Source organism: Kitasatospora sp. NPDC088264 (genome assembly GCF_040685715.1).
GTDB lineage: Bacteria > Actinomycetota > Actinomycetes > Streptomycetales > Streptomycetaceae > Kitasatospora.
On record NZ_JBFBIR010000063.1, the window covers coordinates 1 to 44,574 of the forward strand.

A 44,574-nucleotide genomic window follows, 5' to 3' on the forward strand; every position below is an offset into this window, starting at 1 on the left:
TCCTCGTACTGGGCCGTACTTGGACGTTTCGCCGGTGCGTCCAGGCGGGATGCCCGGCGTCGCGCGCCCGGCGGGAATTATGAAACACGCCCTAGACCGCGGGGACCATCCCGAGCAGCTCGCTCAGGCGGCGGACCGTGGCGGGCGACTCGCGGTGCAGGCCGGCGACGTCGAGGCCCTCGTCTCCCAGGATCATCAGCAGCGCCTGCTCCCCGATCGCCAGCACCACGACGTAGCCGCTGTTGCAGCGGGTGACCACGTCACGCAGGCCGCCCACGCCGACCTCGGCCGCGGTGCGCCGGCCGAGGCCGAGCATGGCGGCCGACAGGGCGGCGGCCGACTCGGGGTGGACGGCGGCCGTGTCGGCGGCCACCAACAGGCCGTCGGTGGTGGAGATGACACTCTCCGAGATGCCCATGACCCGGTCGCGGAGGGACTTCAACTCGTCGACCAGTACGGCGGTCGGTGTCTGGCTGCTCATGGTGCGCTCTTCTCACTCTGCTCGGTCGTCTCGGTACGCGCGGTGTGCTCGGCGCGGTGTGCGTTCGGTGGGCCGTCGGAAGCCGCCGCCGCTCCCTCGGATCGGGCGGGCCGGCCGCCGGGGCCGCCCGGACCACCCGCGCCGCGTCCGCTGCGGACGCGGCGCGGCAGCGGCCCGGTGTCGGCCGGCGGCGGTTCGCTCGTCGCTATGCGCGGGGCCACGCTCGGTGCCAGGGGAGCCGGGTGCGCCGGTTCCCGGTGGAGCAGGTGCCGGGCGTCCATCCGTACGACGTCGAGGAGTACCGCGAACACACCGCGTCCCAGGGCGAAGCCGAGGTCGCGCGCGGTGCGGCGGCCGGTGGCGGCGGCCAGGATCTCCCGGTAGCGGACCGGGATCCGCAGCGCGCCGGATTCGGCCCGGGCGGCAGGACGGATCCGGATGCGGGCCAGTTCGCCGGGCGGTCCCCAGAGGCGGGTCAGCAGGGCTGTCCGCCGGGCGGTCTCCGTGAAGAGCCGCTCCGGCTCGATGCCCGGGCGCAGCGCGATCCTGGCAGGCGGCGCAGCCTCGGCCGTCTCCCAACTGCCGGGCGGGCTCAGCACCAGGGCGAAGGCCCCGTCGAAGGCGGCGGCGGCGCAGACGGCTTCGAGCTCGGCGGCGCCGATCGACCCCTGAGCCACCAGGGCCGCGCCGAGGTCGCCGCCCCAGGTCGGGGGAGCGTCGGTCGGTCGGCCGACGGACGCGGCCACCTCGGCGGACGCCCACTCCTCCTCGCCGACGCGCCGGGACTTCAGCAGCAGGGTCGCGGCGGTCGGGGCCCCGGGGGTCTCGATCGCGGTGACCAGACCCTGCTCCAGGTGGATCGTGCCGCCCGGTGCGCTGGAGACGGTGACCGAGCCGGTGAACTCCGTCCGGCGCAGCGCGAGCAGCAGCGCGGGCACGTTGCGCGCGGTGGGCGGAGCCGGCGTCGTGGGAGCTGCGGGGATGGCGGGCGGCGCCGTGTCGTGGGACGGGTCGGTCATGCCAGCAAGTCCTGCGCGCGGTCGGCGGTCTGGCGGACGGCCAGCGCCAGGTTGGTCCGTTCCCGGTCCAGCACGGTGGCCAGCAGCAGGGGGTCGCCCTTCCGGGACACCACCTGGACGACCTGGTGATGGCGGGTGCTGGTGACCACCAGGCTCTCCAACTCGCTCTCCGCCCCTGCCTCGTACAGCCGCTCGCCGATCAGGTTGGTCAGCTCGGCGAGTTCGGCCCCGGTCCCGAGCAGCCGGTGGTCCCCGGCGGACTGGTAGCTGAGACCTGTGACGGCGTCGACGAGCGCGGCACCGACCACTCCGGGGGAGCCGAGCACATCGGAGAGGGAAGCTTCGAGTGCGCGCACCAGTACCCCTTCACGTTCTGAACCCCGGTAGCGTACTTTATTCCATCATTTTCACGAGGCGACCACAACCGGTGACTTCTTGCTATTTTGTTCCTGCACACGGGAGTTCTGCCCGGAAGTCACGCAAAGGACGAACAGCGCATGAACATTGACGACGCACTCAAGGACGCGATGGCCATCGAGGGGGCCATCGGAGTGGCTGTGGCCGACTACGATAGCGGCATGTCGCTCGGGTTCCTCGGCGGGGGGCAGCAGCTCGACCTGGAGATTGCGGCCGCCGCCAACACCGAGGTCGTTCGTGCGAAGATACGCGCCTTGGCCGCGCTGTCGATCGACGATGTCATCGAGGACATCCTGATCACCCTCGGCACCCAGTACCACCTGATCCGCCCGCTGACCCGCAGTCACGGCTCGCTCTTCCTCTACCTGGCGCTGGACCGCTCGCGCGCCAACCTCGCGCTCGCCCGGCACGGTCTCAAGCGCATCGAGGCCGCTCTCGACGTCTAGCCGAGGCGGCCGACGGCCAGGGTGTCCGCGCCCCGTCCGGAAGGCCTGCGCGGAAGCCCTGCCTGAAGGACTGCCCGAAGGCCCGCCCGGAGGGCCCGCGCGGGCCGCGTGTCGCGCGTGGAATTCCGGGCGGAGCGAATGCGGGACGTGACGAACCGGCTACGGAGATCCGTCCGTGGGAATCGGGCCTCGAATATCGCCGGTGTGCGCCGACCATGAAAATGCGTGACTTTCCGATGACTGCGCGTCATATTCGCCCCGGCTGTTCCGGCCGGCGCCGGAGCGCCGGAATACCGTGGTCGAACCGCCGGAGCGCCGGTGTTTCGGCGGTGCCGCGGAATCGGCTCGACCACGCCGCGCGCGGCACGAAGGCGCGCCGCCGAGATCCGGCGGCGGGAGCGTCCCCGGACGCGGACGACGGGTGTGTGTCCGCGCTGGCCCCAGGTGCGGGCGCGCGGCGGCGTCATCGCGAACCCGGCCTCGTTCTCGAAGACGATTCAGGCGGGCAGCCTCACAGGACGGCGACCGCCAGTGTGATCGCGGCCAGCACCATCAGCAGCCCGAGCGCCACGAAGCCGTACTCCAGGGGTCTGCGCTCGCGGCCTTCCACCAGGACCTGCCGGGGGTCGGCCGGGTCGTAGCGGACCTGCACGTGGCCGCCGTCCGGCAGCGGGTGGCGCGGGGTGGACGGGACGGGGGAGAAGACCTCCACCACCCGGCCGTCCTCGGTCTCGAACTGCAGCAGCGGGCGCGGCGGCAGCGCGCGGTCCTCCGGGGCGGGGACGCGGGCGCGCACCAGGGCCAGGGCCGGGACGCCGACCCGGCGCAGCCGCCGGAGGTCGCGTAGGCCGACCACCCCGGCGAGGTAGGCGACCACGCCGCCCAGGCCGCCGAACACCACCACGGCGAATCCGGCCGTCCCGCCCACCGCGCCTCCCTGTCCGAATCGCCCCCGGACACCCCAGTATTGCCGACCGCAGGGACTCCTGACGCCTGGAACCCGCCCAGTTCACGGCGGAGCCCCGCCACTCCGGAAAAAGGGGTGACGGGGCCCTCAGGGCATCGCGCGTACGTCAGACGTCGCCGAACTCGCCGGTACGGACGGCGGCAACGAAGGCCGCGAAGCCATCGGGGGAGAAGGCGAGGGCCGGGCCCTCGGGGTCCTTCGAGTCGCGGACGGGGACAACACCGGGGACGTTGGCGGCCACCTCTACGCAAGCGCCGCCGTTGTCGCTGTACGAAGACTTGAACCGCTGAGGCTCGGTGGTCGCGGTAGATCCTCTCTTGGTTTCCTGCCTGTGTTGAAACACCAGGATGAGACCAGGGTGGCCTACGACGGGATCGTCGAGCTCTGTGCGTTGATGTTCACTGGCCGACGGTCCAGAAGAAGTTGATCAGCGTGACGGCCGCTCCGCACAGGATCGCGGCACCGTACGGTCTTGCCCGGGACGCGCGGTTGGGGTCAGTATCGATCACGGCTTGGTCCTCCTGTCGGCGTGTGGACGTGGCTCGTCCGACAGACAGGTGCACCGACCGAGTCCCTCCGCGACCGCAGACGGCGACCCCATCGGGACGGGGCGATGCGCCGGAGGTCGGGAATGGCCGCGACATACCATCGCAGTGAATACGAAGCGCCAGGCCGAGATTCCGGCACCGGTGTGAGGGAGGGCCAGGATGTTCGGTTCGCAGAAGAAGCTCAACGATCTGATGGCGCAGCTCAGGCCCGACCTGAGTCGGGAATCGCTCGGTGTCGGGCCCGACTTCCCGGGCGTCGCCCCGAACCCGTTCCTGAGCAGTGATGCACGGAAGCGCAACGCGGAACTGCGTACGGGGGCGCTTGCGCTCGGCGTTCTCGTCGACTGGCGGGAGGTCAACAGCAGTCCGCGCGTGGTCCTGATGCTCGACGTGGAGACCGCCGACGGCATCTCGTTCCGCGGTATCGCGGACGAAGGCCTCACGATCACCGAGCTCACCCGACTCGCCCCAGGACAGACGTTTCCCGTGCGCTACCGGCCGGCCGTCATGGACCACTACGTCGCCCTTGCCCGGGACGCGGACCCCGTCCACGTGCAGCAGCTCGCTGACGAGATCGCGAGCCGCAAGCGGACCTGACCCGAAGCCATTGGCCGGATCCCTGGAAGCCTCTTGAAGATCCTGCTCTGGCTGCCCGACTCACTCCGGATCGCCGGTAAGTGTCGATCAGGTCGAACTGGTACAGGCCGGGCGTGCTTTCAACAGCTTCATCAGGGAGCGGTCGGCCAGGAGACCCCGCCACTCCGGAAAGGGGTGGCGGGGTCCCAGGGCAGCGCGCGTACGTCAGACGTCGCCGAGCGGGGTGTCCGGGTCGGCCAGCGCCTTCGGGTCCACCACCCGCCTGGAGCGCACCAGTTCGCGGATCGGGTCGGTGACGTCCCAGACGTTGACGTTCATCCCCGCCAGCACCCGGCCGTCGGCCAGCCAGAAGGCGATGAACTCGCGGGTGGCCGGGTCGCCCCGGAACACCACCTGGTCGTAGCCGTCCGGTTCGACGTAGCCGACGTACTCCAGGCCGAGGTCGTACTGGTCGCTGAAGAAGTACGGGATCCGGTCGTACACCGCGTCCGGGTGCCCGAGCATCGCGCGGGCGGCGGTCTGCGGCTGGTTGACGGCGTTGGCCCAGTGTTCGACCCGCAGGTGCGTGTCGAACAGCGGGTGGTAGGCGTTGGCGACGTCGCCGGACGCGTAGACGTCCGGGTCGGAAGTGCGCAGCTGCTGGTCGGTCTTGACGCCGTTGTCGATCTCCAGCCCGGCGGCCTCGGCCAGGCCGGTCGCCGGGGTGATGCCGATGCCGACCACCACCGCGTCGGCCGGCACCGTCGTGCCGTCGCCCAGCCGCACGCCGCTCACCGCGCCGCCGGAGCCGGTCAGTTCGGTGACCTCGACGCCGAACCGCAGCTGGACGCCGTGGTCGCGGTGCAGATCGGCGAAGACCTGCGCCACCTCCCGGCCCAGCACCCGCAGCAGCGGCAGTTCGGCGGCCTCCAGCACCGTCACCTCGGCGCCGGCCTCCCGGGCGGCGGCCGCCACCTCCAGGCCGATCCAGCCCGCGCCGATCACCGCGACCCGCGCGCCCGGGCGCAGCACGGCCTTGATCCGGTCGCTGTCCTCGACCCGGCGCAGGTAGAGCACGCCGTCCTGGTCCGCGCCCGGCACCGGCAGCCGGCGCGGGGTCGAGCCGGTGGTGAGCAGCAGCTTGGCGTACTCGATCCGGCCGTCGTCGGTGAGCGTCACGGTGTGTCCGGCCGGGTCGATCGCGGCCACCGCCGTGCCCAGCCGCAGCGTGACGTCCTGCTCCCCGTACCACTGCGGCGGGTGGACGTAGATCTTCTCCCGGGGCGTCTTGCCGAGCAGGTACCCCTTCGACAGCGGCGGCCGCTCGTACGGGCGCTCGTGTTCGTCGCCGATCAGGACGATGCCGCCCCGGTACCCGGCCTCGCGCAGCGCCTGGGCGGCCTTCGCGCCGCCCAGGGACGCCCCGACGATCACGATCGGCCGCTCGCGCCCGCCGTCCTCCGCCGTTCCCGCCGTGCCCGTGCCCATGCTGAACTCCTCGCTCTCCGGCCGGAATCAGGGGCCAGCCTGCCGCCGTCCGGGTGGCGTGTCGAGGGCGTGCCGGGCGCGCCGCGCCATGCTCCCCCTTACGGGTGAACGCGAACCGCTACGGGCGCGGTCAAGGAATTCGCTACGGGGTCATGGCCTCCCGGACCAGCGCGGTGTCGGCGAACTGCTCGAAGCGGACGATCCGGCCGCCGCGCACCGTGAAGTGGTGGGCGACCCGCACCGCGAGCGGCTTTCCGGTGATCTTGTGGACGGCCGTGTAGCGGGCCAGCACCACCACGTTCTCGCCGTCGACCACGTAGGTGTCGTCGTGCGCCGTCCAGTTCTCCCAGGCGGCGGCCAGGCGCTCCATGACGTTGGCGGTGACGCCCTTCGGGGTGCGGTAGGTGCCGGCCAGCGGGAAGCCGGCCATCTCGGTCCACTCCACGTCGTCGGCGAGCGTGGCGCGCAGCGCGGCCAGGTCGCCGTGGGCGGAGGCCAGGTACTGGCGGCGGACCACGTCGGCCGGGGCGGAGGACTCGGCGAACGAGGCGGTGTCCCTCGGGATCTCGATCATCGTCGCTCAGCCCCAGGCCATCTCGCCCATGGCGACCTTGGTGCCGAGGTCGACGGCGATCTTCAGCCCCAGGTCGGGGAAGCGCCGTTCCAGCGCCTCCTTCGCGGCGGTCGCGTCCGGGGCCCGGCCGATCTCGGTCTCGAAGGCGCGCAGGTAGTCCCGGGTGTGACGGACGGAGGTGAGGTCGGTGGCCGCGCCGGCGGTGCGGTGGCCGGCCGCGACGAACTCCGGTTCGAGTGCCTCGATCCCGTCCAACAGGTCGATCCAGGCGGCGCGTTGGGCCGGTTCGGGGGTGTCGGCCGTCCACACGTGCAGGCCCTCGAAGAGCAGCACGCCGCCGAGCACGGCGCGGTGGTGGTGCTGCCAGAGGTAGTGCCGGTCGGGCAGGTGGAAGTCGGCGCCGCGCAGCTCGAACCGGTGCCCCTCGAAGACGAGTTCGTCCCCGTGCAGCAGCTCGGGCCGGACCAGCCGGGTGGGCAGCTCCGGGCCGAGGTGGGCCCAGGCCTTGAGCTTGCCCTCGAACGTCTCCTGGATGTGCTCGACGGTGGAGGCGGTGGCCAGGAACCGTGCCTGGGGGAAGGCGTCCTGGACCTCCTGGGCGCCGAAGTAGAAGTCCGGGTCCCCGTGGCTGACGAAGACCGCGGCCAGCCGCTTGCCGGCGGCGCGGATCCGCTCCACCAGCCGGCGGCCGTCGGAGCGGGTGAACCCGGCGTCCACCAGCAGGGCGTCCTTCGGGCCGGTGACCAGGACGGAGGTCTTGTTGAGCGAGCTGTCGGGGCTGTCGATGATCTCGAAGTCGAGAGCACTCATGGGTCTGTTGTCCTTCCTGCTGCCGGGCACGCCTCGCGGCCAGCATCGGCCTTGCGGGTGCGCTCCGCATCCGGAGGAGGGGCGGGGCCGGGCCCGATCCGACCCGCGCCGTGGGCGTCAGGTCCTCGGGGCCAGTCGCAGCACCGCGAGCGCCCCCAGCAGGGTCGCCCCGGCCAGCACCGGCCACAGCACCCCCGGACCGGCCGCGAGCAGCGCCATCAGCGCCGCCGGCGCCGCCGCCCGGCCCACGCCCGAGGACAGCTCCCAGCGCGCCAGCGCCCGCCCCAGCAGGTGCGGCGGGGCGGCGGCCGTCACCAGGGCCGTCCCCGCACCGGTGTAGAGGATCTCGCCCAGCGTGAACACCACCGAGACCGCCGCGACGCCCGCCGCGCCCGCCGTGCCGCCCAGCGACCCGACCGCCCAGTACCCCAGGTAGGCCAGGGCCAGCGTCACCCCCGAGGCGGCCAGCACCGCCCGCCGCGAACGGTCCGCGAGCCGCAGCACCAGCACCAGCTGCAGCGCGATCACCAGCACCGTGTTGCCCACGAACACGCCCGACGACCACGCCGGGGAGGCGTGCAGGTGCAGCACCAGCAGCGCCGGCAGCGCCACCTCCAGCACGTCGAAGCAGAACGCGTACGGCAGGTTGGCGAGGCTCAGCAGGCTGATCCGCCGCAGCGACTCGCCCTGCTCCCGCACGTCCACCGCCCGGTCGGCGGCCCGCTGCGGCGCGCGCACCCGCAGCGACAGCACCAGCGCGGCGGCGGCCAGGCAGGCCGCGCCCGTCACCCCGGCCAGCACCCGGATCGCGCCCGCCCCGCCGGTCACCACCAGCGTGGCCAGCAGCGCCCCCGCGCCCAGTCCCGCGTTGCGCAGCGACCGCCCGGCCGCCAGCGCGGCGTCCCGCAGGCGGCCCTCGGTCAGCGTGCTGACCACCGCCGCGTGCGTGGTCGGCCAGGACTGGCTGCCCACCCCGATCAGCACCGACGCCGCCACGAACCCCGGCAGGCCGTCCGAGACCAGCAGCGCCAGCGCGCCCGCCGCCCGCACCGCCAACGTGGCCGCCGCCGGCAGGGTCCGGGCGCCGCGGTCGATCCACCGGCCGGTCAGCGGCACCACCAGCAGGCCCGCCACCATCCCCGCCGACATCGTCAGCCCCGCCGCCGCCGCGCCCAGGTGCAGCACCCCGATCCCGTACAGCAGCAGGAACGGCCGCAGCAGGCCGGAGCCCACCGCGTCCACCACCAGCGCGGCCGCGTACCGGGGCCCGCCCGCTGCGGTCAGCAGCCGCAGCAGCGTGGACGGGCCCCCGCGGCTCGCACCGATCGGCGGGGCCGGCGGCACGCCGTCGCGGACGGCGGCGTGGTCATGGACGGACTTCTCCTGGATCAGGCTCATGGCCGGTACCGTCCGCCCTGCCCGGCCCGCCGGGCACGTCGATTGACGCTAACCGTCAATCGACGCGGGAGCGGATCCGGGCGGGTGGCAGGATCGCCGTCGTGAGCGAACCGATCATCGAGAGGCGCGGGTGGGCGAACGCCCCTGCCGGGAGGAGCACGGCGGGCGCATGAGCGTGACCATCGACATCACCGGCCTGCCGGACGAGCGCCTGCTCTTCACACCGTCCCCGCTGGGCGAGCTGACCGCGATGCTGGACGTCCTCGCCGAGCCCGCGCACCACCCCGCGCTGCACGGCTGGGCGTCCAGCACCGCCGCGACGATCCCGCCGGAGCTGTCCGAGCGGCTGCTGGAGGCCGACTTCCTCTGGCGCTCCTCCCGTGCCGACTTCCTCGTCCCCGGCCTGCCCGGCGCCACCCTGGCCGCCGAGCTCGACGCCGTCGACCGGATGGACGACGAGCTGTACGTCGCCGCCGCCCTCGTCACCACCTGCGGCGCCTCCCGGCCGGCCCGCCGGGCGCCCTCCCCGCTCACCGACCCGGTGGCCAACGAACGGGCCCGCGAACTCGCGCTCGCCCGGGGCCCCCGGCAGGCCGCCTTCGCGGACCGGCTGCTCGCCGACCCGCCCGCCGTGCGGGCCCTCGTCCGGCGGATGCTGGAGGACTGCGAGTCCGCGTTCTTCGCCGACGCCTGGCAGCGCGTCCTGCCCGCCCTCGCCGCCGACGCCCGGCGCAAGGCCGATCTGCTGGCCCGGCGCGGCCCCGCCGAGGCGCTGGCCGCGGTCTCACCCTCCGTCACCCTCGACCAGAGCGCCGACGGGCGGCGGCGGATCGTCATCGACAAGCTCCAGGACAACGCCACCAGCGGCACCGAGGGCGGCGGCGTCACCCTCATCCCCACCGCCTTCGGCCGGCCCCACCTCGTGGTGGTGTACACCCCCGGCTGGCGTCCCGTCCTCCAGTACCCCGTCGCCGAGGCGGGCATCCCCGAACCCGTCTCGCTGGCCCTCGTCCAGCAGCGGCTGGAAGCCCTCGCCCACCCCGTCCGGCTGCGCCTGGCCCGCACCATGGCCCGCGGCGCGCACACCACCGGCGAACTCGCCTCCACCTGGCAGCTCAGCGCGCCGGAGGTGTCCCGGCACCTGGCCGTCCTGCGCAAGGCGGGGCTGCTCATCACCCAGCGGCGCGGGCGGTACATGCTCTACCAGCTCGACCTGTCCGGCAGCGCCCGGCTCGGCTCGGACTTCCTGGAGGCGTTGCTGCGGTGACCGGTGTCGTGGTGACCGGCGGGCCGGCGGACCGGCAACGGGTGAGCGGGAACAGGTGAGCGGGAACAGCGGGGGAGCGGAACGCGTTCGTCCGGGCATGACCGACGACGCCTCACCCCGCATCCTGCGCTACGCCGCCTTCACCACCCGCCCCGAGGGCGGCAACCCGGCGGGCGTCGTACTCGACGCCGCAGGCCTGACCGACGAGCGGATGCTCGCCATCGCCGCCGAGCTCGGCTACTCCGAGACGGCCTTCCTGACCGCGGGAGCGACCGAAGGCGCCTACGGAGTCCGGTACTTCAGCCCGCTCACCGAGGTGCCGTTCTGCGGCCACGCCACGGTCGCCTCCGCCGTTGCGCTCGCCGCCCGCACCGGCCCCGGGCAGTACGTCTTCACGACGGCCGCGGGCGAAGTCCCCGTCCAGGTCGACCAGGACGCGGAGGGCGTGCTGCGCGCCACCCTGACCAGTGTCGAGCCGCAGGTGGAGGACGTGACCGAGGCCGACGTCGAGGAAGTCCTCGCCCTGCTCGGCTGGGCCCGCACCGACCTGGACCCGACCCTGCCGCCCCGGATCGCCTACGCCGGCGCCCGCCACCTCGTCCTCGCCGCCGCCACCCGTGACCGCCTGGCCCGCCTCGACTACGACTTCGACGGCCTCGCCGCCTACACCCGGGCCCGCGACCTGGTGACCCTCCAACTCGTCTGGCGCGAGGCCGCGGACGTCTTCCACGTCCGCAACCCCTTCCCGGTCGGCGGCGTCGTCGAGGACCCGGCCACCGGCGCCGCCGCGGCCGCCTTCGGCGCCTACCTGCGGGAGCAGGGCGCGGCGGCGGCCCCGGCGGTGCTGACCCTCCACCAGGGCGAGGACCTGGGCCGCCCGGGCGTGCTCCACGTGGAACTGCGGACGGCGGACAGCCGGATCCGGGTGTCCGGCGCGGCGGTGGCGATCCCGTAGCGCGAACGCGATCGGCCCGGTCCCGGCCCGAGGCGTCCGGAAATTCGCTCGCGTACCGGGCCCGGGTGGGCGAAGCTGCCCGGATGCAGCGAGCGAGCGAACGCACCGTCACGGTCCATCTCACCCACGGGGCCGAGTACTTCGGCCCCGTGGGCCCGTTCCAGGCGGCGGGCGGGTGGTGGTCGTCGGTGGACGGGGTGGGGGCGCGGACGGCCGAACTCGCCGGGGTGCCGGTGCTGGTGCTGCGGCTGGTGGAGGGGCGGGGCGAGCAGGGCGGGCGCGGCGGGCACGGTGGGCAGGTGTGGTACCACGCCGAGGCGCTGGAGCGGCCGACAGCCGTCGAGGCCCGGCCGCTGGACGCCGGGACGGCCGCGCTGCTCGGCCCCACCGAGCGCCGCGCGGCCTGGGCCACGTCGGCCGGGCTGGGGGAGGCGCTGGCCTGGGCGGAGGCGGAGCTGGCCGGGGCGGGCCGTCCGGTCGCCGGCCCGGCGCGGCAGATCCGGACCTGGAACCTGTCGGGCCTCCTCCGCCTCCCGACGGCCACCGGCCGTGACGCCTGGCTGAAGACCACGACGCCCGCCTTCAACGCCCGGGAGGGCGAGGTGATCGCGCTGCTCGGCGGCGTCGACCCGGGCCTCGTGCCGCCGGTGCTGGCCGCCGACCCGGCGGGCGGGCGGCTGCTGCTGGACCACGTGCCCGGCGAGGACTGCTGGTCGCCGTCCCTCGACACTGTCGAGGAGGTGGTGCCCCGGCTGGTCGCCGCCCAGGCGGCGCTGGCCGCCGACGGGCGCGCGGCGAAGGTCGGGCTGCGCGACCGGACGCCCCGCACCCTGCTCGCCCAGGCGCAGGCGCTGCTCGACCGGCTCCCCGGCGAGACCGACCTGACGCCCGGGGAACTGGCCGACGTCCGCCGACTGGTCGCCGAACTGCCTGCGCTGCTGGAGGAGTTGGCGGCCTGCGGCCTCCCCGAGACCCTGGTGCACGGCGACTTCCACCCCGGCAACTGGCGCTCCGACGGCGAGCGTCCGGTGGTCGTCGACTACGCCGACTCCTGCCTCGGCCACCCCGCCCTGGACGGGCTGCGCCCGCGCGCCTACCTCGCGCCGGAGCGCTGGCAGCACCTCGTCGAGGTCTGGCTGAAGGCCTGGAGCGAGCACGCGCCCGGATCCCGGCCGTGGCGCGCGCTGGAGCTGGTCGAGCCGCTGTACCACCTGTCCTACGCGCTGCGCTACCAGGAGTTCCTGGACCACATCGAGGAGAGCGAACGCCCGTACCACGCGGGCGACCCGGCCGCCGAGCTGCGCGCGGCACTGGCCTGCGGCGTTCCCGACCTCACAGGTCGGAACACCTAGACTGCCGGGGTGGATCGGACGACGCCAGGCCCCGTGCTCCCGGAGCTGCCGCTCCAGGAACTGGAGTGCTTCTCCGTCCTGGTGCGCCAGTTGCACTTCGGGCGGACGGCGCAGCTCCTGGGCGTCTCGCAGGGCCGGGTCTCCCAGCTGATCAAGCGGCTGGAGGGCCGGGTCGGCGCCCCGGTGTTCGAACGCACCAGCCGGCGGGTCGAGTTGACCGAGCTGGGGCGCGAGCTGGCCGAGCAGGTGGTGCCCGCCGTCGACCGGCTCCGGGAGGGCTTCGAGGCGGCCCGCGCCCGGGCCGCCTCGACGGACCGGCCGCTGCGCCTGGGGTTCCAGTGCGCCGTGTACGAGCCGGTGGCCAGGGCGATCGCGGGCCTTGCGGAGGGGGCGGCCCAGCTCGTCGAACTGTCCTGGGGCGATCCGTTCTCCCACCTGGGCCGGGGCGAGGTCGACCTGGCCATCGTGCTGTCCCCGTGCCGGGAGGACGGCCTGCGGGTGCTGCTGGAGTTCTCGCGGCAGCCGATGTACGTCGCCCTCTCCGCCGGGCACCGCCTGGCCGGGGCGGCGAGCGTCTCGGCGGACGAACTGGCCGGGCTGGCGCTGATCGAACCGCGTGGGCCCGCCCCGGACTACTGGCGCCGGGCGAACGCCCCGCGGCGGACGCCGGACGGGCGGGAGCTGGCCTACCCGGCGGGCGCGGCCACGCTCCAGGAGGGGCTGTCGACGGTGGCCAGCACCCGCCTGGGGCTGCTGCTGTGCGAGGCGAGCACGGCGTACGTCCAGCGGCCGGACATCCGCTATCTGCCGGTGCCGGGCCTGGAGCCGTCCACGCTGCTGGTGGTGCAGGGCGAGCGGCCGCCGCACCCGCTGGCCGGGGCCTTCGTGCGGGCGCTCACCGCCGTGGGCGCGTGACGGCGGCGAGCAGCAGTCCGGCCGCCGTGATCAGCGACGCCGTGAGGAGCACGGCGTGGGTCCCGGCCCGGTCGATGACCAGGCCGCCGGCGAACGAGCCCAGCGCGATGCTCGCGTTGAACACGCCCGCCCACAGCGCCGCCGAGGCCTCGATCCGGGTGGGGTCGGCGATCCGGACCCAGGTCTGGGTGGAGATCGAGACCCCGCCGTACGAGGCGCCCCAGACGACGAGCGCGATCAGCACCGCCACCACGCTCCCGGTGAGGAGCGGCAGGAGGGCGGTGGCGAGCGCGACGCCCGCGAGGGCGGTGGTCACGGCCGCCTTGGGGCGCCGGCCGGCCGCCGGGCCGAGGGTGAAGTTCCCGGCGACGCCGGCCAGTCCGTAGACCAGCAGGCAGGCGGCGATGACGCCGCTGCTCAGGCCCGCGTCGAGTTCGAGCACCGGCCGTACGTACGTGTAGCCGGTGAAGTGGCCGAGCACGACCAGCGCGGTGACGGCGAGTCCGGCGGCGACTCCCCGGCTGCGCAGCGCGTCCGCGATCCGGTCGAGCCGGCCGCGCTCGTGGACGGGGAGGGCGGGGAGCGTGCGGGCGAGGACGGCGGCGGACACCGCGCCGAGCAGGGCGAGGGCCCAGAACGCGGAGCGCCAGCCGAGCAGCGCCGCGAGGTAGGTGCCCAGGGGGACGCCGAGCACCGAGGCGATGGAGACGCCGGAGAAGATCAGCGTGGTGGCGAGCGCGATCCGCGGCCCGTCGGCGAGGCGTGGGCCCAGCCCCGCGGTGATGCCCCACACGACGCCCATCGCGAGGCCGAGCAGGACACGGCCGACGGCCAGCACGGGGTAGTCGGGGGCGAGCGCGGTGAGCGCGTTGGCCAGCGACAGCAGCAGCATGAAGGCGACCAGCACGTGCTTGCGGTCCCGGAGCCCGATGAGCGCGGGAACGAACGGGGACAGGGCGGCGGCGAGGAGCCCGGTGATGGTCAGGGAGAGCCCGGTGACGCCGTCGGAGACGCCGAGGGTCTTCGAGACGGGGGTCAGCAGCCCCACGGGCATCATCTCGGCGGAGACCACGGTGAAGGTGGCGAGGGCCACGGCGGTGATCGGTGCCCAGCGGGGCGGGCTGCCGGGGGCGGTCGGGGGCGCGAGGGTGTCGGCGTCGGTCATGGAGCCAGCCCATCAGCCGCGCCGAGGGCGGAACAAGATCGATGAGCTCATCCGTCGATTAGCCTGGCTCATCGATCCAGGGATGCCCCCGGCGCCGCCGGCCGTGGTGCGGCAGGCGGCGCCGGGGCGCGGTCACTCCGGCGGGGCGATCCGGTAGCCGCCCGCGGCCGAGTAGAGGGTCAGCGCCTCGACCGGGCAGAAGTCGACCGCGTCGGCCAGTGCCTCCGTCAGCTCGGCACCGTCGGCCGCGTAGTCGGCCACCGGCTCGGCCAGCCCGTCGGCGCCGAGTGCCAGCGAGCCGGGGGCGCTCAGGGCGCACATCCCGGAGCCGATGCAGCGGTCCCGGTCGACCCGCACGACCACCGCGTCGGCGCCCGTCCCCGGGGTGGCCGTCACCAGGCGACCTGGAGGGTCTCGGGGCTGCGGGTGAGCAGGCCCTTCCGCCAGTCGATCTCCTCGACGGGCCCGGTCAGGCGCAGCGAGGGCAGCCGGCGGGCCAGGCGGTGCAGGGCGAGTTCGAGCTCCATCCGGGCCAGCCAGGCGCCCAGGCAGTGGTGCGGCCCGGCCCCGAAGGTCAGCATCGGCGCGGCCAGCGGGGAGAACAGCTCGGTGAGCAGGTCCCCGGTGAAGACCGACGGGTCGTGGTTGGCGGCGCCGGTGTCGGCGGCGACGACGCTGCCGGCCGGGATGACCACCCCGCCGATCTCGACGTCCTCGATGGTGCGGCGCAGCAGGCCGGGCAGGTGCTTGGCGTCGCCGAGCGGGACGGCGCGCAGGATCTGCTCGGTCGCGGCGGTCGCGCTGGCCTCGTCGGCGGCGAGCCGCTGCCAGGCCTCGCGGCCGTCGGCGAGCAGGTAGACGAGCGCGTTGCCAAGGCTGGTCATGGTGGTCTCGTGGCCGGCCACGACGAGGCCGATGACCAGCGTGACCAGCTGCCGCTCGGTGATCGATCCGTCCTCGGCGGCGGCCGCGAGCAGGCTGCTGACCAGGTCCTCGCCGGGGTCGGCGCGGCGCTCGGCGATCACGGCGGCGCCGAAGCCGGCGAACTCGGCCATGGCGGTGGCGATCTCCTCGGCCGTGTAGGCGGTGGCGGAGAGCGCGTGGTCGCTCCAGTGCGCGAGCTTCTTGCCGTCCAGGTTGTCCAGCCCCATCAGCCGGCTGATCACGTGGACCGGTAGCGGCCGGGTGTAGCCGGCCACGATGTCGGCGGGGGAGCCGTGGTCGATCAGCTCGTCGATCAGGGCCTCGACCACCGAGGCGACCCAGGGCCGCCAGCGGGCGATCGCGCGCGGGGTGAAGGCCCGCTGCACGGTGCGGCGCAGCCGCTGGTGCTCGGTGCCGTCGATGTTCAGCAGGCCCTGCGGGTCGTCGAGGATGTTGGGGATGGCGGTGATCGGCGGCGCGTCCGGCTCGTACAGCGGGGCGCGGCCCAGGCGCGGGTCGGTCAGCACCTGCCGCACGTCCGCGTGGCGGCTGACCAGCCAGACGGGCGTGCCGGTGGGCAGCGCGGCGAGCCGGGGCGGGCCGGGCTCCAGGCTGCGCAGGCAGTGCAGCGGGATGAGCGGGACGGTGCCGGTTCCGGCACCGGTCGCACTGTTCTCGGCGGACATCCGTACTCCAGACTCCAGGGCGGGGGGCCGCGCGTGACGGCCCGACGGGGGGTGGAACCGGGATGGTGCGGGGACGGGTGGGGCGGGCCGGCGGGCGGCTCGGCCCGGGCCGGGTCCGGCGGACCGGGACGAACGGCGGATCGGGTGGGGCGGCAGATCGGGACGAACGGCGGATCGGGTGGGACGAACGGCGGATCGAAGGCGGAAGCGAAGGCGAACGCGGACCGGAACGGGGGATGGCGCGAATCGTGCGACGGCGTACGGTCGGTACGCCTCGGCGCGGACGGCGCGCGGTGGCGCACCGTCGGGTGGGGCGGATGTGCTGAGCGTGGTCGCGTGGACCGCTTCTGCTACGACCGTACGTGGGCGGTGGCGCGCGCGTCAGCGGCACTTCCAGCCAACGGCGCTCCTTTCCGGGCACTTCGAGGCACGCTGACGGGCGCTCGGCGCCGCCCGCGCGCCCTGTCCTGCGGGCCGCGCCGGGGGCCCGGCGGATATCTCGACGGCATATGACGCCCTCGCGGCAGGTGCGGTGAGCCGGATCACCGGGCCCGCCCCGTCGGTGCCCGTCGCTACGGGCGCTACGCTTCGTGGGCAGTCGTTTGTCGCAGGTCACGCCGGTGCAGAGCCGCATCGGCCGACGGAGGTGGAATCGGATGGCCCAGCAGGTCAAGGCAGTCATCGCGCGCGCCAAGGGCGCGCCCGTGGAGGTGACCACGATCGTGGTGCCGGACCCGGGGCCGGGCGAGGCGGTGGTCAAAATCCAGGCCTGCGGGGTCTGCCACACCGACCTCCACTACCGCGAGGGCGGCATCAACGACGAGTTCCCGTTCCTGCTCGGGCACGAGGCGGCGGGCGTCGTCGAGTCGGTCGGCGAGGGCGTCACCGAGGTCGAGCCGGGCGACTTCGTCGTCCTCAACTGGCGTGCGGTGTGCGGCCAGTGTCGCGCCTGCCGGCGCGGCCGCGCGCAGTACTGCTTCAACACCCACAACGCCAAGCAGAAGATGACGCTGCTGGACGGCACCGAGCTGTCCCCGGCGCTGGGGATCGGCGCGTTCGCCGAGAAGACCCTGGTCGCGGCCGGCCAGTGCACCAAGGTCGACCCGGCGGTCTCGCCGGCCGTCGCCGGCCTGCTGGGCTGCGGTGTGATGGCGGGCATCGGCGCCGCCATCAACACCGGGGGCGTCGGCCGCGGCGACTCGGTCGCGGTGATCGGCTGCGGCGGCGTCGGCGGCGCGGCGGTGATGGGCTCGCGGCTGGCGGGCGCGGCGAAGATCATCGCCGTCGACATCGACGACCGCAAGCTGGAGACGGCCCGCAAGCTCGGCGCCACCCACACCGTCAACTCCCGCAGCACCGACCCGGTCGAGGCGATCCGGGAGCTGACCGGCGGCAACGGCGCGGACGTGGTGGTCGAGGCGGTCGGCCGCCCGGAGACCTACAAGCAGGCCTTCTACGCCCGCGACCTCGCCGGCACCGTCGTCCTGGTCGGCGTGCCCACGCCGGAGATGACGCTGGAGCTGCCGCTGCTCGACGTGTTCGGCCGCGGTGGCGCGCTGAAGTCCTCCTGGTACGGCGACTGCCTGCCCTCGCGGGACTTCCCGATGCTGATCGACCTCCACCTCCAGGGCCGACTGGACCTCGGCGCGTTCGTCACCGAGACCATCGAACTCGACGCGGTGGAGCAGGCGTTCGAGCGCATGCACCAGGGCGACGTGCTCCGTTCGGTCGTGGTCCTGTGAGCGAGCGTAGCGAGCGAACCATCGAGAGGTGCGCATCGGGCGAAGCACCTGCCAAGCGAAGCGAGGTGGGCGCATGAGTCCGCGCATTGACCGGCTGGTGACGGCCGGGACCTTCGAACTCGACGGCGGCAGCTGGGAGGTGGAGAACAACGTCTGGATCGTCGGCGACGACGAGCAGGCGGTGGTGATCGACGCCGCGCACGACGCCGACGCGATCGAGGCCGCGCTCGGCGGGCGCCGGCTGCTGGCGATCGTCTCCACCCACGCGCACAACGACCACATCGACGCCGCCCCGGCCCTCGCCGCCCGCACCGGCGCGCCGATCCTGCTGCACCCGGACGACCTGCCGCTGTGGAAGCTCACCTACCCCGACCGCCTCCCGGACGGCGAACTCGCCGACGGGCAGCGGATCGAGGTGGCCGGCACCGAGCTGACCGTCCTGCACACCCCGGGTCACGCCCCGGGCGCGGTCTGCCTGTACGCGCCGGAGCTCGGCACCGTCTTCACCGGCGACACGCTGTTCCACGGGGGCCCGGGCGCGACCGGCCGGTCGTTCTCGCACTTTCCGACGATCATCGACTCGATCCGTGAGCGGCTGCTGTCGCTCCCGGCCGAGACGGTGGTCCGCACCGGCCACGGCGACCCGACCACCATCGGCGCCGAGGCCCCGGCCCTGCCGGACTGGATCGCCCGCGGGCACTGACGATGAACGGCCCCCGGAGCACGGCGCGTGCTCCGGGGCCGTAGCATCGCGATCATGGCCCATGATCCCCGCGACCTCGACGACGCCTTCCTCGCCTTCTGGCGGGAGCGTCACATCGCCACCCTGACCACCGCTCGCCCGGACGGCTCGCCGCACGTGGTGCCGGTCGGCGTGACGTACCAGCCGGAGACCGGGACGGCCCGGGTGATCACCAGCCGCACCAGCCGCAAGGCCCGCAACGTGGCGGCGGCCGGCCCGCAGGGCCTGCGGGTCGCGGTCTGCCAGGTGGACCGGGCGCGCTGGTCGACCCTGGAGGGCGTGGCCGTCGTCCGGGACGAGCCGGAGCAGGTCGCCGACGCCGAGCGGCGCTACACCGAGCGTTACCGCGAACCCCGGGCGAACCCGGACCGGGTGGTCATCGAGATCGCCGTCGACCGTGTCCTCGGCCGGCCCTGAGAGCCCTGCTCCCGGGCTTCCTCACGCGTGGCCCGCGCCCATCCTGAGCGCGAGCTCGCGGGCGTGGTCGGCCGCCGCCGGGCCCCGGCCGGCGTCGGGCGCCTCGGAGAGGAAGACGAGCGCCAGCATCAGCGCGGCGTCCAGCCGGCCCACGGCCAGGCACGGATCGTCGTCGGCCGGGGCGGTCGCCGTCCTCGCGTACCCGCTGCGGACCGCCGCCGGGTCGAGGTCGTTCTCCGGGTACCGGGCGTACTCGACGAGCCGGCCGAACTCCAGGGCCGGGGGCCCGAGCAGGGCGTTCGACCAGTCGAGCAGGGCGACCGCCCGCCCCTGGTGGCGGCGGATGTTGGCGCTGCGCACGTCGAGGTGCAGCAGGCTGTCCTCGGTGAAACCGGCGAGGTGGCCGGCGATCAGGGAAGCGGCCGGCGGCTCGGGCCAGTCGCCGACGCGGCGGCCGATCTCGGCCCAGCGGCGCCCGATGCGTGCGGCGATCGCCGCCGCCGTGCCGGTTCCCTCCGCCGCGACGGGCCTCAGCTGCGGCGGCGGCACCCGGTGGAGCCGCGCGAGGAGGTGACCCAGCTCGAAGGAGTCGAGGTCCGAGCCGTCGTCGGGGACGTAGGCGGACAGCAGTACGTCGGGGGCGGCCGGGTCGTCCGCCAGGACGAGCTCCCTCGGCTGCGCGACCGGCAGGCCGTGGGCGGCCAGGTGCTTCGCGATGGCGTACTCCTGCCGGAGCAGGGTCCGGGTGTCCACGTGGGGGTCGTTGGCGTTCGACTCGAACCGCTGGCGCGCGAGCCGCACCGCGACGGGCTGCCCGTCCCGCGCCTGCGCCCGGAACACGGAGAACTCCAGGCCCTGGCCGACGAGTTCCAGGCCGCTCAGGCCCCACCGCTCGGCCAGGTCGTCCAACGCGGCGAATCGCTCACTCATGTGCACCTTCGGGGTTTCGCGGTCGCAGGTCGGCCTGCGTCTTTCACCACCAGTGTGAAGGCGCCGGGCGGGCACGTCAGGCGTTCGCCGGAGACAGCGCGGGATGGCGCGGGTGCGGCTCCTGCCCGGCTCAGCCCCGGTTGTGGTCGCCGGCCGCGCCGTCGAGGAGTTCGCGCAGGATGTCCATGTGGCCCGCGTGCCGCGTGGTCTCCGTCACCATGTGGATGAGCACCCGGCGCAGCGACACGGCGTCGCCGAACCAGGCCTTGCCCAGGTCGTCGAGGTCGAGCTCGCCGATCACCTGGTCGGCGGCGGCGCGGGCGCGGGCGTAGTACGCCAGGACGTCCTCGGTGGACTCGTGCGGCTCCACCCTCATGTCGGAGGTCTCGTCGGCCTCCAGGTCGAAGGGCAGGGGCCCCGTCCCGCGGCCGAACGCCTCGCAGAACCAGCCCGGCTCGGCACCCCCCGGGTGCTTGACCAGGCCCGGCAGGTTCGTCCCCGACGGGGTCATCGGTCGCCGCAGCTGCTCGTCGTCCAGGCCGTCCGCCCGGGGTGGCGCCGCGTCAGGCGGAGCGGTGGTAGGAGGTGAGCGAGATCCGGACCGGGCCGTCGTCGGCCGTGGCGAGGATGCGGATGATGGCGATGTCCTGGCCACCCTGGGCGCGGACGCAGAAGCTGCGGTCGGTGCGCAGGGCGTTGAAGGGCAGGGAGGAGACCGGCTGGGTCTCGACGCCCTTGACGCAGTCGGGGAGGGTGAGCCGGCCGGTCGGCGCGACGTAGGCGTCGCTGTCCTCGGGGATGGAGAACTCGCCGGCGTGGCGGCCCAGGTACCAGGTGGAGGCGTCCTGGGCGGTGACCTTCCCGGCCTTGAGGTCGAACTCGTAGGTGGGGTCGGGGGAGGTGAGTTCGAGGTTGGTGTGGACGGCGGTGTACCCGGCGGCCGTCGTGGTGGTGGCGGCGGCGGTGGTGGCCTGGCCGGGGGCCGGGGCGGTGGTGGCGGCGCCGGCGGACGGGGCGAGGCCGGCGGCGACGTTCTGGTCGTCGAGGTCGTCGAGGTACTCGGGATCGAGCAGGACGAACGCGGCCGCGGCGCCGACGAGGAGGGCGGCGGTGGTCAGGAGCACGGTGCGGGTGCGGGTGCGGGTGCGGGTGTGCCGGCGGGCCGGGGCGGCGGGCTCGGGTCTGTCGGGGGCCGGTTGCAGCCGGGTGGGCGGCGGGGCGGGGAGGCCGAGCGTGGTCGGGGCGTCGGCCGCGGCCCGGGCCGGGGAGAGGACGGTGGCGGGCGGGGCGGGTGTGCCGGGCGTGGTCGGCAGGTCGCTGTGGCGGCGGATCGCGCTGCTGACCCGCTGGGGCAGCCAGTCGTCGGAGAAGCGGAGCTCGCCGCCGGTGGCGGGGTGCCGGCGGGCGGCCTCGATCAGCTGGGCGGTGCCCGGCCGGTCCTCGGGGCGCTTGGCCAGGCAGAGCCGGACCAGTTCGTGCAGTCCGGGCGGCAGCTGGGAGAGGTCGGGCTCCTCGTGCACCGCCCGGTACAGCGAGGCGGGCTCGGGCCCGTCGCCGAAGGGGGGAGTGCCGGAGCCGACGTAGGCGATCAGGGCGCCCAGCGCGAAGACGTCGGTGGCCGGGGCGGCGGACAGGCCGAGGGCCTGTTCGGGGGCCATGAAGCCGGGCGAGCCGATCCGCAGACCGGTGCCGGTGAGCGGGCTGGCGTCGGCGGCCCGGGCGATGCCGAAGTCGATGACGCGGGGGCCGTCGGTGGCGACGAGGACGTTGCCGGGCTTGAGGTCGCGGTGGACGACGCCCGCCGCGTGGATCGCCTGGAGGGCCTCGGCGATGCCGGCGAGGAGCAGCAGGACGCTCCGTTCGGGCAGCGGTCCGTAGTGCTGGACGACCTGCTGGAGGGAGGGACCGGGCACGAAGGTGGTGGCCAGCCAGGGAGTGGCGGCGTCGGTGCCCGCGTCGACCACCTGGGCGGTGTAGAGGCCGTGGATGCGCCGGGCGCTGGCGACCTCCTGGGCGAAGCGGTGCCGGAACTCGGGATCCTCGGCGAGTTCGGGCCGGACGACCTTGAGCGCGACCGGCCGCCCGCCGGGGGTGTAGGCCAGGTAGACGAGGCCCATGCCGCCTGCGCCGAGCCGCGCGCAGAGGCGGTAGCCGCCGACCTCGCGGGGGTCGTCCGGGGACAGCGCCTGGAACGCCGTGGGCGACGGGGCGCCGAAGGGCTCTGCGGTCATGCTGGCTCCCAGCGGGTCGTGCGGGTGGGACGGGGGAGTGGCGGAGCGGGGGCGGGGCACAGCGAGGGTGCGGCGGGTGGGCCGGGGCCCGGGCGGACGCCGGTGTCGTGAAGCGCACCGGATCATACCCCGACTGGGATTTCAGTCAGGAATGGGGTCCTCCGGTCGGTCGGTGCCCCGTCCGGGTAAGGTGATTCCTTGTGGCTGACCGTCGAACCTTGATCATGGAAGCGGCTGCGCGGGTCATCGCCCGGCGCGGCGTCCGCGGGCTGCGCGTGGAGGAACTGGCGGCGGAGGCGGGTGTGTCCACCGCGCTGATCTACTACCACTTCAAGGACCGCGCGGGGATCCTCCGCGCGACGCTGGAGTTCATCAACGACCGGGCCGAGCGCTACACGACGGAGCGCGCGGCGGACGCGCCGCCGCTGGACGCCCGGGGCGAGCTGGAGCAGACGCTGCTGCTGGAGCTCCAGGACACCCCCGAGGTGCGGGAGAACAGCACGGCCTGGGGCGAGCTGCGGGCGAGTGCGGTGTTCGACCCCGAGCTGCGGGAGGACCTGGCCCGGGCCACCCTCGTCTGGGTTCAGGAGGTCGCGGAGTTGCTCGGACAGGTGCGGCCGATGAACGGGGCCGCCGCCCTGGCGGCCTCGGCCGAGCGGCTGACCGCGCTGCTGGAGGGGCTGAGCGTCCGTTGGCTCAGCGGCAGCCTGCCGGTGGCGCACGCGCGCGAGCTGATGGCCGGCGCGATCGAGGCCGAAGTGGAGCGACTGCGCGGGTAGCGCGCGTCGCGTTCCGGCCCCGGGCGAGGCGGCCCGGGGCCTTCTCGCGTGCCGGGGCCTTCTCGCGCGCCGGGCCTCTTCCCGGGCCGGGCCTTTTCCCGTGTCGGGGCCGGCTGGGCAGTTCCATGATCTGGAGCTTGACTGAAAATTCAGTCAATGTCAGAGTTGCGGCTGCGGGGCCACCGGTCACTCGGTGGGCAATACTTGATTCGGAGATCGTCATGAGCAACACCCACGGTGACAACCGCTCCCTGTTCGACCGCCTCTTCGGGGCCCCGCCCCCGCACCAGGCGGAGCACGGGCTGCCGTACGCCGGCGAGGCCGGGCTCCCGCAGTGGTGGGTGGACCGCGACGACGTCCCGCACGCCCGCACCTGGATGTCCTGGCCGTCCCGCAAGTCCGTCTGGGGCCGGCAGCTGGCGGGTGTCCAGCAGGACATCGCGCTCATCGCCCGGACGATCGCCCGATTCGAGCCGGTGGTCATGTGTGCCCCGGACGACTACAGCGTCCGGGAGGCCCGGTCCCTGTGCGGATCCGCCGTCACCGTGACGGACGCCGTCCCCACCGATGACCTCTGGATGCGGGACACCGCCCCGGTGTTCCGGCGCGACGGCTACGGGCGGCTCGACGCCGTCGGCCTCAACTTCAACGGCTGGGGCGGCAAGCAGACCCACCGCGACGACGCGGAGGTCGCGCGCGGCATCGCCGAGATGCTCCGACTCCCCTTCTCCTACGCGGAGTTCGTCGGCGAGGGCGGCTCGGTCGAGACCGACGGCGACGGCACCCTGATGGCCACCGAGAGCAGCCTGGTCAACAAGAACCGCAACCGGGGCATGAGCCGGGACGAGATCGAGGAGGCCGTCCTGGAGGTGTACGGCGCGGACAAGATGATCTGGGTCCCCGGGATCAAGGGCCGGGACATCACCGACGACCACATCGACGTCACCTCCCGGTTCGTCCGGCCGGGCGTCGTCCTGGTGCAACTGCCCCCGGCGGACCGCCACGACGTCTGGGCCCGGGACGCCCGCGAGCAGTTCGACATCCTCTCCCGGGCCACCGACGCCAGGGGCCGCCGGCTCCGGGTGATCCGGGTGGACGGCCCCGACACCGTCCGCTCGCGGGACTCGAAGTTCGTCGACTCGTACCTGAACTTCCACGTCGTCAACGGGGGCGTGATCGCGGCGCAGTTCGGCGACGTGTACAAGGACGAGGCCGCCCGGCGCACCCTCGCCGAGGCCTTCCCCGGGCGCGAGGTCGTCCAGCTCGACGTCGACCGCCTGATGGCCGGGGGCGGCGGCATCCACTGCTCCACGATGCAGGAACCGCTGCCTTAGGGCCTGTCCGGTCGGCCCGGGAGACGTTCGGCCCGCCAGCCCGCGATCTCCGTGCCGATCGCCTCGCCGAGCAGGCTGCGCGCGCGGTCGAGCGGCAGCGAGCCGCTCAGCCACCGGATGGAGAGGCCCTCCAGGAGTGCGGTGAGGCGTTCGGCGGAGGCCGCGTGCGCGGGCGCGGTGCCGAACGGGTGGGCGCGGCCGAGCAGGCCGGCGATCTCGTGCACCCAGGTGTGGGTGGCCCTGGCCAGGTCCTCGCGGAGGCGGGACTCGAAGACCGCGCTGGCCCGCAACTCGCCCCAGGCGGTGCTGTTCTCGCGGACCTCGGTGGAGTCCTGGAGTTCCAGCAGCAGGGCCTGGGCCAGTTCGCTCCAGGGGTCGTTCGCGGGCGCCCCGGGCTCCGGTTCGGCGGTGTAGCGGTCGGCCCGTTCGCCGATGAACTCCAGGGTCTCGCGGAGGATCCCGGCGCGGTCGGTGAAGTGGTAGTAGATCAGCGAGGTCGACACCCCGGCCGCGGCCGCCAGTTCCCCCACCCGCAGTCCGCGTACGCCGCGTCGCGCGATGAGTCTCGTGGCCGCTCTCAGTATCTCTGTTCGACGGTCTGGCATGGTGGTCCACTGTACTCGAATTATTGACTGAACTTTCAGTCTCTCCCGGGAGGTGCCCACCCGGCCCACCCGGCCCACCCGGCCCGGCGGATCGCCCGATTCGCCCGATCGGCGCCGCGCGGGCTCGCCGCCGGACCCGCCGGCCGCCCCTACTGTCGGATATCGCCCGTTTCGGGGTGGAATCCGTGTCAACGAGGGGACCTGCCGTGAGAGAACCCGCCCTGTCCCGCCGGGCCGTGCTGCGCTCCGGGGCGGCCGTGGCCGTGGTCGCGATGGTGGAAGGCTGCGGTTCGTCGGGGGCCTCGTCCCCGAAGGACGAGCCGACCACGGCCGCCGGCACGGGCACGGGAGGAGCCGCGAGCGCCGCGGCGTCGTACGCGATGCCGGCCGAGTGGCGTCCGCACACCAGGACGTTCATGGCCTGGCCGGCCCTCGACTCGGTGTGGGGCGACCAACTGCCCGCCGTCCGCCAGGACATCGCGCACGTCGCGCAGGCCGTCGCCCGGTTCGAACCGGTGGTGCTGATGGCCCGACCGGACCAGAGCGCCGCGGCCCGGCAGCTGTGCGGCTCCAGCGTCGAGGTCCTCGACCTGGCGGTGGACGACCTGTGGGCCCGCGACACCGGCCCGACCTTCGTCACCGGCCCGGCAGGGCTGGCCGGCGTCGACCTCAACTTCAACGGCTGGGGCGGCAAGCAGACCCACGACAACGACGCCAAGGTCGCCCGGAACCTCCTCGACCACTACGGGATCCGGCGCATCCAGGCGCCGATCACCGGCGAGGGCGGCGCGATCGAGGTCGACGGCGAGGGCACCCTGATGGCCACCGAGAGCTCGTGGGTCAACTCGAACCGCAACCCGGGCACGAGCCGCGACCAGATCGAGGGGGCCCTGAAGGACCTGTTCGGCGTCCAGAAGGTCATCTGGTTCGCCGGCGTGGCCGGGCAGGACATCACCGACTGCCACATCGACGCCCTGGCCCGGTTCGCGGAGCCGGGCGTGGTCGTCATCCACCGCCCCGGCCCCGACACGCCGCCGGACATCTGGTCCCGCGCCTCCGACCAGGCCTTGCAGGTGCTCGGCTCCACCACCGACGCCAAGGGCCGCAAGCCGCGGATCGTGGAACTCGCCGAACCCGACCTCACCGGGCAGCCGGACCGGGGCAAGGACTTCCTGGCCACCTACCTCAACTACTACGTCGTCAACGGGGCCGTGATCATGCCCCAGTTCGGGGACAAGGCCTCCGACGACCGGGCGGCGGGCGTGCTGGCCGACCTCCACCCCGGCCGCGAGATCGTCCCGGTGAGCATCAACGCCATCGCGGCCGGCGGTGGCGGCATCCACTGCTCGACCCAACAGCAGCCCGAGGCCGCCGGGGCCTCCGGCGGCTCCTCGGGCCCGGCCTGACCGATCGGTCCGAGCGGCCGGGCCCGACCGGCCGACCAGGCTTGACCGAGCGGCCGGGCCTGACCGAGCGGCCGGGCCGCGCCGAGCCCGGAAAGCAGGGGCGGCGCAGCACGGCCGATCGGGCCGTTCCCGGACGGTCAGCCCGTGATCGGCCGGCTGTCCAGGCGGACGTGGTCGACCGCCCAGTACCAGTTGTTGCCCGCGTCGTACATCCGGAACTTCAGCGTCACCGCCTGCGCCCCCGCCGGGACGGCGAGGCGGCGGGTGACGAGGGCGTTCTGGACGTCCTTGCCGGCGTTGTCGTTGCCGGTGGCGTCGGCGCTGTAGAACACCAGGCGGGTCTCCGTGCCGTTGTCGAACACGGCGGTGACGGACGCCTTCTGCGGGGCCTCCTGCCGGTAGTGCGAGTCGAAGGCCAGGTACAGGGTGTCGGCGCCGGCCGGGAGGCGGACGGCGGGGGAGACGAGCGTGGAGTCGAAGACGCCCTTGCGGGAGGGGGAGCCGGTGTCGTCCCAGTCGTCCGGGTCGGCGACGGCGAGGACGCCCAGGCCGCGGGTGAAGTTGCCGCGGTCCTGCCCGGCCGGGGTGGACCACTCCCGCTTGGTGTGGAAGGTCCAGCCCTGGAGACGGACGGTGCCCTGCGGCATGCCGGGGGCGTTGACCACCGACCAGCCCTGCGGCGCCTGAGCCGTCCAGCCGAGCACGCCGTCCTGCGGCTGGAGCACGCCGGCCAGCGACTCGAAGTCCTCGCCCAGCAGGTGGCCGGCCATCACGGGGGCGGGGCGGGCGGCGAGTTCGCCGTCGGCGATCGCGAAGCGGTCGCCGGCCAGCGCCCGGGCGGTGACCAGGATCCGGTGGGTGGCGCCGTCCGGCAGCTGGGCGGGCGGGGTGACCTCCCAGACGGCGGTGGCGGTGGCGCCGGCGGCGAGCGAGGCGGGCGGCGCGGTGACGGCGGTGACCGTCCAGCCCGGCGGGACGACCGGCTGCGCCTCGACGGCGGTGAGCGCGGCGGTGGCGGTGAGCACGGCCGAGACCCGGGCCGGGCGGCCGGGCAGCAGGACGGGTTCGTCGATGGTGCTGGAGGCGGCCCCGAGGGCGACGTCCACGGCGAGCGGGTCGGCCAGGCCCAGGGCCGGGTCGGTGACCGTCCGGTCGTCCCAGGGGAAGCGGCCGGCGATCCGGCGGCGGAAGGTGAGGTCCCCGCGGACGGCCACCGCGACGTCGTACCAGCCCTCGGGCCGGACCGCGAGGTTGACGGTCCGGTCGTCGCCGGCCGCGACCCGCACCTCGCGCAGCCCGTCGCCGTAGGCGAGGTCGCCGACCAGGAAGGTCTGGGCGGTGCGCGAGCGGTTGATCACGTCGACTTCGAGGACCTTGCCGTCGCGCTCCTCCGACAGCGACACCTCGTACGTGGCGGCGGCATCGCCGCGCAGGTGCCACAGCGCGCCGTTGGGGCCGTGGACGCGCAGGTCGTAGCCCTCCGGGCCGACCGTCCAGACGTCGGAGAGCCGGCTCTTCGCGCCGACGGTGTAGTGCCGGGGCGCGCCGCCCGGTGCCGGGTAGACGGCGAACACCGCGCCCTGGCGGCCCTGGTTGACCAGGTCGAGGGTGAGCTCGCCGCCCTTCAGCCGGGGCTTGACCAGCAGGTCGTAGGGCGCCGGGCGGGCCGAGCGGGTGCCGCGCTGCTGCTGCGGGAAGGCCTGCGGGCTGGGCACGGTGGGGGCGGGGAGCTTGCCGGTGTCGACCACCTTCTGCCGGTTGCCGCTGGTGTCGGGCAGCTGCGGCCAGACCGGGTTGCGGCCGGAGAAGTCGAAGACGTTGGTGAGGTCGCCGCAGACGGTGCGCCGCCACGGGCTGATGTTGGGCTCCTGGACGCCGAAGCGCTGCTCCAGGAAGCGCAGCACCGAAGTGTGGTCGTAGACGGTGGAGTCGACGACCCCGCCGCGGGTCCACGGCGAGACCACGACCATCGGCACCCGCACGCCCAGACCCATCGGGTACGGGCCGGAGACCAGGGTCTCGCCGGCCGGCAGGGTGTCGGACCAGGTGAGCGAGCCGTCCGCGGCCTTGACCCGGTACTTGCCGTCCTGACCGACGACCCGGTGGTAGGTGGCGGAGCCCTTGCCGACGCGGACGACGACCTCGCCGTCCACCGGCACGGTCGACTTGCCGCGCCCGGTGGCCAGCGGCGGGACGGGCGGCAGCTGGTGGTCGAAGAAGCCGCCGTGCTCGTCGTAGTTGAGGATGAAGACGGTCTTCTGCCACACCTCGGGCTTCGCCGCCAGGGCGGCGAGCAGCCGGGCGGTGAGGTGCTCGCCGTTCGGCGGCGCGTAGTTGGCGTGCTCGGAGAGCGCGGCCGGGGCGACGATCCAGGACACCTGCGGCAGCTGGTCGGCCTGGACGTCGGCGGCGAAGGCGTCGACCAGGGCGTCGCCCATCGCGAACGGGTCGTTCTTCTTCGCCGGGTCGCCGACGGCCCGCATGCCGCGCTCGTACAGCGGCTCGCCGGGCTTGGCCTTGACGAAGGGGGCGAACCAGGCGAGCGCGTTGTCGTCGAAGTTGTCCAGCGCCTGGTAGGTCTTCCAGCTGACGCCGGCCCGCTCCAGGCGCTCGGCGTAGGTGGTCCACTCGTAGCCGCCGGGGATCTCGGTGTTGTCGGTCACCGGGGTGTCCCGTACGGTGCCGCCGCTGGTCCCGGTCATCAGGTGGTCGCGGTTGGTGTTGGTGTTGCACTGGACGGACGCGTAGTAGGCGTCGCAGGTGGTGAACACCGAGGCGAGCGCGTGGTAGAAGGGCATGTCGGCGCTCTCGTAGTAGCCCTGGCCGAGCCAGCCGCCGGAGCGGCGGGTGACCGAGCCGTCGGCGAGGCCGTCGTTCCAGGCCTTCATGGAGTCCACGAAGCCGAAGGCGGGCGCGCCCTGCTGGTAGGCGCTGGTGTGCGCGGCGTTCATCGGGAAGGGCAGCAGGTGGCCCTCTTTGCGGCCCGGGTCGGGCTGGTGGAACACCGAGCGCCCGTTGATCCCGCGCACCGCCGTCCGGTCGCCGAAGCCGCGGACGCCCGCCAGGGTGCCGAAGTAGTGGTCGAACGCGCGGTTCTCCTGCATCAGCACCACGACGTGCTGGATGTCCGCCAGCCGTCCGGGCTTGGCCGGCGCGGCGAGCGCCTCCTGGACGCTGATCGGGAGGGCGGACAGCACGGCGGCCGCCGCCGCGCCGCCGAGCAGGCTGCGGCGCGACAGTTCGGGCATCGGACTCATCGGGTGGGGCTCCTTGCTGACGGGCGCCGGACCATCGGTTCGACCCGGACCAGTCATGTTTCTAAGTGACCGAGGTGACCGGGGCCGGGGAGTTCGATGACGATCCGATGGCCGCCAAGGGGCCCGGAGCTGTACAGACAACTTGACTTGACGCCGAGCCACGGAGAACCGCGGTCGACGAAGCCCGGTGAACTCTCGCGCCCCTCCGGGCCGTAGCACCGGGGTGGGGGCGCGGAAGCGGCGCGCCCGGACACCGGGGAGGAACTGGATGCAGTCCCGACGCGACCAGGTGCAGGCGCACCTGTTCGTGATGAGCAGGCTGGCCTCCGGCATGCTGCGGGCCGAGCCCGACGCGCCGGACACCCCCACCGGGCGGACCACCCGGGGCACCACGACCGGACTGGCCGTGGCCGTCCTGATCGGGCTCGGGGTCGTGGTGTACGGGGTCATCAAGCCCGGCGGCGACGCCGGCTGGACCAAGCCCGGCACGCTCGTGGTGGTGGAGGAGACGGGCGCCCGCTACCTGTTCGTGGGCGGGCAGCTGCACCCGGTGCTGAACGACACCAGCGCCCGGCTGGTGGCCGGCGACCAGATGGCGGTCGCCCAGGTCGGCCGGGCGTCGCTCGCGGACGTGCCGCGCGGCGCTCCGGTCGGGATCGTCGGCGCCCCCGACGGGCTGCCGCCGGCCGCCGAACTCGCGGGCGGCACCTGGCTGGTGTGCGGGACCGTCCAGCCCGGCCCGACCGGCGCCCCCGCGCCCCGGCTGGGCCTGCTGATGGACCCGGTCAAGGAGGGCAAGGCGCTGACCCCTGGTCAGGCCGTGCTGGTCTCCCTCCCGGACGGGACGGTGCACCTGCTCTGGCAGGGCCAGCGACTGCGCGTCGACACCGCCAACCAGGCCCTGCAGGCACTCGGCTACGGCGGAGCGACGCCCTTCCCCGTCCCGGCCGGGGTGCTGAACGCGCTGCCCGCCGGACCGGATCTCGCCTCCCCCGCCGTCCCCGGGCGCGGCGGCGACGGCCCGGTGCTCTCCGGGAAGCCGACCCGCATCGGCCAGCTCTTCGACGTCGCCGGCGGTGCGCACTACCTGCTCACCAAGGACGGCCTGGTCCCGCTCACCACGACCCTGTACGAGCTGCTGCGCGGCGATCCGCGCACCCAGAAGGAGGCGTACGCGAACAACGCCCCGGCGCCCGCGCTGATCGGCCCGGTCGACCTGGCCGCCCACACCGCGCCGGGCGGGGCTCCGGCCACGGGACTGCCCGAGACGCCGCCGACCCTGGTCACTCCGCTGCACGGCGAGGGGGTCTGCGCCGACCTGCACACCGGCGCCGGCTCCCCGGTCACCGCGATCACCCTCCTGGACGCGGCCGCGGCGGACACCGGCCGCCCGCCGACGGTCCCGTCGGGTGCGGCGGGCGGCACCTGCGCGGTGGCCGACCGGATCTCCGTCCGGCCCGGGCGCGGGGCCCTGGTCAAGGCGGTCTCCGGCGCGGGCACGGGCAGCACCGAGTACCTGGTCACCGAGGCCGGGGTGCGGTATCCGTTGCCCTCGACGGCCGTCGCCAAACAGCTCGGCTACGGGGGCGCCACGCCGGTCTCGGTGCCCGCCCCGGTGGTCGGGCTGCTCCCCGCCGGGCCGCTCCTCGACCCGGCGGCGGTGGCCGACGGGGCCGCCGCCACGCCGACGGCCGCCTCGACGGCCGCCGCCGCGGCCGCCGCGCCCGGTTCGGCCCCGTGCAGCTGAACCACCCGGTCTCGCGGGCCCGTTGAGTCGGTCAGGAACGTGTGCGGGGTCGCAGTCGCGCCCCCGCTCGTGCAGGGAAGGGAGCATGCCGTGGGCACACCGTCCATGTTGACGAAGGAAGACGAGGCGATCCGCCAGGTTCTTTCGAGCCTGGAGCAGCAGATCGAGAACATGGTGACCGCCGGCCGCACGGTCGAGCGGATCAAGGAGGAGCTCGCCGCCGGCTACATCTCCGGGGCGAGCAGCATGTTCCAGTCGAGGGTCGACGACTGGATGCAGCGCTACCAGCAGGTCATCGGTGCCTTCGAGCACTTCGTCCAGTCCACCCAGGGCGCCAACCAGATCCTCACCCAGGCCGAGGACGACGCCCGGGCACACGCCGCGGACGGCATCTACAACGGGCTCCAGGGCGCCTGAGGGCGCGTCGGAAGAGCAGGAAGACTAGGGAAAGCGAACCGATGGACTTCGGAAACATCCAGCTCCACCACGAGACGGTCGAGCAGTCGGCGGCCGAGCTCCGGCAGGCCGGCAACCTGATGCGCAGCAACCTGGACGAGCTCATGGGCAAGCTGAGGGGCGTGATCGACGGCGGGCACTTCCAGGGTGTCGCCGCCACCGCCTTCGAGGAGCTCTCCCGGGTCGTCGCGGCCAACGAGTCGAAGATGGACGAGGACATCGAGGGCGCGGCGGGCACGCTCACCAAGATGCACGACATCATGATCGAATCGGACTACAACGCCGGCAAGCAGTTCTAGTCCGGGCGGGGGCACGCGACCATGGGTGAATCGACGATCAAGGTGACGGTCGAGGGTCTTGAGACCTTCGTGAAGGACCTGAACGCCTTCGAGCAGGACGTCAACGGCCAGAAGACGTCCTGGAGCGAGGTGCCGGCCCTGAAGCCGGGGCGGGAATCGTTCCCCGCGACGAAGGCCTTGAAGGCCAACTTCGACGCCTTCTCCAAGAGCGTGGGCGAATCGATCGAGGCCATCCGGGGCGACGTCGACAAGATCGTGCTCGACCTGATCAAGGCGCGGGAGAAGCTTCACCTCGGAGACGGTGAAGCCCTGACGGAGGCCCAGATGATGGACGTCCTCAAGGACGTTCTCGGCGGAGTCACCGGAGCTCCCGCCCCGCCCAAGTGAGGGCCGTCGTCGGATCGGACGGTTGTGGGGCCGCCCGATCCGACGGCACACCGATGTCCTGACCCGTGTCACCGCGTTCGGAGGAAACCATGGCGGACGAGCCGCCCAAGACAGAGGCGCCCAAGGTCACGTACACCTGGGAACAGATGCTGGAGGCGTTCGCGGGGTCGGACCACAGCGCCATCGTGAAGCGGGGGGACGTCACGGGGCAGCCGTGGATCACCGGGCAGGAGCTGGTGACGGACTCCCGGTACAACAACAACCTGCGCAAGAAGAAGGACGGCCTGTCCACCCACAACGCCGGCTACGACATGTGGGCGGAGTGGGACTACGGTGACGGCAACGCCACCACCGCGTTCACCACGATCCTGGGTGTGACCTACAACTGGCCCTTCTTCGACGACAAGCCCTCCGGTAAGACGGGGAGCGTGCTGCACCTGTTCCATACCGACCCCGGAGAGATCCTCGGCGGGGCCATCTTCCAGGGGGGCCCGGGTAACGACAACACGAACTACAAGACGCTGACCGAGGCGGCGCGGATCCTCGCCCTGGTGGACACGTTCTTCGCGGACAACCGGGCGAAGATCCACCAGTGGGCCGAGTCCGTGGACGGCGCGGGCAGCGATTTCCAGGGCAGTGCGGCCGGCCGGTTCAAGGAGGTCCTGGTCGGGCTGCAGAACGAGTTCAAGACGCTGCACTACCGACTCAGCGGCGACCTCGACGCGTTCAAGGACGACGCCCCCGCGCCGGCCGCGGGCAGCAGCATCGCCGACAAGCTGAAGGCGGCAGGCGATGCGCTGGTCAAGGTCCAGCAGGACATGTACAACAACGGGTACAACCCCTGGCGCGGGTACAGCGCCTTGACGGACCCCACGGGCTCGTGGGCGTACAAGAAGAACGACGACCCGGACAAGCACGCCACGTACGCCTGGCCGGACCTGTGCATCCACTACGCGTTCACGCAGGAAGTCCAGAAGCTGACGGCGACCCGCTACCCGACGAACGACGCCTCAGGGGATTCGTACGAGGCCACGGTCACCGGCGGCTCTACGACCATGACGAGCGGTTCCACCGGAACCGCGTCGGTCGCCGCCTTCGCCACGGTCCTGAACAACGCGGCGACCAAGCAGTGGACGGACGAGGTCGTCAGGGTGCTCGACAAGGCGGCCACCGACGCCGGGACCGCCCTGGCGACCGCCTACGAGGCCGCGGCCAGGGTCCTGATGTCGTTCGCGGCCCCGGGCATGGACCTGGCGCCGGACAAGGTGGACCCCCCGAAGGACGGCCCCGACAAGGGGCCCGGCGGTCCTGACGGCCCGAAGGACGACACCAAGGGCCCGCCGAAGGGCGGCGCCGGTGCTCCGCCGCCGGGCATCGCGCCGCCCCCGCCGCCGAAGCCCGGCGGGATCGGCGGCGGGGGCGGTGGCAAGGGCGGCGGCACCGGGACCGGTGGCATCGGCGGCATCGGTGGCATCGGGGGGATCGGCGGAGGCAACGGCCAGGCGCCGCTGCTCGACAAGAACGGCAAGCCGGTCCTCGACAAGGACGGCAAGCCGATGTACGTCCCGCCGGGGACGACGGTCAACGGCAAGGGCGAACTCATCGGCCCCGACGGCAAGCCGCTGCTCGGCCCCGACGGCAATCCCCGGCACGTGCCGGTGGGCACCGTCGTGGGCCAGCCGACCACGGGGTCGGGCGGCTCGGGCGGTTCGGGCGGTTCGGGCGGGTCGACGTCCAATACGCCGTTCAAGGTGCCGCCGGGCTCGAAGATCAACGACGACGGCACGGTCACCACCCCCGAGGGCAACCTGCTGAAGGACTCCAACGGCAACCCGGTGGTGCTCCGCAAGGACGACAAGATCGACGCGGACGGCACCGTCCGCACCGCGAGCGGTCGGCCCGTCTCGCAGTTCGAGCAGCTGCTGTCCGACGAGGAGCACGCGCTCTCCGGGCGGGGCGGCGGGCTCGTCCTCGGTGGGGGAGGTGGCAGCGGCGGCAGCGGCAGCAGCTGGACCGGCCTGCCGAGCTCGCTCGGCGGCGGCGGAATCTCCTTCGGCGGTTCCGGCGGTTCGAGCTCCCTCAAGAGCGGCACCGACCTGTTCGGCGAGCCCTTCAGCGGCCAGGGCTCCGGCCCCAAGACCATGGGCGGCATCGCCGCTCAGGGGCCGCCGCGCATCGGCGTCAGCGACCGCCTGGCCTCCGCCCTGGGCATCGACAAGGGGGCGACGGCCGCCGAGGAGGCCATGGCCTCCCGCACCATGGCGGCCGAGCGGGCGTCAGCGGCCGGGCTGGCCGGCGAGGAGGCCCAGCTGATGGGCCGGGGGGTCTCCACCACCGGTGGCGGCGGCCCCATGATGCCGCCTATGGGCGCCGGTGCCGGCGCGGGCGCGGGCGGTCAGGGGGAGAAGGAACGGCAGCGCACCACCTGGCTGGCCGAGGACGAGGAGGTCTGGGGCACCGACTCGGGCGCCGTGACGGGCGTCATCGGCCGCTGACCGGGCGATTCGCGTCGGCGGTCGAACCGCAGGACCCCGCCCATCCGTAGAGAGAACCGTACGACCCCACGAGCCGGCGCGTCCCGGGCCTCACCCCCGTAGGCCCGGGACGCGTCATCGGGATTCGGGACGAGACGGAAGTGCGGGTGAAGGCGTTGTCGTACGCCGAGCAGATCGAACAGGCCATGGCCGCTCTGGAGGAGCAGCAGGCCAAGATGGCGGTGGCCGCCAAGGAGTTGCAGGCGGCCACCGCCTCGGTGACGTCCAAGGACCGGATGGTCACCGCGACGGTCGGGGCGCAGGGGCAGGTGGTGTCCCTGGTCTTCCACACCACCGCGTACCGGTCGATGGCACCGGCCCAGCTGGGGCAGGTCCTGGCCGACGTGCTGAATACCGCGCGGGCCGACATCGGCGAGCGGGTCGCGGAGACCATGGGCGCGTTCAGCGGCCTGGGCGAGGCCCTGCGGGCCTCGATGACCGGCGGGACCGAACTCGACGACCTCTTCGCGCCGCTGCGGGACATGCGGCCCGGCTACGCCGACGAGGCCGCCGCGGCGGACCGCCGCAAGCGCGACCGGCAGGAGGAGTTCCGTGGCTAAGCCCCAGCTGACCGCGATGGCGGACCTGAAGGACAAGTTCGCCAAGTTCGGCCCGCTCTCGGACACCATCGAGGAAGTCCGCCGGTGGACCGACGAGATCAACGAGTTCAACAAGAGCTCGGCGGGCAACGACGACATCGGCAAGGAGTACCACAAGAACGTGGACGGGCCGACCGCCGATCTCGACGACCTGTTCAAGAAGGTGCGCGACCAGGTCGAGGGCGCCGGAACCAAGGGTCAGAAGACCTCCGAGATGCTGAAGAACGCCGACGAGGAAGCCAAGAACCAGAACTGACGATCCGTCAGGTTCTCGGTCCGGCCCGCTTCGCCCAACCCTCGACGAACGCCAGGAGTACGCCCCCGTGTCGATCATGCTTCCCCCGGCCCTGGCCAAGCTGTTCGGGTTCGTGACCGGCATGAAGTGGCCCGAGGCCAACGAGGACCGGCTGCGCACGGCCGGTGACGACTACCTGGAGATCTACAAGAAGGTCCCCGAACTCCGCTCCTACCTGCTGGAGTTGGTGAACTACGTCAAGGAGGAGTTCGAGGGCGAGGCGGCCGACCGGTTCGTCCAGCAGATGGGGCAGCTGATCGGCGCCGACGGCGGCACCGACTACGTGACGGCCTCCGGGGATTCGGCGAAGGAACTCGGCGACTACGCCCACAAGACCGCCAACCAGGTCGAGTACGCCAAGTGGATGATCATCGCCCAGCTGGTCCAGCTGGCCGCGCAGATCGCCTGGGCCATCGCCAACATCCCGCTCACCTTCGGGGCTTCGCTGGCCACCATCTTCGCCGCCGAGGTGGCGACCAGGGAGCTGGTCAAGCAGGTCTTCATCTGGCTGTTCAAGCAGATCGCCCTGCACGAGTTCCTGAACATCACCACCTCCATGATCATGGACGGGATCATCCAGGGCATCCAGATCGGCCAGGGCCACAAGGACCACTGGGAGAAGGACACCTTCCTCCAGGCGATCGAGTTCGGCGCGATCAACGGCCTGCTCACCGGCCCGCTGGAACTGTTCACCTTCGGCTTCGGCAAGCTCTTCGGGAAGATGTTCGGCGGCGGCATCGGCAAGGAGCTGCAGAACAACCTCAAGAACCTGGCCGGCGCCGAGCTGAAGACCGCGGCAGACCTCGCCAAGGGCGCGGGCCGCTCGCTGGAGAACGCGGGGCTCAACACCCTCAAGAAGACCGGCGAGGGCGGGCTGGCGGGCCTCGGCAAGACCGGGGTGAAGGACGGCCTCAAGGGCGCGGCGGAGGGTGCGGCCAAGACCACGGCCAAGGACGCGGTCGAGGGTGCGACGAAGACCACGGCCAAGGGCGCGGCGGAGGGCGCGGCCAAGACCACGGCGAAGGACGCCGTGGAGGGTGCGACGAAGACGACGGCCAAGGGTGCGGCCAAGGACGCGGCGGAGGGTGCGGCCAAGACCGCAGGCAAGGACGCGGCCAAGGGCGCGGCGGAGGGTGCGGCCAAGACCACGGCCAAGGACGCCGTGGAGGGTGCGGCCAAGACCGCAGGCAAGGACGCGGCGGAGGACGCGGTCAAGGCCGCCGAGAAGAAGCTGTCCAACGTCGAGAAGTTCACCCAGGAGATGGGCAAGTCCTTCGAGGAGCAGCTCGGGAGCCTGGGCATCTCCAAGGACCTGGCGAACGAGGCCGGGCGGAAGGTCGCCGAGACGATCGCCGGCAGCGGCGCCCGCTACGCCGTGGACCTCGGGACCGTCCGCAAGCTCCTGGACGCGGCGGTCAAGGACGCCGGCAAGGGCGGCGAGCACCAGGCCGTCAAGGACCTCGCGGACCGGACGCTCCACCTGATGGACGGTCTGCGGCCGCAGACCGGACTGCAGATGCTCTACAAGTTCGGCGAGGGCATCGGCGGCTACCTCAAGGGCGGCGTCCAGAACATCCTGACCGAGGGCACCTACAACTCGATCTTCGGCGACGGCTCGTTCTCGGTCACCGCCGAGACCTTCTTCGCCGGCGTCGCCATGGGCGCGATCGGCCACGCCGGGCACACCCTCACCGGCCCGGCCCGGCTCCGCTTCCAGGACAAGATCCGCGCGTGGGACGAGGAGTCCAGGAACAGCAGCGACGACAAGTACTACGGCCTGGGACACCCGCGAACCCTGCTGGCCATCGCGTCCACGCTGATGGGGCACCCGACCTCGCTGCTGATCCCCCGGCCGGAGGGGCCCAAGGCCCGCGAGGCGCGGCTGGCGGCGGAGGGGAACTTTGAGCACGCCACCCAGCCGAAGGACTTGCCCACCAGTTCCGACGGCTCCAAGTCGCAGCCGTCCACGACGGGGGAGCGGCAGACCAAGGACGCTCCGACCAAGACGGAGGCCAAGGCCCCCGAGGAGACGTCGAACAAGCCCGAGCCGCCGGCCAAGGTACCGACGTCCGGCGGCGGCTCGCACGAGCAGGGGCAGAAGTCGACGCAGCAACCCCCGGCGCACGAGACGGTGCCCGCGCCCGCCACGACGTCCGAATCCAACGTCCCCGCCCCCGCCCACGTCCCGGTGACCGGCGGGCACGAGCAGCCGAACCCCCGGGAGCAGCAGAACCCCCGGGGGAACGAGAACACCCGCGACAACGAGAACCCCCGGGAGAACGAGAACCCCCGGGAGAACCCGAAGACCCCCGAGCAGCAGAACCCCCGGGGGAGCCAGAACTCCCACGAGAACCAGAAGACCCCCGAGCAGCAGAGCGCCCACGAGAACCAGAAGACCCCCGAGCAGCAGAGCGCCCACGAGAACCAGAACACCCACGAGAACCAGAACACCCACGCCCGCAACGAGGAACTGCAGTACCTGGAGGTCGACGAGTCCAACGCCCCGAAGGAGCACGGCCACCACCTGCCGTCCGCCGGCCCGGAGCGGCAGCCCGGCTGGGTGCTCGGTGACAGGCCGTCCCAGGAGACGTTGAAGGCCCTGGAGCGCCTGCCCCTCGACCCGTCCCGCTTCGCCCTGGTGATCCACACCAACGAGCACGGGATGCCGATGCACAACGGCCGCGAGCTGTCGGTGGAGAAGCTGGCCTCCGTCGTGCGCGGGCTCGCCCAGACCGGGCACCTCGGCGGGGACCGGCGCACGATCGAGTTCGTCGCCTGCGACCTGAACGGGCCGCTCAACTCCCGGTACGTCCAGGAGGTGATGGAGCACGTCTGGGCGGACCCGAAGCTCGCCGACGTCAAGGCGGTGGCGGCCGACGGTCCGGTCTGGGTGGTGCCGGGGTTCGACTCCCCGACCGCGATGAAGGAGGGCCCCGGTACGGGCCACGTCGTGGTCGCCGCGAAGGTCGGCTTCGGCCGGGACGGCAAGCCGGTCGTCGAGGGTGGCGGGAACTGGTACGAGTACGTCAACCCCGCCTCCGAGGAAGGCCGGGCGCGCGTCGAGGCCGGCGAGCCGCTGGTGCGCTCGTACCCCTCGCCGCTGCCGGAGCACTACACGTCGGGCTCCAAGCACACGGACATGGCGGAGGCCTCGGTCTTCGGCGACGCGGCGAAATCCGCGCAGGAGCACGAACGATCGGCGCCAGGCCAGGAACCGCCACCGGCCTACCACTACACCGACGCGCCCGAACACGTCCGCGCCGAGGAGGGCGGTCGGCGCGGGGAACAGTGGCGCCAGGCCCAGCGGGACCTCCAGGACGCCTACGACGCCAAGCTCGCCGAGGCGGCCGACAAGCTCCGCCAGGACCCGGACGGCAGCGGCCACGTCCATGACGCGCAGGCCGAGGAACTGCTCCGCGAGGCCTTCACCGACGGGCCCGTTCGCTTCCCCGACGACGCGCCGCCGGGCCTGCCCACGGCGGTGTGGAAGCGCGCCAAGGACCTGATGTACCAGGAGCTGACGGCCCGGCCGCAGGACCGCGAGCAGATCCTCGACGGCCTCGACGGCCTCACCCACCTCGCCGCGGTCCGCGAGGCGGCCGTCCGGGTGGCGATGGAGCGCTTCGACCGGACGGTGACCGAGTGGAGCGCCCCGCCGCGCGCCCTCGGCGACGGCCCCGTCACGGTTTCGCACGCCGACCTCCCGGCGGTGACCCGGGACCTGATCCGCAGCGAGGCGCGGGGCGGCTTCAGCGCCCGGGCCGAGGCCGAGGTGGCCCGGATCTACGCCCGCCCGGAGGACCTCACCGGCGCGGGCAACGCGCAGGCCCAGCACGCCCTGAACCGGCTCACCGAGCACCTGCGCGGCGAGCTCGACTTCCGCGCCGACCACGAGACCGCGCTCGCCCAGGCGGAGCACCTGGTCGAGCGGGCCACCGCAGACTGGTACGACCGCCTCTCCCCGGCCGACCGGGAGCTGCTCGCCGCCGCCGGGGTGACGGAGCGCCCCGAGCTGTCACCCGACAGCGTGACCCTGATCAGGGAACAGCTGCGGGACCGCCTCGGCACCGACTTCGAGGAGGTCGCCGGCCCCGTCGACACGGCCGCCGGACCGCGCCGCGAGCGTACCCAGGCCGCGGACCTCTTCGGCCTGGCGCTGGCCGGCCGCGCCCAGGGCCTGCCGCACGAGTTCGCCGTCCAGGCGGTCCGCGAGGCGGCGATCCGGCGCGCCGCCACGGAGGCGGAGAAGGCGACCGAATCCTGGAACACGGACGCCGGCGCCGAGCGCAAGGACCGGGCCACCGCCTTCGGGGCGACCGAGCACGACGTCCAGCAGGCCCGTGGCACCGTCACCCGCGAACTGGCCCGGGACGTCGACCGGCTGGTCGCCGACCACCTCAACCGGAACACCGAGGACACCGAGGCGTTCGGGCGGGAGCTCGACGAGCTCACCGGCACCGGCGCCGTCCACGACCGGCTCACCCACCAGGCCGCCCGCCTCGCGGCCCGCCGCGCCGCCGAGGAGGCCGCCGAGAAGGCCGCCCAGGAGCACGGCGGCCTCACCGGGCACGGCATCGGCCGCCTGAAGGAGGGCCACCGGGACCGGATCACCTCCGCCTTCGACCAGGTGTTCGGCAAGCCCGAGGACCTGAAGGTCCGCCAGGAGGAGTGGGACGCACGGCACCGGGAACTCACCGAGGAGCTGGCCGAGCACGCCGCCTTCGAGGCCGAGGCCGCGCCCGCCCTGCACGACGCCGCGGCGGGGTTCGAGGACCGGGCGGCGCCGCACGTCCTCACCGACGACGTGATCGCCTTCCTCAAGCGCGAGTACGGCGACGAGTTCTTCGAGCGGTACCGCGAACTGTGGAAGCTCGCCCACCTGGACGCGGCCGGCTGGCGCGCCCACGAACGCGGCCACGAGGACGCCTTCGCCCGCCGCCGGGAGGAGGAGGCCGCGGCCGCCGAGGAGCAGCTCGCGCTGGTCCGGACGACCGCTCGCCCCGACACCCCGGAGGGGGCGGGCCACCACACGGATTTGCGCGAGACGGATTCGCACGAGACGGATTCGCACGAACGCCCTCGGCAGGACGACCTCCCCGAGTCCATCGAGACGGCGCTGACCGGCGCCACCACCCGGCCCGAGGAGCAGCCCGCACCGTCGCACACCGAGGCCCCGTCCGACCTCACGCTGCGGCCCCGGCCCGACGGCGAGGCGGTCGTCCACACCTCCGACGAGACGGTGGTCGTGCATGAGTCCGTGGAGTCGCCGGTGTCGGCGCCGCGGATGGTGGTGGATCGGACGCCGCGTTTCGTGGTGCAGTCGTCGTTCGAGGCGCGTCGGTTCGATCATGAGGGTCCGGTGACGGATCTGACGGTGCGGATCGATTTCGTCGAGGGTGGTCGGGGTCACAACACGGCTCTGGTGTGGGACAAGGTCGTTCGGGGTGTGGAGGAGTACCTCAACGCGCCTGGTTACCGGTTGGCCAATGGTGACCGGATGCATGTCACGGTGTTGCCGGCCAGGCTGGGTGAGCGGGCGCATCTGACGGTCGACCTGGTTTCGCGGGGCCGGGAGATGGACCAGAAGTCCTGGTGGCTGGACGCGGATCCGATCGACTACGCGCACGAGTTGGGCCACCAGATCGGTCTGCGGGACGAGTACCGGGCTTCGGGTCTGTCTCATCGTCCTGCGGTCGAGGGGAGTCTGCTGGGTGACCACCGGGCTCCGGCGCCGGAGGGGTTGCGGCAGGGTGGTCTGCGGGAGCGGCACTTGCAGCTGATCTCGTCGGTGGTGGGGCACCTGGACCCGGCTGCTACGCATGGCCGGACCTGGGATGAGGCCTGGTCGTTGGCGGCGGTGCATGACCGTGAGCATGTCTGGGTGGACCCGGTGTCGGCTCCGCTCGGGATCGGCTCGCACGAGGGTGGCCCGCTCGACGTCGCGCCGAGGGCGAACATCCATGAGGACAACCTGCCGGCGGAGCACAAGCGGCTCATCAAGCAGCCGGGCTATTCGTCCGGTGACCAGTTCGGGATCTCGGTCGCGCTGCTGAACGACCCGAATCTGCATGTTCTGATCGCGCGGGGGCCGCGGACGGCGGAGGGTCATGCCGTCAATCCCAAGGACAAGTCCCTGGAGATCGAGGCCTTCTACCGTTCCATCGGGATCTCCGACGACCGTATCCACACCGTGGACGTACCGAGCATGGAAACGAGTCATCTCTACGCGGTGATGGACGCGGAGGCTCATCGCATCGTGGCCGAGGACTGGGAGGTCCTCTCCGAGCAGGACCAGGAGGCGGTGGTCAAGAGCGTCACGTTCGGTACCGACAAGGTCGCCAAGGTGTTCTCGGAAACCCTGCGCGAGACCGTCCGTGACGCCTGGAAGATGGACCCCGCGCGCGACCAGCAGGTCGCGGGCTGGCTGGGGGAGCGTGGGATCACGCTTCCTGCCGAGGGTGCGAAGGTCCTGGTGCTGTGGTCCCGTTTCACCGGCAAGGTGACCCAGTGGGCCGACCTGGGTGGCCGGATGGAGCACGACACGAGCTTCCAGGGCGTGCGGCAGATCCTGCGGGAGGTCGCCCGTGAGCAGGGCATGGTGCTCATCACCGGTGACCCGCACCCTTCTCGGCAGAACAAGTGGAACGAGTTGGTCGCGGAGATGCGCGCGGAGCTCGGGATCGACACCATCCACCACATCACCGGCTTCTGGAAGGACGGCGGACCGGACCCCTCGGTCTGGACGGAGAACCTCAGGACCGGGCAGTTGAGGCTGTACGACTTCCTGGACCGCCACTACGACATGAACCACCTGGGGACCCGCTCCGGAAACCTGGAAGCCGCCGCGCTGCTCGGCCACAAGGTCACGTACCTGGAGGAGAAGGGCTCCAGCGGACGGGAGCGGATGGAGAAGTGGCACGAGCAGGACGCAGGCAAGACCAAGGCCGGAGGCATGGCGCCGGGCTACGAGCGTGTGGTGATCCCCACCCCGCCCACCGCGTCCGGCCGGTTCACCGTCCCGTTCGATCAGAAGCACGGCGGCCGCCTGGCGGCGGGTGAACGAGACAACGGTCTTGCGCCGGTGGGCAAGGGCAATGGCCACCAGCCGCTGGGCATGGTCGACCACGGGTTCCAGCCGCCGGGTGGGACCGTCCTGTGGCGCAAGCCCGCGGCGGTCTACGGCAAGGAACGCGGCTTCGGCTTCGAGGCACTGGCCAAGATCCGGGAGCAGTTGGGGTTGTCAGGTGACCGGCCGCTCGACGCCGGGCAGTTCGCCGCCGACCGTGCCCAGCACCTGCAACGCCGGTACGACAAGCTGCGCGGCGACATCGTGACGTACTCGGGCGGCGGACCGGAGGTGGAGAAGTACCTGGACACGTTCGACGAGGTCTTCCACGCCGACAGGCCGCGGTACGCCGAGAGCGCCCCGTGGCAGGTGTACCGGAGGATGGCCGAGGAGGGGCTGCCCTTGCTGCCCGAACTCTGGACGTACCACCGCAGCCTCCGCGACCGCTCGGACCTCTACCAGCTGGGCTACCAGATCCACGAGGTGCCCCGCGACGGCGACTGTCTCTACCACTCCGTCAACCACCAGCTGGGGACGGCCGTCAGCCCGCAGGCAGTGACGACGCTGCGCAACCGCGTCACGAGGTGGATCAGCCAGAACCGTGACCTGGTCACCGTCTTCGCGACCGAGCGCGGGTCGACCTTCAGCGACCTGGCCTGGATGGCCAAGACCAGGGGGTGGTGGGCCGGGTCCAACGGGGACCTGATCCCGACGATCGTCGCCTCGGCCCTGGGGGTGCGGCTGCACATCTTCGACGGGGTCAACTGGCACTCCTTGGCGCCGGTACCCGGTGCCCCCGAGGGCAACAGGGATGTGTCCCTGTTCCTCTCCGAGAGCCACTACTCCCCGCTGAGTCCTGTCCCCGCTCCGGAAGAGGCACCGGCTGCCGCCAGCACCCAGGAGGGCGATGGGGCCCCGAAGCGGCCGCTTGAGCACAACAGTGACTCGGAGCCGGAGGATTCGGCGGAGAAGAGGCTTCGGCCGGCGCCTTCGGGGGTGTCGGAGGAGTCGGTGGTGGTGAATCCGCTGGCGGTGGAGCACGGTGGTGGTATGCCGGTTCCGGGGCCGTTGCATGAGCGGGTGCAGGCGTTGGAGCACCTCGGCCCGGAGGCCCGGCGGGAGCTCGCGGCCGATACCGCTTTTGTGGAGAGCCTGCGGTCGGAGTTGTCGGCGGAGGACTTCGCGCAGGCGGCGGCGCGGTTGGTGATCGACGTCGATCCCCGTGTGCATCAGCCGGTTGCTTCGCGGCGTGAGGCTGAGTTGCAGGTCGCGCGGATGTTGCAGGACAAGGAGGTCGCGGCCAGGCTGGTGGCGGCGGGTGTGCGCGTGGTGGTGGTGCCGCGTGATGTGCCGTTGACCGGGGTGGCGGGTTTCGAGAAGCTTCGCGGGCTGGTGGCCGGCGGTGAGGCGGGCAACGGGCGCAGTGTTGACCAGTTGCGGGGGGCGAACGACGAGCTTGTGGTGGCGATCCCCGAGGAGAACCTGCTCGGTGAGCGGACGACGGTCGGTCCGCATGCCACGCAGCCGGAGGGGTATTCCTCGGCGACTCATGAACTCGCGCACGCGGTCCTGGAGTTCGGGCTGAGTCGTGAGCAGAGGGCGCTGGTCGAGGAGGCGTACCGGGGGAAGCGTCTCGCGGACGGTCTGGCTGATCTGTTCGGTGAGGAGTCCGTGACGGTCTGGCCCGATGGATCGCGGCGCAACGCTGCGGGTGAGCTGGTCGGCAACTACTCGTCGGCGGATGTGCATGAGTTCTTCGC

37 protein-coding genes are annotated in these 44,574 nt (G+C 73.0%); 20 read left to right on the forward strand and 17 right to left on the reverse strand.

Annotation, left to right across the window (positions count from 1 at the left end; genetic code table 11):
- Positions 1–91: 91 nt before the first annotated feature.
- The 3 genes from AB0O82_RS32155 to AB0O82_RS32165 are packed head-to-tail and all read right to left on the reverse strand — an operon-like array spanning position 92 to position 1,856.
- Positions 92–481, reverse strand: a complete 390-nt coding sequence (locus tag AB0O82_RS32155) for a roadblock/LC7 domain-containing protein (protein WP_063350516.1) — start codon at positions 479–481, stop codon at positions 92–94.
- Entirely contained in the window at positions 478–1,500 is a 1,023-nt protein-coding gene (locus AB0O82_RS32160; RefSeq protein WP_363587513.1) for a hypothetical protein, read from the reverse strand. Before AB0O82_RS32160 ends, AB0O82_RS32155 begins: the two co-directional genes overlap by 4 nt.
- Positions 1,497–1,856, reverse strand: coding sequence for a hypothetical protein (locus AB0O82_RS32165; protein WP_363587515.1), 360 nt, complete (start codon positions 1,854–1,856; stop codon positions 1,497–1,499). The genes AB0O82_RS32160 and AB0O82_RS32165 overlap by 4 nt, the downstream gene beginning before the upstream one ends.
- A gap of 141 nt (positions 1,857–1,997) precedes the next feature.
- On the opposite strand from AB0O82_RS32165, the gene AB0O82_RS32170 reads away from it, so the two are divergent.
- Positions 1,998–2,363, forward strand: coding sequence for a hypothetical protein (locus tag AB0O82_RS32170; protein WP_363587517.1), 366 nt, complete (start codon positions 1,998–2,000; stop codon positions 2,361–2,363).
- A 511-nt stretch (positions 2,364–2,874) separates the two neighbouring features.
- Here AB0O82_RS32170 and AB0O82_RS32175 read toward each other — a convergent pair.
- Positions 2,875–3,291 carry a DUF3592 domain-containing protein gene (locus AB0O82_RS32175; protein ID WP_363587519.1) on the reverse strand — a complete coding sequence of 139 codons (417 nt, stop codon included), beginning with the start codon at positions 3,289–3,291 and terminating at the stop codon, positions 2,875–2,877.
- A 145-nt stretch (positions 3,292–3,436) separates the two neighbouring features.
- Positions 3,437–3,673 carry a DUF397 domain-containing protein gene (locus AB0O82_RS32180; protein ID WP_363587521.1) on the reverse strand — a complete coding sequence of 79 codons (237 nt, stop codon included), beginning with the start codon at positions 3,671–3,673 and terminating at the stop codon, positions 3,437–3,439.
- A gap of 364 nt (positions 3,674–4,037) precedes the next feature.
- Between AB0O82_RS32180 and AB0O82_RS32185 the strand changes: the two genes are divergently transcribed.
- Positions 4,038–4,475, forward strand: coding sequence for a hypothetical protein (locus tag AB0O82_RS32185; RefSeq protein ID WP_363587523.1), 438 nt, complete (start codon positions 4,038–4,040; stop codon positions 4,473–4,475).
- 204 nt (positions 4,476–4,679) lie between these two features.
- Here the strand turns inward: AB0O82_RS32185 and AB0O82_RS32190 are convergent, their stop codons facing one another.
- The 4 genes from AB0O82_RS32190 to AB0O82_RS32205 all read right to left on the reverse strand — a co-directional run bounded on the left by AB0O82_RS32190 (position 4,680) and on the right by AB0O82_RS32205 (position 8,724).
- Positions 4,680–5,942 (reverse strand): FAD-dependent oxidoreductase, encoded by a 1,263-nt coding sequence (locus tag AB0O82_RS32190; protein ID WP_363587525.1) that lies wholly within the window; start codon positions 5,940–5,942, stop codon positions 4,680–4,682.
- Positions 5,943–6,084: 142 nt separating this feature from the next.
- The gene (locus tag AB0O82_RS32195; RefSeq protein WP_363587527.1) at positions 6,085–6,516 is read right to left on the reverse strand and encodes a nuclear transport factor 2 family protein; all 432 of its coding nucleotides are present in this window, start codon (positions 6,514–6,516) and stop codon (positions 6,085–6,087) included.
- 6 nt (positions 6,517–6,522) lie between these two features.
- The gene (locus tag AB0O82_RS32200; RefSeq protein WP_363587529.1) at positions 6,523–7,326 is read right to left on the reverse strand and encodes an MBL fold metallo-hydrolase; all 804 of its coding nucleotides are present in this window, start codon (positions 7,324–7,326) and stop codon (positions 6,523–6,525) included.
- A gap of 117 nt (positions 7,327–7,443) precedes the next feature.
- Complete coding sequence (locus tag AB0O82_RS32205; RefSeq protein ID WP_363587531.1) at positions 7,444–8,724, reverse strand: MFS transporter; 1,281 nt, start codon at positions 8,722–8,724, stop codon at positions 7,444–7,446.
- 169 nt (positions 8,725–8,893) lie between these two features.
- Between AB0O82_RS32205 and AB0O82_RS32210 the strand changes: the two genes are divergently transcribed.
- The 4 genes from AB0O82_RS32210 (at position 8,894) to AB0O82_RS32225 (ending at position 13,213) form a co-directional block, all read left to right on the forward strand.
- On the forward strand, positions 8,894–9,991 hold the full coding sequence (locus AB0O82_RS32210; protein WP_363587533.1) for a DUF5937 family protein: 1,098 nt from the start codon (positions 8,894–8,896) through the stop codon (positions 9,989–9,991).
- Between the two features lie 97 nt (positions 9,992–10,088).
- Entirely contained in the window at positions 10,089–10,946 is an 858-nt protein-coding gene (locus tag AB0O82_RS32215; RefSeq protein ID WP_363587535.1) for a PhzF family phenazine biosynthesis isomerase, read from the forward strand.
- 83 nt (positions 10,947–11,029) lie between these two features.
- Positions 11,030–12,298, forward strand: coding sequence for an aminoglycoside phosphotransferase family protein (locus tag AB0O82_RS32220; RefSeq protein WP_363587537.1), 1,269 nt, complete (start codon positions 11,030–11,032; stop codon positions 12,296–12,298).
- Positions 12,299–12,307: 9 nt separating this feature from the next.
- Positions 12,308–13,213: a LysR family transcriptional regulator gene (locus AB0O82_RS32225; protein ID WP_363587539.1), complete on the forward strand. Its 906-nt coding sequence runs from the start codon at positions 12,308–12,310 to the stop codon at positions 13,211–13,213.
- Here AB0O82_RS32225 and AB0O82_RS32230 read toward each other — a convergent pair.
- From AB0O82_RS32230 to AB0O82_RS32240, 3 genes are all read right to left on the reverse strand, one after another.
- The gene (locus tag AB0O82_RS32230) at positions 13,194–14,378 is read right to left on the reverse strand and encodes an MFS transporter (protein WP_363587541.1); all 1,185 of its coding nucleotides are present in this window, start codon (positions 14,376–14,378) and stop codon (positions 13,194–13,196) included. The genes AB0O82_RS32225 and AB0O82_RS32230 overlap by 20 nt on opposite strands.
- 132 nt (positions 14,379–14,510) lie before the next feature.
- Complete coding sequence (locus AB0O82_RS32235; protein WP_363587543.1) at positions 14,511–14,774, reverse strand: ferredoxin; 264 nt, start codon at positions 14,772–14,774, stop codon at positions 14,511–14,513.
- Positions 14,771–15,988, reverse strand: a complete 1,218-nt coding sequence (locus tag AB0O82_RS32240) for a cytochrome P450 (protein WP_363587545.1) — start codon at positions 15,986–15,988, stop codon at positions 14,771–14,773. Before AB0O82_RS32240 ends, AB0O82_RS32235 begins: the two co-directional genes overlap by 4 nt.
- A 656-nt stretch (positions 15,989–16,644) precedes the next feature.
- On the opposite strand from AB0O82_RS32240, the gene AB0O82_RS32245 reads away from it, so the two are divergent.
- The 3 genes from AB0O82_RS32245 to AB0O82_RS32255 all read left to right on the forward strand — a co-directional run bounded on the left by AB0O82_RS32245 (position 16,645) and on the right by AB0O82_RS32255 (position 18,889).
- Positions 16,645–17,730 carry an S-(hydroxymethyl)mycothiol dehydrogenase gene (locus AB0O82_RS32245; RefSeq protein WP_363587547.1) on the forward strand — a complete coding sequence of 362 codons (1,086 nt, stop codon included), beginning with the start codon at positions 16,645–16,647 and terminating at the stop codon, positions 17,728–17,730.
- Between the two features lie 73 nt (positions 17,731–17,803).
- Positions 17,804–18,433: an MBL fold metallo-hydrolase gene (locus AB0O82_RS32250; protein ID WP_363587549.1), complete on the forward strand. Its 630-nt coding sequence runs from the start codon at positions 17,804–17,806 to the stop codon at positions 18,431–18,433.
- Positions 18,434–18,487: 54 nt separating this feature from the next.
- Positions 18,488–18,889 (forward strand): TIGR03618 family F420-dependent PPOX class oxidoreductase, encoded by a 402-nt coding sequence (locus tag AB0O82_RS32255; RefSeq protein ID WP_063350534.1) that lies wholly within the window; start codon positions 18,488–18,490, stop codon positions 18,887–18,889.
- Between the two features lie 21 nt (positions 18,890–18,910).
- Here AB0O82_RS32255 and AB0O82_RS32260 read toward each other — a convergent pair whose 3' ends face one another.
- From AB0O82_RS32260 to AB0O82_RS32270, 3 genes are all read right to left on the reverse strand, one after another.
- Positions 18,911–19,819 (reverse strand): phosphotransferase, encoded by a 909-nt coding sequence (locus AB0O82_RS32260; protein WP_363587551.1) that lies wholly within the window; start codon positions 19,817–19,819, stop codon positions 18,911–18,913.
- Positions 19,820–19,949: 130 nt separating this feature from the next.
- On the reverse strand, positions 19,950–20,474 hold the full coding sequence (locus tag AB0O82_RS32265; RefSeq protein WP_363587553.1) for a DinB family protein: 525 nt from the start codon (positions 20,472–20,474) through the stop codon (positions 19,950–19,952).
- Entirely contained in the window at positions 20,383–22,050 is a 1,668-nt protein-coding gene (locus AB0O82_RS32270; RefSeq protein ID WP_363587555.1) for a serine/threonine-protein kinase, read from the reverse strand. The genes AB0O82_RS32265 and AB0O82_RS32270 overlap by 92 nt, the downstream gene beginning before the upstream one ends.
- Positions 22,051–22,250: 200 nt before the next feature.
- On the opposite strand from AB0O82_RS32270, the gene AB0O82_RS32275 reads away from it, so the two are divergent.
- A complete protein-coding gene (locus AB0O82_RS32275; protein ID WP_244293542.1) occupies positions 22,251–22,829 on the forward strand; it encodes a TetR/AcrR family transcriptional regulator in 579 nt (192 codons plus the stop codon).
- A gap of 221 nt (positions 22,830–23,050) precedes the next feature.
- Entirely contained in the window at positions 23,051–24,163 is a 1,113-nt protein-coding gene (locus AB0O82_RS32280) for an agmatine deiminase family protein (protein ID WP_363587557.1), read from the forward strand.
- Here AB0O82_RS32280 and AB0O82_RS32285 read toward each other — a convergent pair.
- Complete coding sequence (locus AB0O82_RS32285) at positions 24,160–24,768, reverse strand: TetR/AcrR family transcriptional regulator (protein ID WP_363587559.1); 609 nt, start codon at positions 24,766–24,768, stop codon at positions 24,160–24,162. The two genes, AB0O82_RS32280 and AB0O82_RS32285, sit on opposite strands and share 4 nt — an antisense overlap.
- A 206-nt stretch (positions 24,769–24,974) precedes the next feature.
- Here AB0O82_RS32285 and AB0O82_RS32290 point away from each other — a divergent pair, with 206 nt between their 5' ends.
- Entirely contained in the window at positions 24,975–26,174 is a 1,200-nt protein-coding gene (locus tag AB0O82_RS32290) for an agmatine deiminase family protein (RefSeq protein ID WP_363587561.1), read from the forward strand.
- Between the two features lie 137 nt (positions 26,175–26,311).
- Here the strand turns inward: AB0O82_RS32290 and AB0O82_RS32295 are convergent, their stop codons facing one another.
- Positions 26,312–29,431 (reverse strand): phosphocholine-specific phospholipase C, encoded by a 3,120-nt coding sequence (locus AB0O82_RS32295; protein ID WP_363587563.1) that lies wholly within the window; start codon positions 29,429–29,431, stop codon positions 26,312–26,314.
- A 268-nt stretch (positions 29,432–29,699) separates the two neighbouring features.
- On the opposite strand from AB0O82_RS32295, the gene eccB reads away from it, so the two are divergent.
- From eccB to AB0O82_RS32335, 8 genes are all read left to right on the forward strand, one after another.
- Positions 29,700–31,178 (forward strand): type VII secretion protein EccB, encoded by a 1,479-nt coding sequence (gene eccB, locus AB0O82_RS32300; RefSeq protein ID WP_363587565.1) that lies wholly within the window; start codon positions 29,700–29,702, stop codon positions 31,176–31,178.
- A 90-nt stretch (positions 31,179–31,268) separates the two neighbouring features.
- A complete protein-coding gene (locus AB0O82_RS32305; RefSeq protein ID WP_363587567.1) occupies positions 31,269–31,595 on the forward strand; it encodes a hypothetical protein in 327 nt (108 codons plus the stop codon).
- A 41-nt stretch (positions 31,596–31,636) separates the two neighbouring features.
- Positions 31,637–31,933, forward strand: a complete 297-nt coding sequence (locus tag AB0O82_RS32310; protein ID WP_363587569.1) for a hypothetical protein — start codon at positions 31,637–31,639, stop codon at positions 31,931–31,933.
- Positions 31,934–31,954: 21 nt separating this feature from the next.
- Positions 31,955–32,320, forward strand: a complete 366-nt coding sequence (locus AB0O82_RS32315; protein ID WP_363587571.1) for a hypothetical protein — start codon at positions 31,955–31,957, stop codon at positions 32,318–32,320.
- Positions 32,321–32,409: 89 nt separating this feature from the next.
- The gene (locus AB0O82_RS32320) at positions 32,410–34,815 is read left to right on the forward strand and encodes a hypothetical protein (RefSeq protein ID WP_363587573.1); all 2,406 of its coding nucleotides are present in this window, start codon (positions 32,410–32,412) and stop codon (positions 34,813–34,815) included.
- Between the two features lie 146 nt (positions 34,816–34,961).
- Entirely contained in the window at positions 34,962–35,414 is a 453-nt protein-coding gene (locus tag AB0O82_RS32325; protein ID WP_363587575.1) for a YbaB/EbfC family nucleoid-associated protein, read from the forward strand.
- Entirely contained in the window at positions 35,407–35,709 is a 303-nt protein-coding gene (locus AB0O82_RS32330) for a hypothetical protein (RefSeq protein WP_363587577.1), read from the forward strand. Before AB0O82_RS32325 ends, AB0O82_RS32330 begins: the two co-directional genes overlap by 8 nt.
- 67 nt (positions 35,710–35,776) lie before the next feature.
- Positions 35,777–44,574, forward strand: an 8,798-nt coding sequence (locus AB0O82_RS32335; RefSeq protein ID WP_363587578.1) for a hypothetical protein, incomplete at its 3' end; no start/stop codon positions are given.

Coding starts and splice junctions, on each gene's coding strand:
- AB0O82_RS32155 (WP_063350516.1), bottom strand. CDS start 481: ATGAGCAGCCAGACACCGACCGCCGTACTGGTCGACGAGTTGAAGTCC.
- AB0O82_RS32160 (WP_363587513.1), bottom strand. CDS start 1,500: ATGACCGACCCGTCCCACGACACGGCGCCGCCCGCCATCCCCGCAGCT.
- AB0O82_RS32170 (WP_363587517.1), top strand. CDS start 1,998: ATGAACATTGACGACGCACTCAAGGACGCGATGGCCATCGAGGGGGCC.
- AB0O82_RS32185 (WP_363587523.1), top strand. CDS start 4,038: ATGTTCGGTTCGCAGAAGAAGCTCAACGATCTGATGGCGCAGCTCAGG.
- AB0O82_RS32190 (WP_363587525.1), bottom strand. CDS start 5,942: ATGGGCACGGGCACGGCGGGAACGGCGGAGGACGGCGGGCGCGAGCGG.
- AB0O82_RS32195 (WP_363587527.1), bottom strand. CDS start 6,516: ATGATCGAGATCCCGAGGGACACCGCCTCGTTCGCCGAGTCCTCCGCC.
- AB0O82_RS32200 (WP_363587529.1), bottom strand. CDS start 7,326: ATGAGTGCTCTCGACTTCGAGATCATCGACAGCCCCGACAGCTCGCTC.
- AB0O82_RS32205 (WP_363587531.1), bottom strand. CDS start 8,724: ATGAGCCTGATCCAGGAGAAGTCCGTCCATGACCACGCCGCCGTCCGC.
- AB0O82_RS32210 (WP_363587533.1), top strand. CDS start 8,894: ATGAGCGTGACCATCGACATCACCGGCCTGCCGGACGAGCGCCTGCTC.
- AB0O82_RS32215 (WP_363587535.1), top strand. CDS start 10,089: ATGACCGACGACGCCTCACCCCGCATCCTGCGCTACGCCGCCTTCACC.
- AB0O82_RS32220 (WP_363587537.1), top strand. CDS start 11,030: ATGCAGCGAGCGAGCGAACGCACCGTCACGGTCCATCTCACCCACGGG.
- AB0O82_RS32230 (WP_363587541.1), bottom strand. CDS start 14,378: ATGACCGACGCCGACACCCTCGCGCCCCCGACCGCCCCCGGCAGCCCG.
- AB0O82_RS32240 (WP_363587545.1), bottom strand. CDS start 15,988: ATGTCCGCCGAGAACAGTGCGACCGGTGCCGGAACCGGCACCGTCCCG.
- AB0O82_RS32245 (WP_363587547.1), top strand. CDS start 16,645: ATGGCCCAGCAGGTCAAGGCAGTCATCGCGCGCGCCAAGGGCGCGCCC.
- AB0O82_RS32250 (WP_363587549.1), top strand. CDS start 17,804: ATGAGTCCGCGCATTGACCGGCTGGTGACGGCCGGGACCTTCGAACTC.
- AB0O82_RS32255 (WP_063350534.1), top strand. CDS start 18,488: ATGGCCCATGATCCCCGCGACCTCGACGACGCCTTCCTCGCCTTCTGG.
- AB0O82_RS32260 (WP_363587551.1), bottom strand. CDS start 19,819: ATGAGTGAGCGATTCGCCGCGTTGGACGACCTGGCCGAGCGGTGGGGC.
- AB0O82_RS32270 (WP_363587555.1), bottom strand. CDS start 22,050: ATGACCGCAGAGCCCTTCGGCGCCCCGTCGCCCACGGCGTTCCAGGCG.
- AB0O82_RS32280 (WP_363587557.1), top strand. CDS start 23,051: ATGAGCAACACCCACGGTGACAACCGCTCCCTGTTCGACCGCCTCTTC.
- AB0O82_RS32285 (WP_363587559.1), bottom strand. CDS start 24,768: ATGCCAGACCGTCGAACAGAGATACTGAGAGCGGCCACGAGACTCATC.
- AB0O82_RS32295 (WP_363587563.1), bottom strand. CDS start 29,431: ATGAGTCCGATGCCCGAACTGTCGCGCCGCAGCCTGCTCGGCGGCGCG.
- eccB (WP_363587565.1), top strand. CDS start 29,700: ATGCAGTCCCGACGCGACCAGGTGCAGGCGCACCTGTTCGTGATGAGC.
- AB0O82_RS32310 (WP_363587569.1), top strand. CDS start 31,637: ATGGACTTCGGAAACATCCAGCTCCACCACGAGACGGTCGAGCAGTCG.
- AB0O82_RS32315 (WP_363587571.1), top strand. CDS start 31,955: ATGGGTGAATCGACGATCAAGGTGACGGTCGAGGGTCTTGAGACCTTC.
- AB0O82_RS32320 (WP_363587573.1), top strand. CDS start 32,410: ATGGCGGACGAGCCGCCCAAGACAGAGGCGCCCAAGGTCACGTACACC.